Source organism: Psychrobacter sp. NZS113, assembly GCF_015864825.1.
In the GTDB taxonomy this organism is placed as follows: domain Bacteria; phylum Pseudomonadota; class Gammaproteobacteria; order Pseudomonadales; family Moraxellaceae; genus Psychrobacter.
This window is the reverse complement of sequence record NZ_JADYWL010000006.1, coordinates 230,686-285,764: the sequence shown is the minus strand read 5'-3', so window position 1 is coordinate 285,764 and position 55,079 is coordinate 230,686. Positions and strand designations below refer to the sequence as shown.

The window sequence follows — 55,079 nt, the reverse complement described above, 5'->3', positions numbered from 1 at the left end:
CACATCTATCCGTCGCATTCTGCATTCGGTGGTTATAAGCAGTCTGGTATCGGCCGTGAGAACCATTTGATGATGCTGGATCATTATCAACAAACTAAAAACATGCTGGTCTCCTACGATCCTAAAAAAATGGGGTTCTTTTAAGCCAAAGTTCGAAGCACGTTGCAATCGAGGTTGCAACGTGTGTTAGGTATATTCACAGATTATTTTTATACAGAAAATCTAACAAGGAAGAACTATATGAGCAATAAGATGAAAGCCGCCGTATTACATGAGTTTAATCAACCATTACAGATCGAAGAAGTTGATATTCCAACGCCAGGCGCGGGTGAAATCGTTGTCAAAATGCAAGCATCCGGTGTCTGTCATACCGACCTACATGCTATCGAAGGCGATTGGCCAGTCAAACCAAGTCCGCCATTTATCCCTGGACATGAAGGCGTTGGCCTGATTACTGCGGTTGGCGCAGGTGTGACCCATGTGAAGGAAGGTGACCGCGTTGGTGTGCCTTGGCTCTACTCTGCTTGTGGTCACTGTACCCATTGTTTAGGTGGCTGGGAAACCTTATGCGAGCGTCAACAAAACGCAGGCTATTCAGTTAATGGCAGCTTTTCAGAATACGTACTGGCCAATGCCAACTACGTCGGTATCATCCCTGAAAGTGTTGACTCGATAGAAATTGCACCCGTTTTATGTGCAGGCGTCACCGTGTACAAAGGCCTAAAAATGACCGACACCAAGCCTGGTGATTGGGTCGTTATTTCTGGTATCGGTGGTCTTGGTCATATGGCAGTACAGTACGCCATTGCCATGGGACTCAACGTTGCGGCAGTCGATATCGATGACGAAAAGCTCGCATTTGCCAAAAAACTGGGCGCGACCATTACCGTTAATGCAAAAAACACCGATCCTGGTGAGTATCTGAAAGAAGAAATTGGCGGTGCCCATGGTGTGCTAGTAACAGCCGTATCTGCTATCGCGTTCGATCAAGCGTTAAGCATGGTTCGACGTGGTGGCACGGTGGTCTTTAACGGCTTACCAACCGGTGATTTCCCTGTCTCTATTTTTGATACGGTGCTCAACGGTATTACCATTCGTGGCTCCATCGTTGGTACGCGTCTCGACTTACAAGAGTCGTTGGACATGGCAGCAGCAGGCAAGGTAAAAGCCACCGTTACCGCGGAGCCGTTAGAGAACATCAACGATATCTTTGAGCGTATGCGTAACGGCAAAATCGAAGGTCGCATTGTGATTGACTATAGTATGTAGTTATAGTTGATTCAGTTTAAAAGAGAGTCAAGGCAACCGAGCGCAGATGTATATGTGATACCTCAAGTGAGGTTAACGCTGTAACTCTTTTATAGAGGATTGACTATATTGCTTGTGAGATTTTGATATTGTCTTAATGCGTCACACATTTAATCACAAACCATCAGTCGTATCGTCTTCATTCACATGCTATAAATGATGTGAGTGAAAACGATACGGCTTTTTATATTCTCGCCCAATATGGGTATGAGGTTTATGCTTAATAAGACTCCTATACTTAATAAGACACTCGTACTTAATGAGACGTCTTCTACAATCATATTTTAATGATAAGGAAATCATTATGAACGTTACAGCGACAGAATCCTGCGTAGAATTGATTGAGCTACTTAAATCCAAGCACGGTGAACTGATGTTTCATCAGTCTGGTGGCTGCTGCGATGGTAGCTCGCCTATGTGTTACCCGCTAGGTGAATTTAAAGTGGGCGGCCAAGATGTATTGGTCGGTGAGATTGATGGTTGTCCATTTTATATGGGCAAAGCGCAGCACAAATTATGGCAAAATACGGATTTGACCATTGACGTGGTGGACGGGCGCGGCGCCAGTTTTTCGTTAGAAATACCAGAAGGTAAGCGCTTTATCGTACGTTCAAAAGTTTGCTCAATATAAATGTGCTAATTGATAACACGCTCTAGATATCATCAGAGAACTTATCAACAGGCTCCTAGTGATAGTTGATTTTCTCTATCTACACGCTCTAGTCATTTTTATTTTATTATTCTGGCAAAATAGTAGATATTGTAAAGAGTAGCTTACTTTGAAAAGCTCGTTTTGATTAGCATGGATGCTATAAGGAAGATAAAATGGAACTTGATAAAACGTTTGACTACGTCATCGTGGGCGGTGGCTCTGCAGGCTGTGTACTTGCCAGCCGTCTCACCGAAAATCCAGAAATCAGTGTCTGCTTATTAGAGTTTGGCGGCGAAGGCAAAGACCTTGCCATTCGTGTGCCTGCTGGATTGATTCTGATGGTGCCAGGTAAGCCATTAAAGTTAAATAACTGGTGCTTTCACACTACGCCTCAAACTCATCTCAATAATCGACGCGGCTTCCAACCACGTGGGCAATGCTTAGGTGGCTCATCCGCTATCAATGCCATGATTTATACCCGCGGCAGTGCGCTAGATTATGAGCGCTGGGTGGAGCAAGGCTGTGAGGGTTGGGGGTTCGATGATGTCCTACCTTACTTTATCAAAGCAGAAAACAACGTCCACGGTAGCGATGCACTACATGGTGATAGCGGACCGCTGCACGTTAGCGATTTGCTCAGCCCACGCGATATATCAAAAGCCTTTGTAGAAGCCGCGATTGCCAACGGTCTCGACCATAACACAGACTTTAATGGCGAAAAGCAAGACGGTACAGGGTTGTATCAAGTCACCCATTTTCATGGAGAAAAGCAAGGTCAACGTTGCTCTGCTGCTGCAGCCTATCTACATCCTGTCCAAAGCCGCTCAAATCTGACCGTTATTACCCATGCACAAGCCAATCGCGTCATCATTGAAGACAAACAAGCGACTGGTGTGGTTTATGAAAAGGATGGTGTTAAACATACTGTCATGGCACATCGTGAAGTCATCCTATCAGGTGGCGCTTTCGGCTCGCCTAAAGTGTTGATGTTATCAGGTATTGGCCCAGCCGAGCATTTGCAATCACACGGTATCGAGGTTGTGGTAGACGCACCCGACGTGGGTGGTAACCTACAAGATCACCTAGACGTGGTCTTTGATTATGAAGTTAATACCACGGATGTCATCGGTATCGGTATGGCAACGATTTCTAGCCTAACCAAAAGTATTCGGCAATGGAGAAAGGACGGTACAGGATTACTGTCTACCAACTATGCCGAAGCAGGTGCGTTCTTCAGTGTCGGTGATGCCCCAAAAGAGTGGCCAAACACGCAATTGCATTTTGTGATATCTCGCGTAATTGAACACGGTCGCGATCTCAGACGTGGCTTTGCCATCTCTTGCCACAGTTGCTACCTGCGTCCTGAGAGTCGCGGCACGGTCAGGCTTGATTCTGCTAACCCCTCTGATGCAGTTCTGATTGATCCAAACTACCTATCTCATCCGAAAGATGTAGAGTGCATGGTGGCTGGTGCTGAGCGTACCAGAGCCATCATGCAAGAATCAGCACTCGCTAAATACATTACCGAAGACTACCCTGCCCCTTATCTAGAAAAAGACGGCATGCTCGGCTATATTCGCAACAAATCAGATACCATTTATCATCCGGTAGGCACTTGCCGTATGGGCTCAGACGAACGCTCAGTCGTCGATTTAGAATTAAAGGTGCGCGGCGTAAGCGGACTGCGAGTCATTGACGCATCAATCATGCCAACGTTGATTAGCGCCAATACCAATGCACCGACGATTATGATTGCTGAAAAACTGGCAGATCTGATTAAGACAACGCATAACCATGCTGAAAGCACGGTCACGTAAAGCACGGTCACGTAAAACATTGTGCTATAAAAAATCTTTATATGCACAACCATCCTAAGAACAGTTGATAACTGGTTACGTCAAATAAACGTAACCATATTATTTCTTTTCGTCTGTATTTAGTCATAGAACCATACTTGAGTGATTTTATACCACTTAATATCTCACCTTAAATGTATAGACAAAAAATAATAAAATTTCGCATATTCCACTAAATTCGTGCTGTAAGCAGCATATTTGTCTATTTTTTATCAAAATCAGTTTATTTATCGCTTGCGTTACTGCAGATTAAAAGAGTATATTCGAACGACTTACTTATATTTTTAGTTTCTAATGATATAAATTAAAGTTATAACAACCCATAATATGTTTCTTTTTGTATATATGGAAATCATATAAATAGACGTTTTTAAGGTTATTAAATGCTTGCTCATTATATTCATGATCGAGTACGAACATGTAGATATACGAGTAGCTACCTATCACTACATAGGATGTAATAATGCAAAAATCCCTCTTTAAACTTACCATGTTGACGACACTTATTTTAGGCATTAGTGCCTGTGGCGGCGACAATAAAACCACCGACGATTCTGCTGCCAGCTCAGACGCTAAAGCAGCTAAGACCTTGCTTTATTGTTCAGAAGGCAGTCCTGCTGGTTTTGATCCAGCACAGTATACGTCGGGCACTGATTTCGATGCGAGTGCATTTCCTATTTACAATGGCTTGGTAGAGTTTAAAAGAGCGGAGACTGAAATTCAGCCTGGATTAGCTGAGAGCTGGGATGTCAGTGAAGATGGCAAAACCTATACTTTCAATCTACGCAAAGGGGTCAAATTTGGTACAACTGACTACTTTACCCCGACTCGTGATTTTAATGCAGACGACATTGTCTTTACACTAGAGCGTATTACCAACCCAGAGTTTGAATTTAATAAAGCCTACCCTGCTGAATTCCCGTATTCGGTTGGTATGGGATTACCAGATATCATCTCGAATATCGAAAAGGTTGATGACTATACGGTAAAAGTCACACTAAGCGAAACCAACGCGCCGTTTTTACAGAACCTAGCGATGCCTTTTGCTTATATCAACTCTGCTGAATACGCCAACAAACTAATGACTGATGGCAATGCAGCTGATATCAATACCAAGCCAGTAGGTACCGGACCTTTCGTCTTTACCTCCTATCAAAAAGATGCGCAAATTCGTTATACCAAAAATCCAGACTATTGGAACAAAGACGATATCTATATCGACAACCTCGTCTTTGTCATCACAAAAGATTCCGCCGTTCGTGCCCAAAAGGTTCAAGCAGGTGAGTGTCATGTCTCTGCCTATCCAAAACCTGCTGAGATTGAAGCGGTTAAAAACTCTGGTAAGGCCACGGTGCTTGACCAACCTGGCTTTAACGTCGGTTATGTCGGCTATAACGTCGAAAAACCTCAATTGAGTGACCTGAGAGTTCGTCAAGCATTAGACATGGCCATCAATAAAGACGCCATCATCAATGCGGTCTATCAAAGCGAAGGCTTAAAAGCCACCAATCCAATGCCGCCAACGCAGTGGGGTTATGACGAGTCTCTCAAAGACGCGCCTTATGACGTTGAGAAAGCAAAAGCCCTTATTAAAGAAGCGGGGGCAGACAACCTTTCTATCGACTTATGGTATATGCCCGTTCAACGCCCGTATAACCCTAACGCCAAACTGATGGCTGAAATGCTACAAGCAGATTGGGCCAAGATTGGCATTAATACCAAGCTTGTGACTTATGAATGGGGTGAGTACCTAAAACGCGCGGCGAAAGGTGAGCCTGATGTCATTCTAGCGGGTTGGACAGGTGATAATGGTGATCCGGACAACTGGCTTGGCTCATTATTGTCTTGTGACGCTGTCGGCGGTAATAACTACTCGCGCTGGTGTAACAAAGACTTTGATAATTTAGTCACCAATGCCCGTCAGATCAATGATCAAGATGAGCGTGTGAATGAATATGTACAAGCGCAGCAGATATTCAAAGAGCAACTGCCTTGGACAACGATGGCGCATTCGGTGGTAACGGTATTCACCGCACCAAACGTGGTCGATTATAAAATCAGCCCACTTGGTTCAATACGTTTCGATGGTGTCAAGGTCGAATAACCCTGACTGATTACGTTCGATACGACATACATAATGGTTTAATTTATATTCGGCTGGATCAGGTTTCCTGCACCAGCCGTATTCATCTGCATTAAACGCGTTGTCGCGAACCCTCATACCATCGAAAGCCCTCTTATCATTGAATCACAACTATTGAGCAGCCCATGCTACTTTATATTCTGCGTCGAATCGCTATTCTCATTCCTGTCTATCTTGGCTTAACGCTATCGACCTTCACTCTGATTCGTCTCGTCCCTGGAGATGCGGTTGAGATTATGATGGGCGAACGTATGGTCGATCCAGAGCTACATGCTCGCGCCCTAGAGCGACTGGGATTAGACAAACCTCTTGTAGCCCAATATTGGGATTATCTGACTGGCATCTTGACGGGTGATTTTGGCGAGTCCTTTCGTACTCGTACTCCCGTATTACAAGATTTCTTTGCCCATTTCGTCCCAACCTTAGAGCTAGCTCTATGCGCCATTGTCATTGCTAGTGTCATTGGCGTGAGCTTGGGCATTTTCGCTGCCCTACGCCGTGGTACATGGATTGACTACACCCTCATGTCAGGTGCGTTGGCAGGATACTCTATGCCTATCTATTTATTGGGGCCTATCCTTACTGGGATATTTGCTCACTATTTAGGCCTTTTGCCTGTCGCTGGGGTGATCTCTGTCGCGCAGTTCTTAGATGTGCAGCCACTATATGGCTCATGGTTGCTTGGCTCTCTCACATCGGGAGAACCTGGCGCATTCTGGAACGTGGTCAAACACTTTATCTTACCCTCTATTGCCTTATCGACCATTCCACTTGCAATGATTGCACGGATGACGCGCTCGGCGATGCTAGAAGTACTGGATGAAGACTACGTACGTACGGCTAGAGCCAAAGGCTTATCACCAAGCCGTGTGATATTGGTACACGTGATGCGTAATGCCTTAATTACGGTAGTCACTGTCGTTGGTCTACAGATGGCGACATTACTCGCAGGTGCCATTATTACCGAGACCATCTTTAGTTGGCCAGGCGTTGGTAATTGGCTACTCGATGGATTTTTCACTCGTGATTATCCTATCGTACAGAATGGTATTTTACTGGTCGCCACTGCCTTGATTTTGGTTAGTTTATTTATTGATATTTTGTATGGTCTTATCAACCCACGTATTCGACATACTTCTTAATCTAACATTGATAAATACTCATATTATAAGTAGTGAAAAACAGCGATTGCATGGTTTTGAGTCGTTTTCAGCACATTTCTGAATGGTTGCTAGAAATGGAACTCTACATACTTGTAACGCGTTAGCCACTATAGGAAATGCTCATGAAGCCTTCTGCTGTTCCCTCTGATCTTAAGCTTGCGGCACTCACGCCGCCCTCGTCTTGGCAGCTATTTTTATCGACGTTTTGTCGCAATAAAGGCGCGGTACTTGGTTTTATTGTACTGGCTTTGATGGTGCTTATTGCCATACTCGCGCCTACCATTGCTCCCCATGACCCTTATGAATTATTCACCGGTCAAGAGCAATTGCCACCTGCCTTTCTGGATGGCGGCAATACGATGTTTTGGCTCGGCACTGATGATGCGGGTCGAGATACGCTATCTCGGGTGATGTATGGTGCGCGTTATTCACTGTTTATTGGTCTGAGCGCCACGACTCTTGCGATGTTGGTTGGTATTTCACTTGGGCTAAGTGCTGCGTTTTGGCCAAAGGTCTGGGGCAAGGCCGTCATGCTAGTCAATGACATTTTGATGTCTTACCCGAGCTTACTATTGGCCATCATCATTGCCGCTATCTTAGGGCCTTCTATGACCAATACGATTATTACGATCGCACTGGTCTGTACACCACCTTTTATTCGGCTGACTCGTGCCACTGCGATGGTAGAGCTACAACGTGAGTACTTTATTGCCTCACAAGTGATGGGTGCTGGCGTACTGCGCTTATTGTTTATTACCATTTTGCCCAACTGCATGGCACCGCTTATTGTACAGGCGACGATGATTTTCTCTTCTGCTATTTTAGAAGCAGGCGCGATTGGTTTCTTAGGCTTTGGTGTACAGCCACCAGATGCCGAATGGGGCGCCATGTTAGGTACGGCACGCCAATATATTCAGAGTAATGTTTGGCTCGCTATTTGGCCGGGTGTCGCTATTTTCTTGGCTGCCCTGTCGATTAACTTGACTGGTGATGGCTTACGCGATGCGCTAGATCCCAAATTAAAGCAGGTGACCTAACATGACTGATCCATTAATTAAAACGCCTATCAATCATACCTCTATGAATGGCGCATCAAAAAAAGAATCTCCATTGTTATTAGATATCGAAAATCTTTCAGTTACTTTCGGTCAAGGGATACGCGCCTTTCGTGCAGTCGATGATGTGTCGTTAAAGATTACACAAGGTGAGGTCATCGCCGTCGTCGGTGAATCTGGCTCCGGTAAATCCGTCACTATGATGGCGCTAATGGGACTGTTGCCACCCTCTGCAACCGTGCGCGCACAGCGAGTGGTGTTTGATAACAAAGATATGCTTAGCATGCCAGCCAAAGAAAAGCGCGGCATCATTGGTAAAGACATCTCTATGATTTTTCAAAATGCGATGTCTTGCCTAAATCCAAGTTTCACCGTTGAGATGCAACTGGGCGAAGTACTACGCAAGCACCTTGGTTTACGAGGCGCCGCAGTACAGACGCGCATCTTAGAGCTGCTAGAATTGGTTGAGATGCCCGATGCCAAAAACCGTCTCAAGGTATATCCGCATCAGCTATCAGGTGGTATGAGCCAACGGGTTATGATTGCGATGGCGATTGCTTGTGAGCCAAAACTACTGATAGCCGATGAACCGACTACGGCTCTGGATGTCACCGTCCAAGCGCAAATCATGGACTTGCTGAGCCGATTGCAACGCGAAAAGCAGATGGCGATGGTATTGATCACTCATGACTTGGGACTGGTCGCACAGAACTCACGTGATGTCGCGGTCATGTATGCCGGACAAGTGGTTGAAACCAGTACTGTGCCAGAGATTTTTCAACATCCTGCTCACCCTTATACTGAAGCATTACTGCAAGCCATCCCTGAGTTGGCTATCGGTCAAGACCGTCTAAACAGCTTGCCCGGTGTCGTACCCAGTCAATACGATCGCCCAAGTGGTTGCCTATTGTCTCCGCGTTGCCCGTATAAAGAATCCGCTTGTGAAGTACCACCGCCTATTTTAGATACACCAACTGGTAAGGTACGTTGTATTGATTCTAATATTACCTCTCGCCCCTCTCACGCTGCTACTTTGGAGTCCCAAGTATGAGTAACAAAGTGGTCTTAAAAGCAGACAACCTACACAAGCACTACCCAGTATCACAAGGTCTGGGCAAAGCAAAAGCATACGTAAAAGCCCTCAATGGTATCTCGTTCGAGCTTGAAGCTGGCAAGACATTGGCAGTCGTTGGTGAGTCAGGCTGCGGTAAATCCACCCTTGCCCGCCAGCTGACGCTGATCGAAGCGCCTACTCATGGTGAGCTATTTATCAACGATGAAGGCACCACTGGCTATAGTAGAAAGGCGCTCAAAGACTTACGTACCGAAATTCAAATGGTATTCCAAAACCCTTATGGCAGCTTGAACCCGCGCCATACTATCGGCTATCAGTTGACGGAACCATTGGATATCCATACGAAACTCTCTAAAGAAGAAAAGCGTGACAAAATCAACGAGATGATGAGAAATGTTGGTCTACGTCCCGAACATGCTGGCCGCTATCCACACATGTTTTCAGGGGGTCAGCGCCAACGGATTGCCCTCGCCCGTGCGATGATGCTCAATCCTAAAATCGTCGTCGCTGATGAGCCTACTTCTGCACTCGATGTATCAATTCAAGCCCAAGTCTTAAATCTATTTATGGATTTGCAGGATGAGTATCGTACCGCTTATGTCTTTATCTCGCATAACTTGTCAGTCGTACGTCATGTCGCTGATGATGTGATGGTGATGTATTTAGGTCAAGCGGTCGAACACGGTCCTAAAGAAGCGATTTATAATGCACCAAAGCATCCATATACCATCGCCCTATTGGCTGCTGCACCAACGGTAAATGGCCACAAGAACGATCTGACGCTGCAAGGTGAGCTACCAAGTCCGCTTAACCCACCAAGTGGCTGTGCACTGCATAAACGTTGTCCATATGCCAAGCAGCAATGCAGCGAGATAGAGCCACAACTGCGCGAATGGGATGGTCGATTGGTGGCTTGTTTACGCTTGGAAGAAATATATGGATAAGAGACATTTTGTGTCTAGCGGTACGTTAGCTTGTGCTGTGCTGATAACGATGACGGCTGCCCAAGCAAATGACTCTACTGGCTATGTCGGTGCAGGCGGTGTTGAATACCTTAAAAATAAAAACATCAGCATGCATAGTGAGGATTTATACATCTCAAAAGATGAAATTCGCGTCAATTATGAGTTTAAAAATCTCAGTAATAAAGACATTACTGAGACGGTTCTTTTTCCTATGCCGGCTGTGCCTAGCTCTATAGACTCAGATTACGCTGATATAAGTGCCACTTATGATAACTTTAAAGTTTGGGCCAGTGGTAAGCCTATCATTCCTAATCAGCATGTTCGTACTTTTATGCATCCGATTGTCACCAAAGATGGTAATAGACACTATGGGAAAACACCTATTGATACCACCAACATTTTTAAGGCGTGCGGTATTAGTGATGCTGAAATGATGTCACCTTGGACCTATAAATTTGATACCGATGACATCAATCAACGTCTTGTAGATTGTAATAATAAGGCACTAAATAAATTTATCTATGATGAAGGGTACTTTTATATGCCTTGGGATTCACAAATTATTTATAGTTGGGAGCAAACCTTTAAAGCCAATACTATCACCAAGGTCAAACACACGTATAAACCGTTAGTGGGTGGCTCGGTGCATCTAGGTGAGGAAGAGTTTCCAAATTTTTGCGTAGATGCTTCAACTCAGAAAGGGTTTAACAAGAATGGTGGTCGTCCCTATCATGCCTTAAGTTATATCCTGACTACGGGAGCAAATTGGGCCAAACCTATCACCAACTTTAAGCTGACTGTAAAACGCGACCCTAACGAGCTGGTCTCGTTCTGCTGGAAAGGTAAGGGTAAAGTCAAAAAGATTGGACCAACGACGTTTGAGATTAAAGAAAGTAACTTTGTGCCAACTCATGATTTTGACGTCGCTTTTATCATGAAGTAGCCGTTAGTTTTTAGGATGCGTCTAGCGCACCGATAAAACTTGATTCGACAGCAGTCGTGACAATAAATTCAAGCGTTCTGAGTAATAGTGTTCTGAGTAATAGCGTTCTGATGAATTATGAGTCTAGCAGTCTTTTAGTCAGTTTTTGCACCGGATTGGCTATCATCATGACACAAACAAAGGCGACAGGTGCAGCCAGCATCCAAGCCTTAAACCAGTAATAAATAAATCTATCCACCATACCAAGGTTGATAAAGGTAATATAAATGGTCATCATCCCTGATAATGAGACGGCCATGATTGCAGTATTAACAATACGAAACTTATAACTTTTTCGCTTCATGTGCTTCATCTGTTCCATAAATACCTCAAGCAGTTTCAACCTTTCATTTACCTTCTATCTTGAGATTTGCATAGCCGCTTCTAAAGCCGCCGTGTCCTCGTGCATGCGGTACAGACAAATCTCGCCAGCATCATTAAAACGGACAATCATTGACCAAAGGCTATTAAATACTTTCCCCGTGTGTTTGACTGTGTGAGCAAGCTTGCCAAATCTAATCACATAATTATCAGCGACGATTGACTCCTTCATTACAAACTCGCCAAACTCAAACATTTTTGCAAGATTTTTAAAAAACTCAATACCTGCATTTTTACCACTGTGAGTGCCATAAATAGGCACCTGACTGTCTGGATTCTCTCGAAACACCACGAATTTAACGTTTTCGTCACATTGCTGCATGGCTTGCTCATATTCGCCCACAAATATATGAGTGACGAATTGATCGAGTGTCTGGGCATTTGATGGTGATGGCATTAGTATCTCAATATTTTTAAAGTAGATAATAATTCTAATTTAGTGCAACACAGATAAACAGAGGATAGATCAGCAATCACTGTGCAAAAATGCACGGTGAAATTTGCTAAACTGATTATTTATACTAAAACTAGCGCTCATATTGAAAGGTGATGGTGACATGCAGTGGGATGATTTGGCTTACTTTGTCTGCTTGGTAGAAAAACAGACGCTGACTGCCTGTGCTGAAGAGATGGGTGTACAACACAGTACGGTTGCGAGGCGCATTGATCATCTTGAGCAAACATTAGCGGTAAATCTGTTTGATCGATTGGGCAAACGCTATGCACTGACGCCAGAAGGCTCGATGCTCTACAGCCAAGCCATTGAGGTAAAAAAAGAGATAGCTGTATTTGAGAGAATGGCGATTGATCAGAACGCGATGCAGGGCAAAGTTGTTATATCAGCACCACCTGTCTGGGCAAATGAAGTACTGATACCGGCTCTGACTGAGCTTCGCCAGCAGTTCCCAGACATATTAGTCGCGTTGAGCGGTGAAGTTGGCCTGAGCAATTTACATGACAGAGAAGCAGACATCGCCATAAGAACACGTTGTCCCACACAGGAAGATCTGGTTGCTCGTATTATTGGGTCCACAAGATACGGTTTCTTTGCTAGTGAAGAATACCTCAAAACCACCCATTCTGAACAATGGCAACTAATAGAGTTTCAAGCCAATACTCGAGTACTGGCTTGGTCACAGGCATTGATGAAACAGCATGCCTATACGATTGCATTTAACACTAATGATTTATATATGGCCTGTCATGCTGCTCGTAAAAAAATAGGCATTGCGTTGCTGCCAGAGTTTTTGGCTCACCAATACCCAGAGCTAACGGCAGTTGATCCAATTAATCGAGTAGCGCTGACCGCTCGAACACCACAAATATTAGAGAACCTTCATTCTCCAATATTTACATCAGACAATCAGAATTTAATCTTAGATACCAATATTCCACTCACTCAAGAATACCCTCTCTATCTTGTGATGCATCCAGATGTCAGACGCTCTGCACGAGTGAGAGCGGTTGCCGATTGGTTAATTGCCAGTTGTGCTTAACTAAAGTAGCTGCATAAAGTCTTATATAGAATACCGCTAATCAATATTCACTACGCCCCAACATTTAGGAAATTGACTACAACCAAAAAAATCTTTCCCTTGGTGTTGGCCTTTTTTGGCAACACGTTTGATCATTGCTCCCTGACATCTTGGACAGGCAGGTATTTGCTCTGCCACAGCAGTATGACTGGTTTGCTCAACAGCTTTAAGACTGCTGCTGTTAGACGTGATAATCTCACATTCAGGCGTTTTAAAATCGTTGCCCGATAACTCAGAATCTATAACTTCAAACGGTGTAAGAAACACTTTATTAGCCATATCATATGGTGTACTTGTCTGCTGCGTATTCAGACTATCAGTTGATAAGTCACTAGAATCAATCTCAGTCTGACCAGACCATCGCAGCACTTCTCTACTTTTCAGCGTGGCTCGTTTAGCGGTTTCTTTTGCTATCGGCTCTGGTATAGGCTTACTGGCAGTTTTAGCAATTGGTTTATCAGTAGCATTACTGCTAGGCTGTTTATTTGAGAGGCTATGCTTGTCTTTTAAATAAGCTTTATGCTCTCGATTGGTACGCCAAGACTTACTAAATCTGTTGCTATTAATCTGCTCAACGATGGACTCAACCTCGTCTTCAGTCAGTATCTTATCTTGCTTCTTCTTCACATAAGATACCATACCACCTGTCAATACGTGCTCGGGCAACTCATCGCGGGTTTTTAGTTCGCACTCACCGATGAAAGCAATCATCGAATGAAAGTAGCTCAGCTCCAAGCCTAATAAATCTGCAAGCGTCTTGATGTGCAGATAATTTTGGCGCAATGGGTTTTGGAATTTGAATTTACTGCCATTCGGGAATGCTTGTGTCCACTGTCTTTGCTTTTCGCTACCGTATATCCAGCCTTTGTAGTTTTTGGTTTCGATGACAAAGATGCCGTATACAGAGACGATGATATGATCGATTTGGGTACTACCACCGTTGGCTCTTGGCAAGGTAATACCGTTCAATCGGTGATAGACGTTTTTTTCTAGTTTTAACCACATGGCGACATTGATAACGGTCTCGCCTAGGAAACCTTTGAAGCTGGATTTTAGGGACATAATAGCGATCTTTAGAATGGTTATAGAATGTGCTAGGCGTACTAACGAAACTCTTTAAATTTAATTAATTAGCACTCTCTTATGACGCTTTAAAGACTTAGCATAATGAGAAGAGCATGATCTGATATGTTTATAAAAACTCTTATAAACCCGATCATACTCTTCATCAAACTGTTTAAGTACATCTAAAGTACTATCGCTAGGATTAGTTTCATATTCCTGCTGTGCATTTATCAGGTTTCCACCTGCATTTAAAAACAACTCAAATTTTTTCTCAAGCTCTGGAAAGTATAAAGCTATCAATATTTCTATCTTGCCACCTTCTCTGTAAAATTCATCAACATCTAAAGCTTCATCGTCATTGCTTGAAAAACTTTTAGATTGAATTTCCTGAATAATGGCTGCAAAATCAACCAGTCTAAAAGCCACTTCCTCAAACTTGATTCTCAAAAAGGCTTCATACTCCTTTTTGCGTTTATATTTCTGAGTAATGAGAATACCACATAGTCCAAATATTCCGATTATGCAGGCTGCTATCAAGCCTTCACTTAGTGCAATCTGTTTTAGCCATGTAATAACATTTGCCAGTTTGATACTATCCATCTAGTTTTTCCAATTCTGTAGTCATATAATTTATTTTTATATGAGAGCTGCATAAGACGTAAAATGTAACTTTGTGAGCAATCAATCTATTCTAATTTACCACTAAATCATTATATTGAGGCACAGAATTTAGTACTGATTGCAGCAGTTATTTTACCGATAACCATGTTGATGAAAGCAGACCAAAAGAAAAGCCAAAGATTAAGCCATAAAAAGAGCCACCAGATTTCTCCGGCAGCTCTTTTTCTAGATACTAACTAAGTTAGATTTATTACACCAAACTATTTACCGCTTCAACCACAGCATCAGTCGTAATACCAAACTCTTTGTATAACTGATCTGCAGGAGCAGATTCGCCATAAGTGGTCATACCGATGACTTTGCCATCTAGACCAACGAACTTATACCAGTAATCTACATGTGCCGCTTCGACTGCTACGCGGGCACGGATATTGGCAGGCAATACGGCTTCGCGATAGCTAGCATCTTGCTCAACGAAAATCTCAGCACATGGCATAGAGACCACACGGACGCCAACACCATTTGCGCTCAACGTTTCGTAAGCTTCCATCGCAAGGCCAACTTCTGAACCAGTAGCGATGACGATGGCTTGTAGCTCGCCCTGCTCTTTCGCAAGTACATAACCACCTTTGGTGATGTTCGCTACTTGCTCACTATTACGTGCTTGATGTGGCAAGCTTTGACGGCTAAAGATCAATGCTGATGGGTTGTTTTCTGACTTGATTGCTTCTACCCAAGCGCTAGCAGATTCAGTCGCATCACACGGACGCCATGTACGCAGATTTGGCGTGGTACGTAGGCTCGTCAATTGCTCAACTGGCTGATGCGTTGGGCCATCTTCACCCAGACCGATAGAGTCATGCGTATAGACATGGATGACGCGCTGCTTCATCAATGCGCCCATGCGTACGGCGTTACGTGCATATTCCATAAACATCAGGAAGGTCGCTACGTAAGGGATAAAGCCGCCATGGAGTGCGATACCATTAGCAATCGCGGTCATGCCGAACTCACGTACGCCATAATAGATATAGTTGCCGTCAGCGTCTTTTTCGATGCCTTTAGCGCCTTTGAATAGCGTGAGGTTTGAACCAGCTAAATCCGCTGAACCGCCTAGCAATTCTGGCAATAGTGGCTGTAAAGCATTAATCGCATTTTGACTGGCTTTACGACTGGCAACATCGCCACCCGCTTCTTGAGTTTGCTGAATATAGGCTTGTGCTTGATTATCAAAGTCAGCAGGCAAATCACCATTTAAACGGCGTAATAACTCAGATGCCAGTTCAGGATAGGCTTTCTTATAAGCGTCAAAGTCCGCATCCCAGTTCTTTTGCTGTACGTCACCTTTAGCTTTGGCATCCCATGCTTCATAGATTTCATCATCTAATTCAAATGGGGCATGCTTCCAAGACAATGCATCACGAGTCAAGGCGATTTCGTCATCACCAAGTGGTGCACCATGACTGGCTGCTAAGCCTTGTTTGTTCGGGCTACCCGCGCCGATCGTGGTTTTGCAAATCAGAAGACTTGGTTTGGTAGTCTCTTTTAGCGCTTGCTCAGTTGCTTGCGTGATTGCATCAGCATCATGACCATCGACTTTGATAACTTGCCAACCATAAGACTCAAAACGCGCTTGCGTATCATCAGTGAACCAGCCTTCGACATTACCATCGATTGAGATACCATTGTCATCATAGAAGAAGACTAACTTACCAAGACCTAACGTGCCAGCCAATGAGCAAACTTCATGACTGATACCTTCCATCAGACAACCATCGCCTAAGAACGCATAGGTGTTATGGTCTACGACGTTATGGCCGTCACGATTGAACTGTGCCGCTAAAGTTTTCTCTGCAATTGCAAAACCAACTGCGTTAGCAATACCTTGACCTAGTGGACCAGTAGTTGTCTCAACACCTGGTGTGTAGCCAAGCTCAGGATGACCTGGCGTTTTTGAATGTAACTGACGAAAACCTTTCAGGTCATCAACGCTGACATCATAACCAGATAAATGTAGCAATGAGTAAATAAGCATTGAGCCATGACCGTTCGATAAGACAAAGCGGTCACGGTTGTGCCACTGTGGATCGGTTGGGTTGTGCTTCAAAAACTTGCGCCACAGAACTTCAGCAATATCAGCCATGCCCATCGGAGCACCTGGATGACCAGAGTTGGCTTTTTGTACCGCGTCAAACGACAGTACACGAATGGCATTGGCTAATTTACGTTCGCTAATTGGAGCTGGCATAGAGTGTCCTAATATTCAAATGAGGGGTATGGCTGATAAGAGGAGAGTTTACTCAAAGGGTAATAAAATAAGGACGCAAAATGCGCCCTTACCGTGTTGGCTATAAAATCAAAGTGCAATATTAACATATTTGACGCAAGTCACGCCAAAAAATGGCATGGCTTAGCAGTGAGTATTTCACAGTAATTTATATCAATTTTATCAAAATACCCATAGTAATACGTTGTAAATCATTACAGCAAAATAACCATTTAAGCTAAGATGGTTTCAGCACCGCCCATAAACGGACGCAATACTTCTGGAATGGTGATACTGCCATCTGCGTTTTGATGGTTTTCCATGACTGCCAATAACGTACGACCAACGGCCAAGCCTGAACCGTTCAAAGTATGAGCCAAACTGGTTTGCTTGCCGTCTTTGACACGCGTACCCATGCGGCGCGCTTGGAAATCACCGCAGTTAGAGCAGCTAGAGATTTCGCGATAGGTATCTTGGCTCGGTAACCATACTTCGATGTCATAAGTCTTTTGTGCGGCAAAACCCATATCACTCGTACATAACTGAACGGTGCGGTATGGCAGATTAAGCTGCTGCAAGATATATTCGGCCTGTCCTGTCATTGCCTCTAGCAATTCGTCAGACTGCTCAGCCGTGGCAATATTGACCATTTCAACCTTTTCAAACTGATGCTGACGGATCAGGCCACGAGTATCACGGCCATGTGAACCTGCCTCACTACGGAAACAAGGCGTATGCGCGGTAAACTTAAGTGGCAGCTCGCTAATGTCCAAACGCTCGCCACGTACCAAGTTGGTCATTGGTACTTCGGCAGTAGGAATGAGATAGAAGTCCATGTCCTCATTGTTTGTGTGATTTTTCAGCTTAAATAAATCATCTTCAAACTTTGGCAATTGCCCCGTACCTTTGAGGCTGTCTGAATTCACGATATAAGGCACATAGGTCTCAAGATAGCCGTACTTCATGGTATGGGTATTGAGCATAAATTGAATCAGTGCGCGATGCATCTGCGCCAATTGTCCTTTTAGCACATTAAAGCGACTGCCAGTCAGCTTGGTCGCCGCTTCAAAATCAAGCATACCAAGTGTCTCACCAATATAAGTGTGATCTTGAATCTCAAAATCAAACGTACGCGGCGTGCCCCACTTGCGCACTTCTACATTGTCATCTTCTGACGCACCCACTGGCACATCAGCTGCTGGAATATTAGGGATTTGCATGCCAGCTTTGGTGATGCGTTCTTGCAAAGTGCGCAGTTCATCTTCAGCCGCTTTAATCTCACCGCTGACACTTTGCATCTCAGCCAATAGCTCACTGGCGTCTTCGCCTGATTTTTTTAGCGCGCCTACTTGCTTAGCACCCGCATTACGGCGCGACTGCAACTCTTCGGTCTTGATCTGCAAAGATTTACGTTCTGACTCAACCGTTTGCCAAAAATCCATGTCAAGTGCGTAACCACGAGTGGCCAACTGCTGTTGTAAGTCGATTAAATCGCCGCGTAAGAGTTTTGGATCAATCATAATGGTTGCCTGTAACGCTAAAAGTGAGTGAGAAGTTTAAAAGTATTATTTTTAAAGGTGCTATTTTTAAAGATATTGTCTTTAAAGGTACTGTTTTTAAAGGTGCTGGTTTTATCAAAATAAGTGGTAGCCGCTATAATACCAAGACGCATCTCATTTGACCATGTTTTGGCGATACTTTCATCCATCGCCTTGATGATTAATGGCATGCAGTTTTTAGCTTAACAACCCGCTCTGAAAATCGGCAGACCCTCATAATAAGGCTTAATGGCAATAATATGACAACTATCAACATTCATAGCTGCTTATATGTTTCATTTGAGAGCGCTTTTCGGTAAGATAAGTCCATACCTTTTTTCCACTTTCAGCCAAGTGCCGTATAGCTACTTCACTTTGGCGATTTTAACCCAACACTTTTAACACAAGTATTTGAGAAACCTTTATGGCCTTGTACCCCTATACGCTACAACCTGTTGCCTTAAACCTTACTGAGGCAGAATTTCATCAAGCACAATACGAGCTATTTTCTAGTGCCAGTCCTTCTTTTGGTCTAAAAAGCATCAAAACGAAAGAGTGGATCATTATGGCAGTAGTCGTGGTATTAGCGATTGCAGGGTTGGTCTTTGTCACAGGCTACTCAACCATTATTTTTTGGTTGATGTTGGTTTCAGTGGTGGTTTACTTACTGGTTCGTACCCTTGGTTTTAAATGGTATGTCAAAAGAGAATTCGAAAAGCAAGTGGCCGATCAAGAAATGCCAGATGAGATGCGCCAGATGAAACTGGGTGTACAAAAACATGGCCTCGTGATGGCAATGCCCGTCAATCAACCTGATTTGATGAAAAACTCGCAAATGCGTGGTATGCAAATGCGCGCGAGTAACACTCAACAAGCAGTTATCCCATGGACTGCAGTTAAAAGCTGGGATGAAACTGACGACTATATATTTATGATGTTTGAGATGAAAGGTCAACAAGGTAGCCAAATCATACCTAAACGCCTGCAAACACAGAAATTTCCGGTTGATACGGTTCGCCAACATTTGCAAGAGGTCGTTGCTGTTAAAGGTTTGAACCCTGAAAACTTACAGCCACCAGCATAAAATATAGAACAGCCCTTTATCGGTCGTCCAACTAACGATGAAGGGTTTGGCTCTTTTGGTAAACCAATCGCATTATTGTATTTATTAAACTTAACTTGTCGATAATGCTTTGTTATTATAATAGGCATCAGAAGAAAAGTTGTAGAAGCGCTAGGATATATAAATAAGCCGAATTTATGACTTTCTTCATTTAATTTTTACATCAACACTCACACTATAAGGATAATATCATGAGTAATAATGAGACTAACCAAATCGGTCTAGAAAGAGCAGACATGAGCGAAGTAATTGCTAAGTTAAACGGCCTATTATCAAGCTACCATATGTTTTACATTAACGTACGTGGCTATCATTGGAACGTTAAAGGTGAGCATTTCTTCACCTTACATCCACAATTTGAAGAGCTATACACGTCACTACAAATTCAAATTGATGAAATCGCTGAACGTATTCTAACGCTAGGTGGTACACCACTCCATGCTTATAGCGACTTTGCTCAGCATACAAGCATTAGTGAAGACAAGAACGTTAAAGACGGCACGACTTGCGTTAAAGGCGTAGTAAAAGGCTTACAAGAGCTTATCGAAGAACAGCGTCAAGTATCTACTCTAGCAGCAGATAGCGAAGACCAAGGGTCAGCTGATCTTGTCGACGCCTATGTACAAGAGCAAGAGAAGTTAGTATGGATGTACAATGCATTTTTAGGCTAATAATAGCCAGACTAAAATGAGCTAATGTACAGACAATAAAAAAGCACCTAATTAGGTGCTTTTTTATTGCTAGGTATCTATAAAACAGGGGCTTTATTTCTGTATCCACTGGCTCATTTTTTCACGCTCAGCAGGCGTTGCTTGTAACCAAATCTGCATAAACTGATCTAAATTACTGTTAGATGAATTAACGCTTGTCGTTTGCTGTACAGTATTTTGATTTGCAACAGCTGGCTTGTCTAATGATGCAATAACACGTTGGTTTTGCATCTCAGCATCACCCGAGCCACCAAACACACCGCCTATTACGTTACCCAAACCTGAAAACAGTCCGCCTTGGTTATTGGCCATACTTTGCTGGCTAGCGATCACAGTATTGTTCTGCTGTACGGCAAGCGTTGGCTGCTTAGCATATTCTTTAGCCGCTTTATACTCTTCTGGTTGACTTGGCATAGTCAAACGATAGGTTTGATTATCGGCTAACTGTGCTGTCACACTGACGTTACCCGAACGTAGATAGTCATGTTCATCACTATTCAGTCTATATAAGCGGTCATATTTAGCAGTAATAGCATGTTGTCCAGGTTCAAGCGTGAGCTTTTTCACGAGAGGTTGAAAAGCACTCTGCTGAAGTTCTTGCCCATTAATCGCAGTGACCTTGATATGGTCATCAACTAGCAGAGTTACTTCTGCTTGCGACAGCATAGAGACAGAGCTTGCACCAATAAGTAACGTACCGATAGTCAGTTTTTTTAGCAAAGAAGCATTGGGTTTCATAAGTGATTCCATTAATAGTAAAAACGTCTTGGATAAAATATTTCGCATTCTTAAGACTAAAAGTCGAATGGCATAGTATGTTGGTCTTGATCTGCAGCGTTATGATCTACTTGCGTCTCTTGCGCAATATCAGCAAGCTCTGCGGCTAGTGTCTGCTCATCAATAGTACGTAACGCATCACTTATGACTGCCTTGGATATGTTATTTCGGCCAAGGTTAGAAAACATCGGTTGAATATAGTTGAGCACTTCCATCATCGCCCCGATACGGTGCGGTCCTTCCGTAAGTAAATGATCAATAATTCGATCATCAAACTGCCAGCCTCGTCGACGCAAGATAGACTGCAATAATGCCTGACGATCTGCTAAATCATGACCATTCGGTACTTTGAACGTAGGTGCTTGCGCCAAACGGGTCAATAAATCTCTCAGCTGAAAGGGTAAGTCATCAGCAGGTTTGTTGGCTGCAAATAATAACTGACGCTGACCTTCACGACTCCGATTGATCAAATGAAATAAGGCTTCTTGCCACTGACTGCTTTGCTCAAGGACTTCCAAATCGTCGATTGCAATCAGATCAAAGTTCTCTAAAGATGAAAGTACGTGAACATCCGCATGAATCAACTCGTTGAGTGACAAACAAATCGCGGACTTATCCATCTCAATAAACGACTCACAAATAGCCGATAGCAAATGAGACTTACCCGTAGCAGGACTGCCAAATAGATACAGCTGCCCTATCAGGCCGACATGTAATTGCCGCACTGCATCAATAATCGACATCCAACCGGGACCGGCGAAGTCGCTTAGACTTGCATCATGCTTTATGTCCAGATTGAGACTTAGCTGTGCTTCTGCCATGAATCATCAACTCGTTTTGCGTAATACAATGGAAGATAGGAGGAATAACTATCGTAAAACTGGCTTTACTATGTTCAATGCTATTTGGTATAAGCTTGCGGCATCGGACTGCCATATTCTTGGCTATAGATATATTGTATGATTACCATTATCAAAATGGCTCTTGCCAACGAATAAGCACTGATACCATCAACACTGCGCCTATATATAACATATTTGCAAAATGACTGACAAGTCTTTTACCTATTAAGCCTTATCAATCGTCCTTTATTAACGTCTCCACTCTACTACCAATTTATGATAATTAGATTACTCTGAGGACAAATAACTTACTTTTTCTCAAATAGCTCAAGCTGCTTTCGGCCTCTATAGAAATCAGTGGTGAGGTAGTAAGCATACCAATGACGGAACAATACATTAAGCACTGCTGATACTGGTAGCGCGATTAGCATACCCACGAAGCCTAATAAGCTCGCGCCTGCCAACACAGAAAAAATGACCAGCAAAGGTGACAAGCCAATCTTATCGCCTAGTAGCAAAGGTTGTAGTATGTATCCTTCTGCCGCTTGTCCTACCAAAAATGCACCGACAACTAAAGACAAATGAAACCAATCTAAGCCAAACTGAAAAAACACAGCGATAACAGCAGCAATAAACCCTATACCAAATCCCAAATAAGGTACAAAACTAGCAATACCTGCTACCATGCCAATAATCAAACCCAGCTCTAAGCCAATAAGTTGTAACTGTACGGCATAAATCACACCCAGCAGTATCATGACCAATAACTGACCTTTTACAAAAGCCATTAGCGCCCGATCACAATCTCGCGCAATCTCAACCACTTTATGATAATACGTGGTTGGAATGGCACTTTTCCAGCCATTTAGGCGCTCGTCCCAGTTGAACAAAAAATAAAACATCAGTATAGGTACTAATACAATTAATCCTGCGCTATTGATAAAGCTCATACTAGAAACAAAAAGCTGACCCATTAAGGTGCTGGCATCTTCAAACTTATAGTTCGTTTGCATGTACTCAACCAAGGTTTCTGAAAAACCTTTGACTTCAAGCTCTGGCAATCGAATACGGCTATTTTCTAATACCCAATCTCTACCGATCTGATTGTACCAATTAATGATTTTGGGTAAATATTCCCAAGCAGCTTGCAACTGATGCCATAAAGTAGGAATCAACCACCACAATAGTACAACCATACCGAAGGTAATGGTGGAGTACACAACAAGAATGGCAATCCAACGTTTAACATACTTTGACAAAAACTTGACTAGCGGATTGAACAAATAAGCCAATACGAAAGCAAATACAAAAGGCAAAATAACCGGCATTATGAGGTATAACAATAAGAGTACTACTATGATGGACGCGACAATAAAAAAGCGCCTAAAAAAAGGATCTATCGATTGATTGATCATTACTAGTGACCCTACAAATAAACTGATATATGAATAAGAAAATTTTTTGTTGCTAGATAATAACCCGTACGTTATGGCTATACCCGCAAATTATCAATGCTTTATTATCGCAGAGTGACATAAAAAATCAGTCATTTTTTGTTTCCGAGCCACTTATTTGCCGCTTAAAACAAGTCTTCACTAAATATCAGTCAAATATCGGCAAGTTGCTTTGCGAGTGTGGGTCGTTTTTGGGTATAATGCGCCCACTATATTCAGAATTAACACGACCAACTCGCTTTTCTACCGATAGACCTTCATTCCCTATAAAATTTGTGAGATGACCATGAGTAACAAGCCTTCTTTAAGCTACAAAGATGCCGGCGTTGATATTGATGCAGGCGATGCGTTGGTTCAACGTATTAAATCAGTGGCAAAAGCCACCTCTCGTCCTGAGGTTGTGGGCGGACTTGGCGGTTTTGGCGCGCTTTGTCGTATTCCGACCGGTTACACCTCACCTTTATTGGTTTCAGGTACTGACGGCGTCGGTACCAAGCTTAAACTGGCCTTACAATTGAATCGTCATGACACTATCGGTATTGATTTGGTCGCTATGTGCGTCAATGACTTATTGGTTTGCGGTGCTGAGCCATTATTCTTCTTAGATTACTATGCAACGGGCAAGCTTGATGTTGACGTAGCGGCGACTGTTGTCACTGGTATTGGCGAAGGTTGTAAATTATCAAACTGTGCGCTAATCGGTGGCGAAACAGCTGAAATGCCAGGCATGTATCAAGATGACGACTACGACCTAGCTGGATTCTGTGTAGGTGTGGTTGAAGAAGCAGAAGTGATCACTGGTGAAAATGTCGCAGAAGGTGATGTATTGATCGCCCTGGCCTCAAGTGGCGCGCACTCAAACGGTTATTCATTGGTTCGTAAAGTCATCGAAGTGAGTGGCGTTGATGTTACCACTAGTGATGCACAATTAGATGGTCAGCCTATCCAAGATGCGCTAATGGCCCCTACCCGTATCTATGTTAAAGCCATCAAAGCATTGCAAGACACTCTTGGTAGTTCAGCCCTTCATGCGATGTCACATATCACAGGTGGTGGCTTAACAGATAACTTACCGCGTGTATTGCCTGAAACACTAGCCGCTAGCATCGATACCAATAGCTGGCAGTTCTCAGAGCTATTCACTTGGTTACAGACCCAAGGCAATATCGAGCAGAGTGAGATGTACCGTACTTTTAACTGCGGTGTAGGCTTTGTGATTGTCGTGCCTAAAGACAAAGCTGAAGCGGCTATCAATATATTGAATGACGCTGGCGAAAAAGCATGGCAGTTAGGCGAAATGGTCAGTCGTGAAGTGGATGCAGTGGTGTACCGTTAATGCTAGCCAATAATACCAGTCACGCCAACAAGCCATTACGTATTGCCGTTCTGGTATCAGGTAGTGGTAGCAATTTGCAAGTGTTGATCGATGCCATGCAAGCTGGCGCACTACCGATTGAAATAGTAGGTGTCATTAGCAATCGTGATGACGCTTATGCCATCACTCGTGCCAATGATGCTGCTATTCCAGTCGCAGTACTATCACACGTTGCTAACGGCAAACGTATGGGTATCAAAACTTTTGAAACTCATGCCAGCGAGCAACTAACAGCTTGGCAACCCGATCTGATTGCGTTGGCCGGTTTTATGCGCGTGTTAAGCGGATCATTTATCGATAATGCGCCAGCGCCCATGATCAATTTGCACCCTTCTCTATTGCCTGTTTACAAGGGACTTGATACCCATCAGCGAGCGATACAAGCAGGTGAGCGTCACCACGGCTGTAGTATTCATGTCGTCACTGCTGAGCTCGATGCGGGTGCTGTTTTGACTCAAGCGCTGTTAGAGATCAATCAAACAGAGACGGCTGATAGCCTACAAGCACGTGTACAAAAACTTGAGCATAAATTGCTACCTTGGACAATTTTGCTATTAGCGAATAAAGTATTGTCACTTGATACTAGTAATGAAACTAAAGCAAGTTACTTGCCAGCCTTGCCATTACAGCTTTTTATGAACATGTAAAAATTTCAGCTTATTAAGTTGCATGTTTTACCGTTCTATTTGATGCAATAAAAAGCCCAATCACTCGTTATGAGCGACTGGGCTTTTTTTATTCAATGGTCATCTAATGACGACCATATCCATATCTAGTAGTAATATTAACCGCCATTAAAAGACATGCACGGCCTTGATGTTTACAAACTCTTTGATACCAAAGCCGCCATGCTCACGGCCATAACCTGAGTTTTTAACGCCACCAAATGGCAATGCAGGATTGGCTAGACCGTAACCATTGATATAGACCATACCAGTATCAAACTCTTCACGTGCTAGACGTACCGCTTTGTCTGTATCTTTTGAGAAGATTGCACCGCCTAAACCATAGCGACTGTCGTTAGCGATACGTAAGGCATCGTCTTGGTCTTTTGCGCGAATGAGCGAAGCCACAGGGCCAAACAATTCGTCATCGTAGGCTGGCTGACCTTTCTCAACGTTTTCTAAAATAGTGGCTGGATAAAAGCTGCCTTTGCTATCAGGAACTTTACCACCAACAGCAATCGTTGCACCTTTAGCCACGCTTTGCTCTACTTGCTCATGTAACTGCTCTTGTAGATCTTTACGAGCCAATGGTCCGATGTCTGAGCTATCATCCATAGGGTCGCCATATTTCGCACCTTCAAACTTCTCAACAATACGCTTGCGGAATTCGTCGTATACACTATCCACTACAATGAAGCGTTTTGCGGCAACACAAGTTTCACCGTTATTAATCAGGCGTGCTTGTGTACAAGTTTCTACTGCTATGTCTACATCAGCATCCTCTAACACGATAAAAGCATCGTTTGAGCCAAGCTCTAATACCGCTTTTTTGATAGCTTTTGCTGCTTGTTGACCGACGATGACACCTGCTTTATCGCTACCTGTGAGCGTCACACCGCGTACTTTGTCGTTGTTGATTAATTCTTCTGACTGATTGTGACCGATGATAATGGTACGGAAAAGATCATTTGGCAATTCAGACTCATGCAATATTTTTTCGATTAATAGACCAGAGCCTGTTACGTTAGAAGCATGTTTTAACAGGATACTATTACCTGCCATCAAGTTGGCAATGGTATAACGGAATACCTGATACGCTGGGAAGTTCCAAGGCTGCATACCATAGATAATACCGATAGGCTGATAGCTGACCAATCCTTTTCTCATGCCTTCGATATCACGTACATCGTCAGCCAGTGCTTCGATACCATTTTCAGCAGTATAGTCACAGATTGCTTTGCACAAATCAATCTCTTGCAAGCTCTGGCTATATAGCTTACCACGCTCTTCAGTCATCAGCTTAGCCAACTCTTCTTTATGCTCGATTAGCTTATCACCAATAGATTTAATCGTTCGACCACGCTCTTCGTGGCTCACAGTGCGCCATGCTAAAAATGCTTCATGTGAGGCATCAACGATCTTATTAACTTCGTCCACGCTCATGTAATCGTAATTTTTAATCTCTTCACCCGTGGTTGGGTTGATAGTAGTAATATCTGACATGTTATTGTCCTTATTTATTGGAATATTTTATTGGTTGAAAGTTATATGACTAAAACTTATAAGATAAAAAACATCGGTATTTGTGTAAATATCAGATGTTGACATCATTATTTATATTGCGGTTTAACTTAACAATAGCATTTGTACTTATCTTTTTTCTTAATGTTTAATTATCATAACAAAGTGCTCGACCAGTAGTTTTACAAGTTATGAAGAAATGTGCATAAGATGTTAAAAATGTGGCTGTCTTATTAATTGCACTCAAGTTATAGGTGGTTTGAGTTATGGAGGGAGTGTTTGAGTAAAATGAGACCCATAAAAAAACCAGCCCTATGGCTGGTTTAATAAAAAACTTATCTGTCTTAAAAAAATCAATTTAAAATAGATGGTTCATCACAGGTATCTCCTGCGGTGGGTTTTCTTCTTCATCAACGATTTGACGCGCCACATGCATGATAAGTTGGCGTAACCAGCGATGGGCTGGATGGTGTTGCAATAGTGGTGACCATGCCATGGTTAGCTCAAACTCAGGAATGAAGAATGGCGGCTCTTCCATTTTAATACTGTCGTTATTGGCCTGCATTTTTGCCACACGCGTGGGTAATGTTGCAATCAAATCTTTGTTTGCTGCAAGCATAGCTGGCATTTGATAATGGCGCGTAAAGACACTGATTTGGCGCTTTTGTCCCAAACGTTGTAGTGCTTGATCGATAGAACCTAAGCCGCCAGACTTCTCTGGATTGACCCCAAAGCCTACGCCCATACCAGTTTTTGACACCCAAACATGTTGAGCTTTTAGGTAGTTCTTTAAGTTAAAACGATTGGCATAAGGACTGTCAGAAGACAACAAACAACTAAAGGTATCACGCCACACCAACACTTGGTGGAAGCTCTGTGGTATCTCGTTAAAGCGATTAATTGCCAGATCAACGCGTCCCTGCTCCATATCACGATAAGAGACGTCCGATGGTGTCAAAAAGTCCAAAATAACATTGGGTGCTTCTGAGCGCAGTGCTTTGACCAGTTTTGGCACCAAAGTCGCTTCTGCATAATCCGACGTCATAATACGAAAGACGCGAGAGGTACTATAAGGACGGAATTCAGTACGTGGCTCTAATACTTGCGTCAAATCTGCCAGTATCTCACGAATACGAGGTTGCAACTCTAAAGCCCGCTCCGTTGGCGTCATACCCTCAGAAGAACGTACCAGTAACGGGTCGTTAAACAACTTGCGCAGACGGCGCAAAATGTTACTCATCGCAGGTTGGGTAATGCCAAGCTGCTCAGCTGCACGAGTGACATTTTTCTCTCGTAACAACACATCTAGATGTACCAATAAGTTTAAATCTACCCGCTGCAAATTCATATATATTTCTCTTGGCCTTTGGATAAGTGCCGTTATAAGCTTGGCATTTTTGGTGCTGTTCTAATAATTTATGGTCTATAGCAGTGTAATTCTGCTACTTTTTATCTGATTTCATGCGATATCTGCTAAGTATAACCCAAACCGCCTAACGTAAGGTACTGTTATATATGAATTATAACTTAAGAAAATACCCAAGATAATAATCATAAATTAGATAAATCTTGGTAAGGCAGTTATAGTAAGTCTCATAGGATGACTTGTAACGCAAACGATACAGCTTAGTTTTATAGACTGGCTACATTCATTTGACCGACACAATTATATAGTATATTGATGGTCCATATTGGTAGCATCATATGATGAATTGACTACTTAAAAGACCGTTATAGTCATTAGAAAATGACTAAATCTATCGCACAAACTGTTTATTATTGTAACACCTCTTATCGCCGATAATGACATTGCCATTCAATAAAGAACGCAAGTGCCTTAGAAATATATGAACAAGCTCAGCAACCTTTTATACATTACCTATTATTTTTCCACTACCAAGTTCTAGTAATTCTCTTGTATTAGTGATTAAGTTTGTTTAGGGTAAATAAGGCTTTAACTGATGGCTTGTAATTCTGTCTGACCTTATGAGATGTCAATAGCACTAATATAAAGTCTGAATGTATACCTTTTCAGTCATACACAATCGTCATTATTTTAGCACTTAACTTATTTGTTTTTACACCCCACCAAGGAGACATAGATGTCAACTGCATATAAATCAGCGATCGACCTAGTACGTGAATTGAAGCAAAAGCACGGTAACTGGCAGAATATCAGCGAAACCGATGCGGCACGTATGATGTCACAAAACCGTTTTAAAACGGGCTTGGATATCGCAAAATATACTGCAAAAATCATGCGTCAAGATATGGAAGACTATGACAATGATACGTCTCAGTACACACAGTCTCTAGGTGCATGGCATGGTTTTGTTGCACAACAAACTATGTACGCTAAAAAGAAATATTTTGGCACTACTTCTAAAACTTACATCTACTTATCAGGTTGGATGGTTGCAGCTCTACGCTCTGAGTTCGGTCCACTACCTGACCAATCTATGCACGAAAAAACGTCAGTGCCTAAGCTAATCGAAGAAATCTATACTTTCCTACGTCAAGCCGATGCTAAAGTATTGAACGATTACTTCCGTGAGCTAAACGCTGCTGAAGAAGCTGGTCAAGATACTTCAGCTATCGTAGAAAAAATCGAAAACTTTGATTCGCATGTTGTGCCAATCATCGCTGATATCGATGCAGGTTTCGGTAACGAAGAAGCCACTTACCTATTGACTAAGCAAATGATCGAAGCAGGTGCTTGTGCCATTCAGGTTGAAAACCAAGTATCTGATGCTAAGCAATGTGGTCACCAGGCTGGTAAAGTAACTGTACCGCATGAAGACTTCATCTCTAAGCTAAACGCTATCCGTTATGCATTCCTAGAGCTTGGTGTTGAAGACGGTGTTATCGTTGCTCGTACTGACTCTGAAGGCGCATCACTCACACAAAAAATTCCAGTATCAAATGAGCCAGGCGATCTTGCTTCTAAATACATCGACTTCATCGAAATGGAAGAAGTTACTTTAGAAAATGCTCAAGAAAATGACAGCCTACTTAAGCACAATGGCAAACTAGTACGTCCAGTTCGTCTGCAAAATGGTCTATATCAGTTCCGCGAAGACACAAACATCGACCGCGTTGTACTTGACTGTGTGACCGCTCTAGAAAACGGTGCCGATCTACTATGGATTGAAACACCAACGCCAGACGTAGAACACATCAAAATGATGGTTGACCGTATTAAAGAGCAACAGCCTAAAGCGAAGCTTGTATACAACAACAGCCCATCATTCAACTGGACGCTTAACTTCCGTAAGCAAGTTATTGCACAGTGGGAAGAAGAAGGCAAAGACATCTCTAGCTACAATAAAGATGACTTAATGAGTGCTGATTACGACGGTACTGAGCTTGATCAAGCTGCTGACGTTGCTGCTAAGAACTTCCAACGTGATGCATCACGTGAAGCTGGTGTATTCCATCACTTAATCACGCTACCGACTTACCACACGACTGCTCTTAGCGTTCATGAACTTGCTAAAGGTTACTTCGGTGAAGAAGGCATGCTTGCTTATGCAGCTGGCGTACAACGTAAAGAAATCCGTGAAGGCATCGCTTGTGTTAAGCACCAAGCAATGGCTGGTTCTGACCTAGGCGATGATCACAAAGAAATCTTCTCTGGTGACAACGCACTTAAAGCTGGCGGCGGCAAGAACACAATGAACCAGTTCTAATTACCGACCCTCTATAAGTCATTGCTAAAAAAGCCGCCCTACATAATGTAGGGCGGCTTCTTTATGTCTGTTTATTGATACTCTGTTATTGTGAGCTTTTTAATGTTCCACTCTAGGGCGTGTCCTCATTTTAAAGATGATGATAAAAATGAGATAAATTGCCGTCAAACGAGGAAAATAGCGCAGATAATATCAGGATATTAACCAGCTATTTGACGATGTTTGGCAAAATTTAGCTATTTTTAGCTCATTTAGAGGACACTCGTTTGAATTGAGAACACGCCCTAGTGCTTAGCATCCTTGCTATCAGTCTCTGTCATATTGTCCGTATTATCATCTAGTTTACTGCGCTTTATACCCTCTGAATTCTTGACTTCTTGATTTTCACCCATCAGATTACGTCGTAGGTTTTCCACACGAGGATTGTGTTTGAAAAACTTACGATAGATCGCTTTTATCATTCTATAAATGAGATAAAACACACCACCTAGTACAAGCAACCACCATAACTGTATAAGACCCAGTGCCAACGATCTGAGTATATTCCAACCATCTTTGAATGACTGGCTAACTTGGGTACTAAAACTTGGCCGTTCAGCATCTATCAGAACGTCTAGATTTTGCGTGGTTTCTTTATAACTGACATCTGGCTGCATAAAGCTCAGATTGATGGTGCTGTATTTGACTTTATCGGCGATATCCATTTGCTCAAGCTTCGCCAATTCTTTTTGGCGACGTGCTGCATAGGTAGCGGTGATAGCATCGACATTACTACTCTGATCTTTATCATTTTTGCTATCGAGACGCTCTTGACTGAGCTCATCCGCCATATCACTGTTTAGCTGACTTGCTAGCTGCTCACGATAAATATCTAAAGTAACGTCTTGTGCAGTGAACTCCTGACCATTCAAAAAAGCCACTTGCTGCTGCATTTGCTCCAAGAACTTATTGACGTTGACACGAGGAACCCGGACCGTCATTTCAGCTTGGCGATTATAGGTTGTGATTGTAATATTTTTATCACCTTGGACAAAGGTTCTATCACTACGTGGGTAATTGCTAATATTACTGAGCGCCACATAACCACCCTGCTGCCGTGTCAATGTCTCAATAGCAGCACTACTCTTGACCACGTCTTTGACAGTAAAGTTTGCACTGGCATTGATCAGCAGCTCTTTACCTTGTATTTGGATATTAGCGGCCTGACTGGCGAGTGTCTGCTCACTACTCTCTGATAAACTCTCAACCGTAAGCTCATTGGCTTGATTGTCAGCCTCTGATTCTAGCTCTGCAACAGCTGATTGCTCAGACATCATGGTATTTATATCAGCGTCAACGGCTTGTTCATTCGCATAATCGCTTGGCTCCTCTGAGGCGCTTTCTGCATATTCCTCAGACTGACTACATCCACTCATTAGTAATACAGACCCGAGCATTGCCGCTGCTATAGCTAATGACAAACGATTGGGTGGTAATGATGTTTTAAGCTTACTCATCATAGAAACGTCTTGCCTATCAAAACCAACCTGTCTTTTCGAAAGGCAGCTTTCAGATACCATAAGGATGTCTCTCATATTAAATATACTTTTGTTCAATATTTTCTTAATTATAGCGACAATAAAACAAAAGTGTATTCTTTATAGAGAAATATATAAACAGTTCTATAAAATATTACTTGTTATTAAATGATAGCTTTCATACGATATAGATAATTTAATCGAAAAGAGTACCAAGTAGCCGAGTGCAGATGTATATCTAATACTTCAAGCGAGGTGAACACTGTCATGCTTTTATAGTAGATTGACTAAAGTACTCACTTAACGTTTATTAAAATAATTGGGAGCCACCATGCAAGAGATAGAGTTGAAGTTTTTGGTGCCAGAACCACGGCTAAAAGGCTTGATGCGTCAAGCTCAGGTCAAATCCTCACAGCTGACACAACTGGCTGCCCATTATTACGATACGCCCGATCAACAGTTGGCACAGGCAGGTATTGGCTTGCGTATTCGTAAAGAAGGCGATTCGTGGGTACAGACCATCAAAGCTGGCGGCGATGGTATTGCAGCGCGCTTAGAGCACAATGCGGTGTTAGATAACGAACAAGTACAAGCAATGCTCGATACCAATACCCTTATGCCTGATTTGACCATTTATAAAGACACACCAATCGCTCCTGCATTGTCTGACTTTAAGCTCAAAAAACTGGCAAAAAAGCTGACGCGATTGTATGTCACTGATGTACAGCGTACTACTCGATTGCTAGTAGAAGACAGTAGCGATCAAACGGAAAACAGTATTGAGATTGCCTACGATCATGGAGAGATTATTCATGGTAACGATGATGCCCAGCGAGAAGTCATTCAAGAGATAGAGTTCGAGCTGATATCAGGAGATTTAGATTTTCTGTTTATGACAGCCAAAACTTGGTGTCAGCGCTATAAGCTATGCTTATCTACTGTGACCAAGGCTGAACGTGGTGGATTGCTCATCAACGGACAAAATCATAGCCCAGCCGTTAGCGCTGATCTTAGCCAGCTAAACATTAATAAAAAAGTTAGCATACCTGCTTTCATAAGGGCTGCCGTACATAACTGTCTACTGCAAATACTACCGAACAGCAGTGCTATTGTAGCTGGTAGCACTGACAGTAGCCACATCTTGCAGTTACAGATAGGTATTCGCCGCTTATGTGCTGCCCTAAATGCATTTGCTAGCTTCTCTGATGAAATCAACCCTGATTGGCAGCCCATACTAAATCAAACGGCCATCTTACTTGGTGATTATCAGGAACTGGATTACCTAGCAAATTATATCGAACCTAAGCTGCAAGAATATGGCGCACCTAAGACTAACTGGACGACGGATATTGATGCTCTCAAAATCAAGCCTATCGATGCCATCAGCGTCCCTGATTTTCAGCTGACCTTATTAGAACTCATTGCTTTTACCATGAGTAATCCAAGCCTTGAGCCTCAAAACAACAAGCCTGCTATCGATAAAATCGTAAAAATCTTATCCAAGCAATATGAAAATCTGCTTCAAACCCATGAAGTATTTGGTGAGGAAGACAATGTTGAAAGCGATAGTATGGATTTAGAAGACGTTGATTTAGAAAGTACGTACTCAAACCTTGATACTGATGACCAAGCAGACTTTGAATTGCATCATCTAACAGATTTGCGCTATATCACTGAGTTTTGTGCGCCTCTGTTAAGTAAGAAAGGGTCTAAAAAACGCACCGAACGCCAGCTAAAATATTTGATCAAAGCGCAAAAATCATTAGATAAACATCATAGCTATGCACAATATCAACAGCGTTATCAGATAAAATCAGCTGTAGATAATAATGCATTATATGGTGCAGGTTGGTTTGCAGCCCTACTCAAAAAAGACACGAAACGCAGCGATAAATGCTTGGCCAAAGTTAGAGATCGTTCGATATTTTGGTAAAATATTCATCGTAAAATAGCAAAAACGTAGAATAAAAAAGACAGCCTTCATAGAGTGAGCTGTCTTTTTTATAACTTTTAACTCAAGCAAATTACTATAGATTATGGTATCAATATGTTTGTACTGTCATTCTATTTCATTCATCTATACCACAGTCGGTTCAATATAATTTGGAGACAAGGAAGTCGAGTGAAAGTACTACAAACAGTAGACTAAGCGAGATTGACACCGTATCCAATCTATAGAGGATTGACTATACTATTCAGCAGCAATAGTCACAAACGTACCCTCGCTGACTTGCTCAAATAACTGAATAATATCTGTGTTACGCATACGTATACAGCCATGCGAAAATGGTGCGCCCATTGGCTCAGTATCTGGTGTGCCGTGTATATAGATATAGCGCTCATAAGTATCGCAGCCACCTTGGCTGTTACGATCTTTATTCACTCCTTCCTCGAGACCACTTAACCAAAGGATACGGCTCAATATCCAATCGCGTTCAGGATGAGACTTACCGAGTTCCGCATCATATATCTCACCTGTGGGCACACGGCCTACAAACACAGCGTTGCTAGGGACACTACCCCCTATTTTTTCGGCAATGACATGTTTGCCAAGCGGTGTACAGCCACTATCTTGCTGACTGCCGATGCCGTTTTTAGCAGTCGATATCGAGTATCGTGCTATTTCTTTATTCTGTTGGTGTACCGTTAGATGTTGATGAGCGATGTTAATAACTATCTGTATATCAAGAGTATTGCTGTTTGTCATAAATGCTTCCAACTATCAGTTATTTGTAAAAATACTGTTAGGGTAATTAGGACATATTGAACTTTCAACTAGGGCACTCACAGTGACTATATTAAGATTATTCAACACGTCCACGTAAAATGATTGAAAATTTCTATTATCAAGGGATTGTATCAAGGCATTGGGCACCGTAATATAGGGGCACACTTTTTGATGCTAGCAGATTATGACGACTATTTCACCGACACGTGTGTCGATGTATGATTTTCTATATCAAGATACCATACCAATGGTGTCTTTATTGGCAGATGCCGCAAAGCTTTCATTACCACAAGCCCGCTTAGCAATGGATGCCAGTTTGCAGGCAATTATTAGTGCCCTTCTCGCTTATCAGCAACGTTATGATGGTCAAGCCGTGAGTAAGAAGCTATTTGGGCGTGGTGCTGTCAAAGAGCTACGACAGTATAACTCTATGAATTTTGCGACCATCAGTGCGACTTTATATCACCGTCACGATGCGGCAGATGCCATATTCTCTGATAACGCTCGCGTCATAAAAGCAAGCGATCATATTGCCAGTCAAATTGACGCAACGACACAACAAGTCCAAATTTTACTGACCTCTTTATGCGTGGTTGTACTCCGTGAGCTGGCTATATTGGCAGAATACAGTCAACTCGATAATAACGAGATTAATAAATGGTTTGCTCTACAACCACAGTTTTTGTCATTAGCACGTTTCGCAGCCAATGAACCAGAAACGCTATCAGCTGAACCGGCTAATAAAAACAACGAAGCGCCCGTGATAGCAGTCGAAAATACAGTAGACACGGGAACAGAAAGCCCATCAGAGGCTGGCTTATTAAGTACGGAGCAGCTCTCAAGCATCCCACCGCCTTTCGATCCTTACTGGTACGAACTGACGGCATTCAAACCTGAAAGCTATGAGCCTGTTCAAGACATGCAACTGGCTACAGGTAACTATTTAAAAGCCATTGGCCGCTCACCTGATAACTTGCAACAAGGACGCCATAACGACATGCTGGTGTTTGCTGAAATGCATGATATTGCATTACCACATCAACGTTGGTTACTACAACTCGCAAAAATATCAGACATCTATCTCAGTCGCAATCGACTGCGCGTAAATTCTGAACCTGCTACCCCGCCCAAGCCACCTTTAGTTAGCTTAGGTCTAATCAGTGGAAATAGCGACAACACGCCAGCAACGATCAGTGAAAAACCGATTGAATACGAGGCTGCCACACCACTTTGGAAAAACCCCGTTATTATCATTATCATTCTGGTCATTAGTATACTGGGTGGATTGGCAACCCTCAAATATCAAATGCAAAAGTCTGACGGTGCTATGTTGGCAACAGAAGAGGTATTACTGGAACAAAAGACTCTTGAAGAACGCCAGCAGCAAGATGTCGCAATCGTGATGGTAGATGATGAAGATGTTGTAGAAACAGCTGAAGCTGAGTAGAAAAGATCAATGATTTAAACGTAGCTGTTATCATAAGTATTTAATCATAGACTATCAGCAATAAAAAAGAGGCCCTGTATAGAGCCTCTTTTTTTACGATTTAATTTTCTAATTGATTACGAGTAATCTAACAATCTTACTTCGATAAATCGCGACCACGGCTGGCTTCAATAGCTAGACGTAAACCATTAAGACGGATAAAACCTTCTGCATCTTTTTGATCATAAGCGCCTGCATCATCTTCGAAAGTTGCGATCTTTTCGTCAAATAACGAATCATCAGACTTACGTCCAACCACACTTACCGCACCTTTATATAACTTCACGCGAACCGTACCATTGACGTATTCTTGTGATTTGTCAATCAACGCTTGCAACATCATACGCTCAGGACTGAACCAGTAGCCGTTGTAGATAGTTTTAGCATAGCGTGGCATTAGCTCATCTTTTAGATGCGCGGCTTCACGGTCTAAGGTCAATGACTCAATACCGCGATGCGCTTTTAGCATAATCGTACCCGCTGGCGTCTCGTAGCAACCACGTGACTTCATGCCAACATAACGGTTTTCTACGATATCTAAACGTCCGATACCATGCTTACCGCCAATCTCATTGAGCTTGATCATAATTTCGAAAGGCTTGAGTGTTTCGCCATCGATAGCAACGATGTCGCCTTTTTGATACTCTAGCTCTAGATATTGTGCTTCGTCAGGTGCTTCTTCTGGGCTGACTGACCAGCGCCACATATCGTCTTCTGCTTCAGCATATGGATCTTCTAGGATTCCGCCTTCATAAGAGATATGTAGCAGGTTCGCATCCATTGAGTATGGAGATTTTTTCTTATTACCCGCATAGTCAATCGCAATGTTGTGCTCTTTCGCATATTCCATCAAGCTTTCACGGCTAGACAAGTCCCACTCGCGCCAAGGGGCAATGGTCACTACATCTGGCGATAAGGCAACAGCACCTAGCTCAAAACGTACTTGGTCATTACCTTTACCAGTAGCACCATGGCTAATGGCATCAGCATTATGCTCTTTAGCAATCTCAACCAAACGCTTGGCGATTAGCGGGCGGGCGATAGAAGTACCGAGCAAATACTCGCCTTCATAGATAGCATTAGCACGGAACATTGGGAATACGTAGTCACGGGCAAACTCTTCGCGTAAGTCTTCGATATGGATATGTTTGATACCCATGGCTTCTGCTTTAGCGCGTGCTGGCTCAACTTCTTCGCCTTGACCGATATCTGCGGTAAAGGTAATAACCTCTGCATCATAAGTCTCTTGCAGCCATTTAGCGATGATTGAGGTATCAAGACCACCTGAATATGCCAATACGATTTTATTAATATTTTTCGGATCAAGTTGAGCCATGAATAACTCCTATTATGAGAATTTAATTGTGGTAAAAGCACTAAGATTTAATCGAAAGGTAAACTACTTACTCAGTGTACATCATATTTACTATAGGCAAAAGTGCCACGGCCATAAGGAGTGAGCTTGTAATTGAATGATGAGGCAATGGATATAAGCTATCTCTATGAGATTGTTATCTAATCATGATAAACCAAACCATTTTATACATTTAAAAATCATTATTCTTCATAGAATACTAGCAGAATACGCAAAACCTTTTACAGTCTACAGTGCGACCAATGAATTATGTACAGAGAGTGAGTCGCATATTTAGTCAAGTGGGCAAATCTGTTATGATAGCCACATAACACCACTCCGTTTTATTCCCATATATGACGACACAGAGCGCTACGACATTATGACTGATTCGATTAGAGAATTGACCATCCTTCAACCAGACGACTGGCATATCCACTTGCGTGATAGCACAGCATTGAGTACGACAGTACCGCATGCGGCAAATAGCTTTAATCGTGTGATTTGCATGCCAAACCTAGTACCGCCCGTCAAGAATGTCGACGATGCACGTGCTTACCGCGCGCGCATAATGTCACATCTGGAAGCTAGTAGCTTGAGCACAGAGCGCAAAACAGCGTTCGACCCCCGTATGACCTTATATCTGACTGATAAAACGACTGCACAAGACATCGAGATGGCAGCAAAATCAGGTATCGTACAGGCCGTTAAGCTATATCCTGCTGGGGCCACCACCAACTCTGCTGACGGCGTCACCAATATCAATGCTTGTGTCGATGTCTTTGAAGCACTAGAAAAATACGACTTGCCACTATTGATACATGGTGAAGTCACTCAAGACCATATTGATATTTTCGATCGTGAAAAGCGCTTTTTAGATGAAGTATTGGCACAGATTATCGTAAAGTTCCCTAGCTTAAAAATCGTAGTCGAACATATCACTACTAGTGATGCAGCAGACTTTGTATTGGCGCAAGGCAATCATGTTGCCGCCACTATCACCCCGCAGCATTTGATGTTTAACCGTAATCATTTATTGGTCGGTGGTATCAAACCGCATTTTTATTGCTTACCTATCCTGAAGCGTGAAAGCCATCAAAAAGTATTATTAGACGTAGCGACCAGCGGCAATCCAAAGTTCTTCTTAGGTACTGACTCTGCTCCGCATGCGACAGATAAAAAAGAAGCTGCTTGTGGCTGTGCCGGTTGTTATAGCGCTGCTACTGCCTTGCCATTGTATGCCACTGCCTTTGATAGCGTTGGTAAAATAGACAAGCTAGAAGGTTTTGCCAGTCGTTTTGGTGCCCAGTTCTACGGCATGCCATTAAATGAGAGTACGATTACGCTTGTCAATACGCCTATGCAAGTGCCTATCGCTTATCCTTACTTCGATGGTAGCTCTCTCACCCCGCTTATGGCAGGTGAAACCCTACCATGGTCTCTTAGAGACTAGAGCACGCTAAGGTATGTCATCATTTAAATTGTAAAACTTAAGAGTGCTAAGTGAAACAATTGATGACATGCCTGATATAAAGACCTCTATATTTTATTCTATAATATCTGTTATACCCCTATCTTAGGCGGTGTGACTGATATCATCACATACTTATTTTTAATTCAATATAACACTACGACTGATAAAAGCGATTTTACCTGATATGACCACTCAAAACGATGCCACCTTGCCTGACAATACCGTGACAGATGAACAAGCACCAATACGCTTAAAAGATCGCTTTCGTAAGTTTTTACCTGTGGTCGTCGATGTTGAGACAGCTGGTTTTAATGCACAAACTGATGCTTTATTAGAAATTGCCTGTATTCCCGTACTACTCAATGAACAAGGTGTGTTTTATCCAGGGGAAGCTTTCAATGCTCATATCGAACCTTTTGAAGGGGCAAATCTAGAGCCAAGTGCCCTCGCCTTTACAGGGATTGATCCTAAAAACCCACTGCGTAAAGCCATTGCTGAAGACGAAAAAACTGCATTACGCCGGATTTTTAAGGGTTTAAAAGAAGTACGTCGTGAGGAAGACTGCCGTCAATGTGTATTAATCGGACACAATGCCCATTTTGACTTGGCGTTTTTGAATGCCGCTGTGCTACGTACCAATAACAAGAGCCACAATCCGTTCCATAACTTTTCAGTCTTTGATACCGTGACGCTATCAGCACTCGCATTTGGTCAGACGGTACTAGCACGCGCCTGTAAGGCAGCAGGGCTAGATTTCGATGGTAAAGACGCTCACTCAGCGCTATATGATACGCAAAAGACTGCCGAGCTGTTTTGTCATATTCTTAACCATTACCCTATGCTAGCTAATGCAATGCACAATGAAGCAAATACAGATGAGTTGCCTGATAGCGATAATAAATAAGCCACATATCCTACATTGCCCACTTGTCCTAATAGTGCTACTTTTAATACTTGATGACTTTGGCATCTTGATTTCACAATCAATAGGGATATGATTGATATCATGATAGACAAGCCACTCGTTTCACTATTGATTATGTTATGGTAATCATTCAAAAGTAACAAACGAGTCGACGACCTGCGATTATGCATTTTAAAATGGTGTTGTCGTATCCTATAGATGGTTTAAGTTGCCCAAACTGCCTGATAGCGTGACATTGCTCATACTATCAGGCTTGATAGGAGGGACTTTATCATGGATCCACAACTCAAATTATGGGGAACAATCATAGGCTATATGCTGCTAGCTTTAACGATTAGCGCCTGTACTTCTTTATGGATTCGCTATCATTTAAAGCGTAAAGACTTACATCCTCGCCGTGCAATCAAAAAAAGATATTTAATTTTAAAAAGACGAAGAAAAAGGCTTGACAGAAGGCGCAGACACTATTAGAATACGCACCACTTCAGCATAAATGGTGAAAGCAGCTGAGGTGTTGTGTTACTAGTCCCCATCGTCTAGAGGCCTAGGACACCGCCCTTTCACGGCGGTAACGGGGGTTCGAATCCCCCTGGGGACGCCACTATTTGGCGTCACTCGTTAGCAAGTTTGCTGCAAAGCATCTATTAAGACTAGCAAGCGTACCATCTAAAAGCCCAATCACATTGTGATTGGGCTTTTTTTATGCCTGCCTTTTGACTATCTTAAAAATATAATACTTAAGACCTGTGAATATCTATCACCATGAATTAAATGCAGATCATAATGTGTACTATAAATACGTAACTTGATTTACTGCTGTATCTATATCAAAATTTACTCACGAAAAAGCCAGCATTAAATGCTGGCTTTTTAGATCAAATACGATTTTTTATAATAATCTACCAAATTTTATCTGATAACATCAACCATAACAATGTCATGACAACCATCACACCAAGTACGGTCTGAATCAAAAAGAACGCTTGGTGCTGACCGACTACCTTACTTAAGGTCACCCCTAATGTACTGTATTTAATAGGTGGCGTGTCCATATTGCCTGTTCTTGCCTGCTCTTCATAATACCCTTTTAGGATATCTAAAAACTTTGGCCATTCACTAGAATCCCAGTCGTAAGGCTTGAACGGCATAAACTTTTTCAGTTCAGGTTCTTTAGTCATCCAACGTTCAAGTGTGATAGAACGTAGAGACCAATTCGTAAAGCGGCGTTGGGTAATTTCTGAAAAATCTAAAATTTGTAGTTCTTTATGTCGATCATCTATTAGTAATCGATTCTTTAAATTAGTGAGAGCTTGTTCTGACCCTTCTACACACTGTAAAAAGTAACCATTGCCATAGCAAAGAATACCTGTGACGTTATCGGCTTGGTTCTGCTCAATCGAAGTCTCTGAAATATCGTTAAGCGTACTAGGGCCTGACAGACCAGTCGAAGTGATTTGACTGATATATACAAGCTGGCAGAGATCGGTTGTGACTGGATTTGTCGAATCATTAATTTTTGACAATTCGATTCTCCCTATTTTTAGATAAATGGAGCTAAAACAACCATACTAACTTTAGAAAAAACATAGAGACAAGACTTTTAGAAGCATCAAATTGGTCTGGTATATTATTGATTTTATAAATGTTTATATTAATTGTATTAAGTTGGTTACATCATAGGCTAGTTTGGTCATCAAAGCAATATATGTTTAATAATACTGTTTATTTTTCATAATAGAGAAAGACTTAAAATGAGTGAGGTAGCCTATGTTTTTATTTTTTAATAGAGGTTAGCTGAGATATGCGAGATATAAGCATACCTATCTCTCTACATCTCTATATTAATAGACGTATTCGATACGATACGAATAATCACAAATATAGAAGAAAGGACTATGGGAAATATTTTAGAATGATCATAATTGGGCAGTCAGAATCGCTGCAAGCAAGATGGCATCGTCGGGATAAGTGAGCTTTATGTTTTGGCGACTGCCAGTCACTAGACGAATGGGGAGATCCAAGTACTCAAACGCACTGGCTTCATCAGTAATAGAAAGGTTATGGGTAAGAACATAAGCCAATACCCTCTTCAATTCACCAAGTCGAAATACTTGTGGGGTTTGCGCTTGCCACATGTTACTGCGGTCGATAGTGCGTTTAGCATAAGAATGTGCGTGGTTATAGTTACTAATAATAGTCTCATTCGTAATCTCAGATTGAGCTGTAGAATAGACATTTGACTCTTTTAGCGTATCAGCCACAGGTGTTGCTAGGATAGCACCATAAGGTTCTGTCATCGCCGCTTCGATCACTTGATCGATATCATTACTGGGTACAGCAGGCCGCGCGGCATCATGAATCAACACTAAGTCTGAATCTTCAGCCCCTGAATGACTGATTGCCTCTACACCTGCCTGTACTGACTGCCAACGCTCAGCGCCGCCAATAGCATAATCTATAGAAAATGCAAAATCGAGTGTTTGAGCAGTGGTGTCATGTGCTGCAATGACCAACAAGCACTTATCAATATAATCACTACAAGCAAGCCTTGCCACGCTATGCTGTAGCAATGTATGTCCCTGCAACAGAGTGTATTGCTTGGCAACAGACGCACCAAAACGACTACCGCGACCAGCAGCGACGATCATGGCATGTATACGAGGTGTGGTATTCATAAGATAGTACTCATCAAACAGCTCTCATGGTTAAGATCCATGACAATATGGCTAAGGAAAAGTAAGTGCTAAGAGAGGTAAAGAGATTGAGGTGGACCGAATATCTATTCTAGATACTAATAGATAGTATTTTTTCGAAAATTAAGAATGATTACTGACTGCTGTGTGTAGTAGGTGCCGTAGATACTTGCACGAATGTCTCGTTTGGTTTAATCAGACCCAAATCTAAACGAGCATGCTCTTCTACTGCTTCAAGACCATTTTTTAAATCATATACGTCGGTACGTAATAAATTATTTGCTGCTACTTGGCTCTCATTCAAGCGCTGTTGCTCTTCTGTCTGAGTCATCAGTTCGTTGTGCTCGAAACGACCATTTTCGCCTAGCCAATACTGATATTGCAGCCCTAACAGGACAGCAACGGCTAACGCGAGTAACATAAATTGGCTAAAATATTTCATAAGGGGATAACGCCAAACGACATAAATATAGTAAGAATCAGCTAAAGCAACTAGGCAATATATAAACACAATAATGATTACATACTGCCCAACTTTAGCATTAAGTCCTGATTAACTTGGACTTATTAACCACGTAGACCAATAAACTCTTCACGGCCACGATAGCTTGCACGTACTTGCTGCTCGATACGAAGTAGTTGATTGTATTTTGCGACGCGATCTGAGCGGCATAGCGAGCCAGTTTTGATCTGACCAGCAGCAGTACCAACCGCTAAATCTGCAATAGTACTGTCTTCAGTTTCACCTGAACGATGCGAAATAATTGTCGCATAACCATTTTTCTTCGCCAGATAAATCGCATCTAACGTTTCTGATAGCGTACCAATCTGGTTAAACTTGATCAAAATCGCGTTGGCAATTTTCTTATCAATGCCTTCTTGCAAAATAGCAGGATTGGTTACGAATAAATCATCGCCGACCAATTGAACTTTATCACCAATTTGCTCAGTTAAGTACTTCCAACCATCCCAATCTGACTCATCAAGACCATCTTCGATAGAGATAATAGGATATTGACGTGCCAAACCAACTAGATAGTCTGAGAAACCTTGGCTATCAAAAGATTTGTTACCTTCGCCTGCCAAGATATACTGACCATTTTTATAGAACTCACTTGCCGCACAATCTAACGCAAGATGAATGTCTTCACCGGCTTTATAGCCAACTTGCTCAATCGCTTGCATAATCACAGTGATGGCTTCTTCGTTGCTACGCAGGTTTGGTGCAAAACCACCTTCGTCGCCGACCGCTGTATTCAAGCCTTGTGATTTTAGGACAGATTTTAAGCTGTGGAAAATCTCCGTACCAGCACGCAATGCTTCTGAGAAGCTTGTAAACCCAACTGGCTCAATCATGAACTCTTGGATATCTACAGTGTTATCTGCATGCTCACCACCGTTTAAGATATTCATCATTGGCACAGGCATCGTAAGCGACGTCTGGTTGCGCAAGTTGGCAATATATTGGTGTAATGGCAAATTCTTTGATTTGGCAGCCGCTTTAGCCGTGGCAAGTGACACCGCTAGCATGGCGTTGGCACCAAGGCTGTCTTTGTTTTCTGTACCGTCTAGCGCAATCATTGCATCATCAATGCCTTGCTGCTCTGTAACGTCTTTATCCATCAAAGCGCTACGGATTTGGCTATTCACATTGGCAACGGCTTTTTTCACGCCTTTACCCATGTAGCGATCTTTGTCGCCATCGCGCAACTCAAGCGCTTCACGTGAGCCAGTTGACGCGCCACTTGGTGCAGCAGCACGGCCAATCGTACCATCAGCCAAGATAACATCGGCTTCAATCGTTGGGTTACCGCGTGAGTCTAAAATCTCACGAGCGCGAATGTCTTTAATTGCGGTGACGTTGTTGGTTTCTTCAGCGTACATAATGTCTGTTAATTCCTTTGGTCATGCCAAGTTTATGGGGTAAATAACGGCAACTAGAATACAAAAAATATAAAGCAAATTATCGTACAGCCTGTGCGCCTAAAACAGCCTTGCTTATTTGTAAAATCGGCCCATTCTAAGTACGATTAAAGGTTTATTTGGCGTATCGACAGCGGGCTATAGTGCTTGGCATCATAGCATAAATTTTGCCAAACTTCCCTTATCTTACACCAACTTGCGCCCATAAAATAAAATATGAGCAGCAATGTCAGCCGTTATCGAATCGTTTTATTCATGATGATGTAAAAAGCGAATGGATATCTATACGTTAGACAAACGCTCTGTGTCAATATTAGTGTCAGAGACTGTATTATCTAGCTCGACCTCTGTCTTAAATCGTGTTAATCGCAGTGCATTCATTAATACTGAGATAGAACTAAGCGCCATAGCTGCCGCTGCAATCATAGGATTTAAAAACCCAAAAGCAGCGAGTGGAATGCCAATGCAATTATAAATGAAGGCAAAAAATAGATTTTGCTTAATATTACGCAGTGTTGCTTGGGCGATTTTTTGTGCCGCATCGATATGCATTAATGACTCACCCATCAATCGCGCAGCAGCACTGTGCTGGGCAACATCTGTCCCCTCAAACATGGCAAAACTGGCATCGGCCGTTGCCATCGCTGGTGCATCATTGACACCATCACCTGCCATGGCAACTTTATGACCCACCGTTTGCAATTTAGCAATTTGGCTCGCCTTATCTCTCGGGCTCATCTTGCCATAAGCAGCCTTGATACCCAGCTTACCTGCGACATAATCGACTACAGACTGCTTGTCACCACTCATCAAAATCACGTTAATGCCCGCAGCCTGTAGTGCAGTGATAGCTTGTGGCGTGTCCGCTTTTAGGTCATCCGCTAAGGCAAAAGCGCCTAGAGGTTCATCGTTAATACTAACTGCAACCGTACTGGCCACTTGCCATGCTTTTGGCATAAACTTTGGCAGCGTCAAGTTAGCAAACTCTGCCGTACCAACCTTAATAAGCCCAAGGCCGTCAATGTTTGCTTGTATACCTGCGCCTTTTATCACGCTGATATCGGTCACATTAAATAAAGGCAGTTGACGGTCTTTGGCCGTGTTGATCAACGCTGTGGCAAGCGGATGGCTAGCATGTGCCTCAACGCTTGCGGCAATCTGCAAAACATCATCGACCGCCAGTGATTTATCAACCATGACATGGTCAACGATAGTGGGTTTGCCAATAGTCAATGTACCCGTCTTGTCCAAAACAACGGTATCGATGTCGCCTGCTGCTTCAAGGCTTTGTGCATCCTTGAACCAAACGCCATGACGAGCAGCAACGCCCATACCTGCCATAATCGCAGCGGGTGTGGCCAAGCCAAGCGCGCAAGGGCAGGCAATAACCAATACCGATACGGCGTGCATTAAGGCAGTATCCACCATACCTGTTAGCCACCACGTGACCCCAAAGGTAACCAATGCAATCGTAACCACAATGGGAACAAAAATAGCTGTCACTCTATCAGCCAGACGCGCTAAATTGGCTTTTGAGCCTTGCGCATCGCTGAGTGCTTGCACCATATCACCTAGCTTGGTATCGCTACCTTTAGCACTGACACGGTAGAGCAAACTGCCATTTTCGACTAGGGCACCTGCCAATAGACCATCGCCCTCTTCTTTTTTGAGCGGTACTGACTCGCCAGTTAAATGACTCTCAATACACCAGCCACTACCACTTATAACCATGCCATCGGTGGCTACTCTGCTACCTTGCTTAGCGCGCAAAATATCACCAACCTGCACGTCTTGGAGTGCAACATTATGAAAATCACCATTTGACTGCTGCTGCTCAACTTGATCAGGTGTCAGTGATAATAATAAATCAATACTATTTAAGCTGTGCTTTTTGGTACGCTCTTCTAAATACTTACCCGTACGAACAAAAGCAATAACCATCACTCCTGCTTCAAAATACACGGCTGGGCTATTACCTGCACCATAACCACCCATGTGGGCATCTTGCAGCAAGCTATTTAGAGTGCCATCGCCATGTGTCAGCCAAAGATAAGTTGAATATGCCCAAATGGTGACCGTACCGATAACGACCAATACGTCCATATTGGCAAGACCACCTCTAATCGATGCCCACGCACTCTTATAAAATGGCAGTGCTAGTCCAAATTGCACAATCGTCGCTATGAGGAACTGTATCCAAACCGGTGGCATCCACGCCATACCAAAACCCGTCAGCATGCCTGCCATACCGACTAAAAATGGGATTAAGCAAACCCATAGCCCAATCAAGCGCCAAGGATATTCAGTTGCTGTATCCTTGTCCGTTTTTTCAAATAAGCTCTCACCTACTTGTAGATTAGCCACAAAACCTGTCTTGTTCACCCATTCTGTGACCTGCTCAGGTGTGGTCTGAGTCGGATCATAATCGACATTGGCAGTCTCACCTGCAAAATTCACACTCACATCGTATACCGATGGCTTTTTGTTAAGTACCTTTTCGATTCGTGAGGCACAAGCCTGACACGTCATACCATTAATCGCCAGTTGTAGATGCGCACGCTGCGGCGTAAGTGATGTATTTGATTGAATATCAGTTTCAACATCGTAGGATTTGTCATTAGTGGTGCGGGTAATATCATTCATAAAGAAAACTCGGTATGGCATTTATTCGTTATAGCGTTTGTAAAATTGGATGAGCCATAAAAATATCAGTGGATGGATGAGTCTAAATTAAAAAACACTCAGGATTACTATCTATTCAAATCAATTCATTTATAGTCATCTAGAAAGCGACTTAATATCACTACTCTTCAACCATTAAAAAACCAGCCATAATAGCTGGTTTTTTCAAATGAAAGACGGTACTTATGAGTTAGCGACAGTCGCATCAAAGCCAGCATCATCAATCGCTGAAACAATGGCTTCTATATTTGTTTTACTATCGTCAAAAGTAACGGTTGCTTGATTGTCTATCAGCTCGATACTGATATCATCTAGGCCATCGATATCAGCGGTTGCGTTATATATACTGGCTACGCAGCCACCGCAAGTCATGCCGTCGATTTTGATAACACGAGTTTGGTCTGTCATATGAGACTCCTTATTTTTATTTATTAATATAATACTATTTTAAATAAATGATACGCAGATACTATCTGAGGATCATTCGAGCTGAGGATCATTCGAGGAATAACACCTGCTATCAAAGACTAATCATCATGATGTGGGTTTTGTGGTGCATCGATAGGAAACGGCTGAGTAACATAATCCACCATACTGATTGCCGCCGTCAGAGCATGGATACTCGTATCGGTATCTTCATAACGCACGGTGGCAACGTGGCGAGTAGTATCTAAATCGATAGCTGTTACGCCCGTGATGTTCTTCAATGCCGTCATCACGCTATTCAGTCCTGCCGCGTCATCGATATTTTCGATACTTACTTGAGCGGTTTGAATCGCCATTACATTACCCTCCTATCTTCGACCTATTAGCTAGTACTACTAATGAGTGTCTAACGTTTCGAAACCTTTAACCAAATCATCAATCTGCTTAAGCTGACGTAAAAACGGCTCTAACTGATTCATACGTAGTGCACAAGGACCATCACATTTGGCTGTTTCTGGGCTTGGGTGTGCTTCTAGAAACAACCCTGCCAACCCTGCTGCCATACCTGAACGTGCAAGTGTCGTGATTTGCTCGCGACGACCGCCTGCACTATCACTACGCCCACCCGGCTGTTGCAAACTATGTGTCACATCAAAAAATACAGGAATATCCATCTGCTTCATGGTATCAAAACCAAGCATATCGACGACCAAATTGTTATAACCAAAAGCACTGCCACGCTCACACAATATCAGTTTGTCATTGCCACCTTCTAGGCATTTATTAACGATATGACGCATCTCATGAGGTGCTAAAAACTGAGCTTTTTTAATATTAATAATGGCATCTGTCTTCGCCATCGCATGGACCAAATCCGTCTGACGAGACAAAAATGCAGGCAACTGGATGATATCAGCCACTTCAGCAACAGGTGCTGCTTGATGAGGCTCATGAACGTCAGTAATGATTGGAACTTGGAACTTCTCTTTGATTTGACCAAGCCAGTCAATGCCTTTCGCCAAACCCGGGCCACGATAAGAGTGCAGGCTTGAACGGTTGGCCTTGTCAAAGCTGGCCTTAAAGACATAGTCGATGCCCAAACGTTGGCATATCTCAATATACTGTTCAACAATCTCAAACGCTAACTCTTTAGATTCCAAGACATTCATACCGCCGAACAATACAAACGGCTGATCGTTACCAATATTAATAGTGTTATTGTTAGGCGTATTAAGCTGAATATGTGATTGTGCTTTTAATAAATTATCCATTAAACAACTATCCTCTTTATTGTTATCCATAGTTCTATCGCATATTGTAACCGATAGCCCAATTAATGAAAGTATCCAAGCGTAATCATACCATTCCTAAAAATCAGAATAGTGAGGGAAATGAGCGTAACTACCACATTTGTTAGACTAAGCACATTTAACGTGATTAATTATATTTGTTGAATTTGATGTTATCCATAATTAATCGTCATATTAGCCAGAGCCATACTCTCTAATCCTAATCCTAATCCTAATCCTAAAATATAGGCTCAAAAAAAGACCGATTCGAAAATCAGTCTTTTTTATATATGTAAACATTCAATACGTTGATAACTACTTTATTTGAATTATCTGGCTTCGTTATGGTTTTTCGCCGCTTTTACAAAGCTGTTAAACAGTGGATGACCACCGCGTGGTGAGCTAGTAAATTCAGGATGGAACTGTACAGCAACGAACCATGGATGCTCAGAAATCTCAACTGACTCAACCAAATGCTGCTTGGCAGAATAACCAGAGATGGTCATACCTGCTTGCTCTAACGGCTCGATATAACGGTTATTCATCTCATAACGATGGCGATGACGTTCCGTGATATTACTGGCGCCATAGATTTGGCTTAACTTGCTACCAGCAACTAGTTCAGCTTGCTGTGCGCCTAGACGCATAGTGCCACCAAGATCTGAGTCATCACTGCGAATCTGTAGCTCACCGCGCTCATCTAACCACTCTGTGATAAGACCGATGATAGGCTCAGCAGTCTTGCGATCAAACTCAGAAGAGTTGGCATCAATATTAAGCACATTGCGAGCATACTCAATCACTGCCAACTGCATACCAAGGCAAATACCTAGATAAGGTACGTTGTTTTCACGTGCATAAGTAATGGCTTTCATTTTGCCATTAGTACCACGCTCTCCAAAACCACCTGGTACTAAGATAGCGTCAGCGTTATTTAGCTGTGCGAATAAACTATCATCACTTTCCAAACGTTCGGCATCGATATAATCAATTTTCACATCTGCTTTATGTGTGATACCAGCATGGAGCAATGCTTCGTTAATAGACTTATAAGCATCAGGCAGTTCGACATACTTGCCAACCATCGCTACGGTAACAGTCGTCTCAGGATTAAGCTGAGCTTCAACGACTTTATCCCAATCGCTTAAATCTGCTTCAGGTACATCAAGACCAAAACGCTCACAAATCAAGTCATCAAGATCTTGTTCATACAACGTACGTGGTATTTGATAGATACTTTGAGCATCTTCACACATAATGACCGCACGCTCTTCCACGTTAGTGAATAGCGCAATCTTACGGCGGTTGTCTTGTGAGATATGATGTTCAGAACGACAAATCAATATATCAGGCTGCAAACCAATAGAACGTAGCTCTTTTACAGAATGTTGGGTAGGCTTGGTTTTGGTCTCACCAGCACTAGCAATGTAAGGTACTAGCGTTAAATGCATCAGCATGGCTCTATTACGGCCAAGCTCTACTTGCATTTGACGTACCGCTTCCATGAAAGGCAGTGACTCAATGTCACCGACTGTACCACCAATCTCGATGATAGCGATGTCATAACCCTCACCACTGGCCAAGATTTTACTCTTGATTTCATCAGTGATGTGCGGGATAACCTGCACTGTACCGCCGAGATACTCACCGCGACGCTCTTTGTTTAAGACGTTTTGGTAAATACGACCACTGGTAAAGTTATTGCTTTTACTCATCTTTGAATGGCGTAAAAAGCGCTCGTAGTAGCCCAAATCTAAATCTGTCTCTGCGCCATCTTCAGTAACGAAAACTTCGCCATGTTGGAATGGGCTCATCGTACCTGGATCAACGTTGATATACGGATCCATCTTAGTCATCGTGACTGTCACGCCACGTGCTTCTAAGATAGCGGCAAGAGAGGCTGCGGTGATACCTTTTCCTAGTGAGGACACTACCCCACCGGTCACAAATATAAACTTGGTCATAGTACTCTTTCGGTAATTGGTAAAGAAGGATTTTACTAAAAATACGCCACAAAATATAGGGCAAAAGTGCAAACTGTCAGAAACTCTTCTATTTTTGTATGGGTAATCAACATTTTTCTATCATTTAATTACAACACAATAAAAAACCCACCCCGAAGGATGAGTTTTTTTAAGTCAAATGCTAGTTCATTCTAGAATAAGTATTCTAGACCAGTACCAACTACAACTACACGTGCATCGCCACTTACAGTGTAGTCTAAAGAACTATCTGTATATGAGTAAGACACGTTGTCCGCATTGTTTACGCCAGCATAGGCATGAGCAATAATGTTATCTTTAAAGAAGTATTTACCACCAACAACGATTTGGTCTGAATCAGCGTTGTTATAACCATTTAAGTTGTCAGTTTTGTTGTACTGTGCATATACAGCTGCTGGACGAGCAAAGTTATTTAGACCCATCTGAGCGCTAATAACTAGACCTTTTTCATCTTTCTCACCACCATCATAGTCGCCTACTTGGTATAGCGCACCTAGAGTGACTGGAGCTGCCATGTACTTACCTAGGTCAACAGTAGCGGTACCACGGATGATTTCACCATCAATGTTTTGGTCTTTATCATAAGCAATACCAGCAGTGAAGCCAGTACCTTGATCAAACAACATTGCTACACCGAAGCCTGCATCGTCATTACCATTTTGGTCATCAGAGCTATACATTGCAGAAAGCTCTAAAGGTAGGTTGTTGTATTTCGGTGCAGTCCAAATTACTGAACTATTGATACGGTTACTATCCGCCATGTTTAGAGCACTAACAACTTCACTTTCATTTTCAGTTTGGCCTAAGTTATCCCAATAACCTTGGTTAACTACAACGTTGTCAATACGAGCTAAGCTTGATTGGTTTTTACCAACACGGAATTCACCAAACTGCTTGTTTACTAGACCAAGATATGTATCACGGTTAGTGAAGGTAGCGTTATCCCCATCAAGACTAGTGCCATACTCTAAACGATAGATAACATCAGTATTAGCAGTCATCGCCTCAGAACCTTTAAGGCCGATACGTGAAGAATGAGAGTTAATCTGCACTGTATCTTCATCATACATGTTGTTACCAGCGGCATCAAATTCAGCGTTCTCATAGTCAGCGGCTAGGAATGCTTTACCATAAACGGTAGGAGCGGCATTGGCTGCAGATACAGATAGGGCAGCAACTGCTGTAGCTAAAAGTAGTTTTTTCATGGGGTATCTCCACTTTACAATTTTAGTAATAAGCTAGCTATTATTAGCTGGTGCTCATAATGGTATCGTCACAAATCCTCAAAGATATAATGTGTAACTGGCTACCGAGATTAGTCAGAAACAAGTGTGGCGAAGTTCTATTACAGTAAGATGAAAAAAACAATGAATTACATGGTTGGGATTAACAAGTAACTAACATGTAAACTTTAGTCTTTATCGCTCTGTTGCGTAACATCCGTTACCAAACTCATACTTCGAGTACAAGCATATCAACTTTGACATAATTTGCAACACATTTTTTTATTTCTAGAACAAAGAGGTTAGCCAAAACCATATCTGTAGCTAGCATATAGCTATTCATAATAAAAACCCTACCTGTTCAAACAGATAGAGTTTTTATTTATTAAAATAATTACTAAGAACATGAATTTATTATAATGAATATATGACCATCACTAGAAACCAAGTAGTATTTGTTCATTAGTAATTAGCATTTTTGGACAAACTTTGGTGCTAATTTATCGATTTTATTTATAAAGCCCAGTTACAAAGCTGATATTAAAAACTTGATTGCAAAGCTCGACTACTGAATCAAATTTTAAAATTAATTCAGTAGTCGAACGCTCTGCACGATATTTAGTGTGTTACTTTAAGAGTTTGCTTTTAGGTCAAGACGTGCCTGATGCAGCAATGGTTCAGTGTAGCCGCTGGGTTGTTCACGACCTTTAAACACTAAATCACAGGCTGCCTTGAACGCATAAGAGTTCTCAAAATCGCTAGCCATTGGCTGATAATCACTGTCATCAGCATTTTGCTCATCAACGACTTTTGCCATACGCTTCATAGTCTCTAGTACTTGCTCCTCACTGATCACATTATGATGCAGCCAGTTAGCGATATGCTGGCTTGAAATACGCAGCGTTGCACGATCTTCCATGAGACCGACATCATCGATGTCAGGTACTTTAGAGCAACCAACGCCTTGGTTTACCCAGCGTACGACGTAACCTAAGATACCCTGTGCATTATTTTCTAATTCTTGCTGCTTTTCTTCTTTAGACCAGTTGGTGTCTTTCGCTAATGGAATGGTCAAGATATCATCCAAGCTTGCACGCTCACGCGATTTCAAGCTGTCTTGTACATCTGTCACATTCACTTGATGATAGTGCATGCTGTGCAAGGTTGCACCTGTTGGCGACGGTACCCATGCTGTACTGGCGCCTGACTTAGGATGCGCCGCCTTGGTGTCCATCATCTCTTTCATCTCATCAGGCTTTGCCCACATGCCTTTACCAATCTGAGCAACACCCTGTAGACCTGTCTCAAGGCCGACATCTACATTCCACTGCTCATAGGCTGGCTGCCACGCTTGTGATTTCATCTCGCCTTTTGGTACAAACGGGCCTGCATTCATACTGGTATGCATCTCATCACCTGTACGGTCGAGGAAACCAGTATTGATAAAGATCACACGCTCTTTGGCTTGGCGAATGGCTTCTTTTAAGTTGACCGTCATGCGACGTTCTTCATCCATAATGCCGATTTTAAGGCTGTTGCGCTCAAGTCCTAGCAAGTCTTCTGAAGCATTAAACAAATCATTGGCCATTTTGACTTCTTCAGGACCATGCATTTTTGGCTTAACGATATACATTGAGCCTTTACGTGAGTTCGATAGCGCGTTTTTACCTTTTAAGTCATTTAAAGACAATAGCGGCGTAATCAAGCCATCCATCAATCCCTCGAAGATTTGTTCTTGACCATTACCCAAATCCACTAAAATTGCTGGGTTCTGCATCAAGTGGCCGACGTTACGAATGAGTAGTAACGAACGTCCTGGTAGGATAAGCTTGCCACCATCTGGCGTGGTGTATTCGCGGTCTGGGTTTTGTTTACGAGTGCGTGTCTTGCCGCCTTTTTCAAAGGTTTCTTGTAAGTCAGCATTCATCAAACCAAGCCAGTTGCGATAGACTTCAACTTTTTCTTCCGCATCAACCGCAGCGACTGAATCTTCACAATCTTGAATGGCTGTGATTGCTGACTCAAGTAAGACATCCTTAATATTTGCAGGATCACCTTTACCGACTGGATGACTAGCATCGATTTGGATTTCGGCATGCAGATTGTTGTTTTTTAATAAAATACCTGTTGGTGCCTCTGCATCACCCACAAAGCCGACAAATTTTTCAGTGTCTTTTAGCGAAGTGCTGCTATCACCTTGAACAACTTCAAGTGCGCCATCAACCACTGCAAAGCCTGTCGCATCATTGTATGAGCCTGATACTAGCGCAAAATGTTCATCTAAGAATGCTTTTGCATAAGCGACGACAGCAGCACCGCGAGTTGGGTTATAGCCACCTGTTGCTTCTTGACCATTGTCATCACTGATGACATCGGTACCATATAAGGCATCGTACAAACTACCCCAACGTGCATTGGTTGCGTTCAGTGCATAGCGAGCATTGCGCACGGGTACAACCAGCTGTGGCCCTGCGATATGAGCAATCTCATCATCAACGTTTTGCGTGCTAACTTTAAAGTCATCGCCTTCTGGTAATAGATACCCAATTTCTTGTAAAAATGCCTTATACGTAGGGTAATCGATTTCGCCGTCTC

Annotated in this window: 47 protein-coding genes and 1 tRNA gene (1 of these 48 running past the window's edge); 22 read left to right on the top strand and 26 right to left on the bottom strand. The window is 42.6% G+C overall.

Features of this window, described 5'->3' with window-relative positions; all coding sequences use genetic code 11:
- The 10 genes from I6E61_RS11055 to I6E61_RS11010 all read left to right on the top strand — a co-directional run.
- On the top strand, positions 1–144 hold a 144-nt coding region (locus tag I6E61_RS11055), incomplete at its 5' end, for an aldehyde dehydrogenase family protein (protein ID WP_197132098.1).
- Between the two features lie 96 nt (positions 145–240).
- Positions 241–1,269 (top strand): alcohol dehydrogenase AdhP, encoded by a 1,029-nt coding sequence (adhP, locus tag I6E61_RS11050; protein ID WP_025650611.1) that lies wholly within the window; start codon positions 241–243, stop codon positions 1,267–1,269.
- Positions 1,270–1,612: 343 nt separating this feature from the next.
- Positions 1,613–1,939, top strand: coding sequence for a DUF779 domain-containing protein (locus tag I6E61_RS11045; protein ID WP_197134664.1), 327 nt, complete (start codon positions 1,613–1,615; stop codon positions 1,937–1,939).
- A 194-nt stretch (positions 1,940–2,133) separates the two neighbouring features.
- Entirely contained in the window at positions 2,134–3,777 is a 1,644-nt protein-coding gene (locus I6E61_RS11040) for a GMC family oxidoreductase (RefSeq protein ID WP_197134661.1), read from the top strand.
- 502 nt (positions 3,778–4,279) lie between these two features.
- On the top strand, positions 4,280–5,920 hold the full coding sequence (locus tag I6E61_RS11035) for an ABC transporter substrate-binding protein (protein ID WP_197134658.1): 1,641 nt from the start codon (positions 4,280–4,282) through the stop codon (positions 5,918–5,920).
- A gap of 164 nt (positions 5,921–6,084) precedes the next feature.
- Positions 6,085–7,101: an ABC transporter permease gene (locus tag I6E61_RS11030; RefSeq protein WP_197134655.1), complete on the top strand. Its 1,017-nt coding sequence runs from the start codon at positions 6,085–6,087 to the stop codon at positions 7,099–7,101.
- Positions 7,102–7,244: 143 nt separating this feature from the next.
- Positions 7,245–8,159, top strand: a complete 915-nt coding sequence (locus tag I6E61_RS11025; RefSeq protein WP_194197835.1) for an ABC transporter permease — start codon at positions 7,245–7,247, stop codon at positions 8,157–8,159.
- Position 8,160: 1 nt separating this feature from the next.
- On the top strand, positions 8,161–9,228 hold the full coding sequence (locus tag I6E61_RS11020; protein ID WP_197134652.1) for an ABC transporter ATP-binding protein: 1,068 nt from the start codon (positions 8,161–8,163) through the stop codon (positions 9,226–9,228).
- Positions 9,225–10,196: a peptide ABC transporter ATP-binding protein gene (locus I6E61_RS11015; protein WP_194197834.1), complete on the top strand. Its 972-nt coding sequence runs from the start codon at positions 9,225–9,227 to the stop codon at positions 10,194–10,196. Before I6E61_RS11020 ends, I6E61_RS11015 begins: the two co-directional genes overlap by 4 nt.
- On the top strand, positions 10,189–11,160 hold the full coding sequence (locus I6E61_RS11010; RefSeq protein WP_197134649.1) for a DUF4424 family protein: 972 nt from the start codon (positions 10,189–10,191) through the stop codon (positions 11,158–11,160). The genes I6E61_RS11015 and I6E61_RS11010 overlap by 8 nt, the downstream gene beginning before the upstream one ends.
- 115 nt (positions 11,161–11,275) lie before the next feature.
- Here I6E61_RS11010 and I6E61_RS11005 read toward each other — a convergent pair whose 3' ends face one another.
- The gene (locus I6E61_RS11005; protein ID WP_197134646.1) at positions 11,276–11,503 is read right to left on the bottom strand and encodes a DUF2798 domain-containing protein; all 228 of its coding nucleotides are present in this window, start codon (positions 11,501–11,503) and stop codon (positions 11,276–11,278) included.
- A gap of 54 nt (positions 11,504–11,557) precedes the next feature.
- Positions 11,558–11,977 (bottom strand): nuclear transport factor 2 family protein, encoded by a 420-nt coding sequence (locus I6E61_RS11000; RefSeq protein WP_197134643.1) that lies wholly within the window; start codon positions 11,975–11,977, stop codon positions 11,558–11,560.
- 160 nt (positions 11,978–12,137) lie between these two features.
- Here I6E61_RS11000 and I6E61_RS10995 point away from each other — a divergent pair, with 160 nt between their 5' ends.
- The gene (locus I6E61_RS10995; protein WP_197134640.1) at positions 12,138–13,076 is read left to right on the top strand and encodes a LysR family transcriptional regulator; all 939 of its coding nucleotides are present in this window, start codon (positions 12,138–12,140) and stop codon (positions 13,074–13,076) included.
- Between the two features lie 36 nt (positions 13,077–13,112).
- On the opposite strand, the gene I6E61_RS10990 is transcribed toward I6E61_RS10995, so the two are convergent.
- The 5 genes from I6E61_RS10990 to I6E61_RS10970 form a co-directional block, all read right to left on the bottom strand.
- Entirely contained in the window at positions 13,113–14,177 is a 1,065-nt protein-coding gene (locus I6E61_RS10990; RefSeq protein WP_197134637.1) for a nuclease-related domain-containing protein, read from the bottom strand.
- Positions 14,178–14,237: 60 nt separating this feature from the next.
- Positions 14,238–14,780: a hypothetical protein gene (locus I6E61_RS10985; RefSeq protein ID WP_197134634.1), complete on the bottom strand. Its 543-nt coding sequence runs from the start codon at positions 14,778–14,780 to the stop codon at positions 14,238–14,240.
- Positions 14,781–15,051: 271 nt separating this feature from the next.
- Positions 15,052–17,049 (bottom strand): transketolase, encoded by a 1,998-nt coding sequence (gene tkt / locus I6E61_RS10980; RefSeq protein WP_197134631.1) that lies wholly within the window; start codon positions 17,047–17,049, stop codon positions 15,052–15,054.
- A 251-nt stretch (positions 17,050–17,300) separates the two neighbouring features.
- Positions 17,301–18,587 (bottom strand): serine--tRNA ligase, encoded by a 1,287-nt coding sequence (gene serS / locus I6E61_RS10975; RefSeq protein ID WP_197134629.1) that lies wholly within the window; start codon positions 18,585–18,587, stop codon positions 17,301–17,303.
- Between the two features lie 17 nt (positions 18,588–18,604).
- Positions 18,605–18,796: a hypothetical protein gene (locus I6E61_RS10970; RefSeq protein WP_197134627.1), complete on the bottom strand. Its 192-nt coding sequence runs from the start codon at positions 18,794–18,796 to the stop codon at positions 18,605–18,607.
- A gap of 233 nt (positions 18,797–19,029) precedes the next feature.
- Here I6E61_RS10970 and I6E61_RS10965 point away from each other — a divergent pair, with 233 nt between their 5' ends.
- Positions 19,030–19,689 carry a YcxB family protein gene (locus I6E61_RS10965; RefSeq protein WP_197134625.1) on the top strand — a complete coding sequence of 220 codons (660 nt, stop codon included), beginning with the start codon at positions 19,030–19,032 and terminating at the stop codon, positions 19,687–19,689.
- A gap of 230 nt (positions 19,690–19,919) precedes the next feature.
- Positions 19,920–20,399 carry a Dps family protein gene (locus I6E61_RS10960; protein ID WP_194197823.1) on the top strand — a complete coding sequence of 160 codons (480 nt, stop codon included), beginning with the start codon at positions 19,920–19,922 and terminating at the stop codon, positions 20,397–20,399.
- Between the two features lie 93 nt (positions 20,400–20,492).
- On the opposite strand, the gene I6E61_RS10955 is transcribed toward I6E61_RS10960, so the two are convergent.
- The 3 genes from I6E61_RS10955 to I6E61_RS10945 form a co-directional block, all read right to left on the bottom strand.
- Positions 20,493–21,176, bottom strand: a complete 684-nt coding sequence (locus tag I6E61_RS10955; protein ID WP_197134623.1) for a DUF2057 family protein — start codon at positions 21,174–21,176, stop codon at positions 20,493–20,495.
- A 56-nt stretch (positions 21,177–21,232) separates the two neighbouring features.
- Positions 21,233–22,036, bottom strand: coding sequence for a DnaA regulatory inactivator Hda (gene hda / locus I6E61_RS10950; RefSeq protein WP_197134621.1), 804 nt, complete (start codon positions 22,034–22,036; stop codon positions 21,233–21,235).
- A 329-nt stretch (positions 22,037–22,365) separates the two neighbouring features.
- Positions 22,366–23,472 carry an AI-2E family transporter gene (locus I6E61_RS10945; RefSeq protein WP_197134619.1) on the bottom strand — a complete coding sequence of 369 codons (1,107 nt, stop codon included), beginning with the start codon at positions 23,470–23,472 and terminating at the stop codon, positions 22,366–22,368.
- A 325-nt stretch (positions 23,473–23,797) separates the two neighbouring features.
- On the opposite strand from I6E61_RS10945, the gene purM reads away from it, so the two are divergent.
- On the top strand, positions 23,798–24,847 hold the full coding sequence (gene purM / locus I6E61_RS10940; protein ID WP_110923128.1) for a phosphoribosylformylglycinamidine cyclo-ligase: 1,050 nt from the start codon (positions 23,798–23,800) through the stop codon (positions 24,845–24,847).
- Positions 24,847–25,533: a phosphoribosylglycinamide formyltransferase gene (purN, locus tag I6E61_RS10935; RefSeq protein WP_197134617.1), complete on the top strand. Its 687-nt coding sequence runs from the start codon at positions 24,847–24,849 to the stop codon at positions 25,531–25,533. The genes purM and purN overlap by 1 nt, the downstream gene beginning before the upstream one ends.
- Before the next feature lie 147 nt (positions 25,534–25,680).
- Here purN and I6E61_RS10930 read toward each other — a convergent pair whose 3' ends face one another.
- Both I6E61_RS10930 and I6E61_RS10925 read right to left on the bottom strand, forming a co-directional pair.
- On the bottom strand, positions 25,681–27,054 hold the full coding sequence (locus I6E61_RS10930) for an NAD-dependent succinate-semialdehyde dehydrogenase (protein WP_197134615.1): 1,374 nt from the start codon (positions 27,052–27,054) through the stop codon (positions 25,681–25,683).
- A gap of 376 nt (positions 27,055–27,430) precedes the next feature.
- Positions 27,431–28,420 (bottom strand): LysR family transcriptional regulator, encoded by a 990-nt coding sequence (locus I6E61_RS10925; protein ID WP_197134612.1) that lies wholly within the window; start codon positions 28,418–28,420, stop codon positions 27,431–27,433.
- Positions 28,421–29,174: 754 nt separating this feature from the next.
- On the opposite strand from I6E61_RS10925, the gene I6E61_RS10920 reads away from it, so the two are divergent.
- Entirely contained in the window at positions 29,175–30,761 is a 1,587-nt protein-coding gene (locus I6E61_RS10920; RefSeq protein ID WP_197134609.1) for an isocitrate lyase, read from the top strand.
- A gap of 284 nt (positions 30,762–31,045) precedes the next feature.
- Here I6E61_RS10920 and I6E61_RS10915 read toward each other — a convergent pair whose 3' ends face one another.
- Positions 31,046–32,260 carry a DUF4349 domain-containing protein gene (locus I6E61_RS10915; protein ID WP_197134606.1) on the bottom strand — a complete coding sequence of 405 codons (1,215 nt, stop codon included), beginning with the start codon at positions 32,258–32,260 and terminating at the stop codon, positions 31,046–31,048.
- A gap of 349 nt (positions 32,261–32,609) precedes the next feature.
- Between I6E61_RS10915 and I6E61_RS10910 the strand changes: the two genes are divergently transcribed.
- The gene (locus tag I6E61_RS10910; protein ID WP_197134603.1) at positions 32,610–34,211 is read left to right on the top strand and encodes a CYTH and CHAD domain-containing protein; all 1,602 of its coding nucleotides are present in this window, start codon (positions 32,610–32,612) and stop codon (positions 34,209–34,211) included.
- A 258-nt stretch (positions 34,212–34,469) separates the two neighbouring features.
- Here I6E61_RS10910 and I6E61_RS10905 read toward each other — a convergent pair whose 3' ends face one another.
- Positions 34,470–34,985 carry a L,D-transpeptidase gene (locus tag I6E61_RS10905; RefSeq protein WP_197134600.1) on the bottom strand — a complete coding sequence of 172 codons (516 nt, stop codon included), beginning with the start codon at positions 34,983–34,985 and terminating at the stop codon, positions 34,470–34,472.
- A 205-nt stretch (positions 34,986–35,190) separates the two neighbouring features.
- Between I6E61_RS10905 and I6E61_RS10900 the strand changes: the two genes are divergently transcribed.
- Positions 35,191–36,453, top strand: a complete 1,263-nt coding sequence (locus tag I6E61_RS10900; protein WP_197134596.1) for a hypothetical protein — start codon at positions 35,191–35,193, stop codon at positions 36,451–36,453.
- Positions 36,454–36,589: 136 nt separating this feature from the next.
- Here I6E61_RS10900 and I6E61_RS10895 read toward each other — a convergent pair whose 3' ends face one another.
- The gene (locus I6E61_RS10895) at positions 36,590–37,828 is read right to left on the bottom strand and encodes an argininosuccinate synthase (protein WP_197134593.1); all 1,239 of its coding nucleotides are present in this window, start codon (positions 37,826–37,828) and stop codon (positions 36,590–36,592) included.
- Between the two features lie 400 nt (positions 37,829–38,228).
- On the opposite strand from I6E61_RS10895, the gene pyrC reads away from it, so the two are divergent.
- From pyrC to I6E61_RS10875, 4 genes are all read left to right on the top strand, one after another.
- Positions 38,229–39,299, top strand: a complete 1,071-nt coding sequence (gene pyrC, locus I6E61_RS10890) for a dihydroorotase (RefSeq protein WP_197134590.1) — start codon at positions 38,229–38,231, stop codon at positions 39,297–39,299.
- Positions 39,300–39,504: 205 nt separating this feature from the next.
- Complete coding sequence (gene rnt, locus I6E61_RS10885) at positions 39,505–40,224, top strand: ribonuclease T (protein ID WP_110923139.1); 720 nt, start codon at positions 39,505–39,507, stop codon at positions 40,222–40,224.
- A gap of 294 nt (positions 40,225–40,518) precedes the next feature.
- Positions 40,519–40,716 (top strand): hypothetical protein, encoded by a 198-nt coding sequence (locus I6E61_RS10880; RefSeq protein ID WP_194197811.1) that lies wholly within the window; start codon positions 40,519–40,521, stop codon positions 40,714–40,716.
- A gap of 54 nt (positions 40,717–40,770) precedes the next feature.
- Positions 40,771–40,846, top strand: a tRNA-Glu gene (locus I6E61_RS10875).
- A 298-nt stretch (positions 40,847–41,144) separates the two neighbouring features.
- Here the strand turns inward: I6E61_RS10875 and I6E61_RS10870 are convergent.
- The 11 genes from I6E61_RS10870 to I6E61_RS10820 form a co-directional block, all read right to left on the bottom strand.
- Entirely contained in the window at positions 41,145–41,768 is a 624-nt protein-coding gene (locus tag I6E61_RS10870) for a BLUF domain-containing protein (RefSeq protein WP_197134587.1), read from the bottom strand.
- 393 nt (positions 41,769–42,161) lie between these two features.
- Positions 42,162–42,920, bottom strand: a complete 759-nt coding sequence (gene ispD, locus I6E61_RS10865; RefSeq protein ID WP_197134584.1) for a 2-C-methyl-D-erythritol 4-phosphate cytidylyltransferase — start codon at positions 42,918–42,920, stop codon at positions 42,162–42,164.
- A 151-nt stretch (positions 42,921–43,071) separates the two neighbouring features.
- The gene (locus tag I6E61_RS10860; protein WP_110923142.1) at positions 43,072–43,380 is read right to left on the bottom strand and encodes a septum formation initiator family protein; all 309 of its coding nucleotides are present in this window, start codon (positions 43,378–43,380) and stop codon (positions 43,072–43,074) included.
- A 125-nt stretch (positions 43,381–43,505) separates the two neighbouring features.
- A complete protein-coding gene (gene eno, locus I6E61_RS10855; protein ID WP_194197807.1) occupies positions 43,506–44,822 on the bottom strand; it encodes a phosphopyruvate hydratase in 1,317 nt (438 codons plus the stop codon).
- A 321-nt stretch (positions 44,823–45,143) separates the two neighbouring features.
- Positions 45,144–47,504, bottom strand: coding sequence for a cation-translocating P-type ATPase (locus I6E61_RS10850; RefSeq protein ID WP_197134581.1), 2,361 nt, complete (start codon positions 47,502–47,504; stop codon positions 45,144–45,146).
- A gap of 222 nt (positions 47,505–47,726) precedes the next feature.
- A complete protein-coding gene (locus I6E61_RS10845) occupies positions 47,727–47,951 on the bottom strand; it encodes a heavy-metal-associated domain-containing protein (protein WP_197134577.1) in 225 nt (74 codons plus the stop codon).
- A 119-nt stretch (positions 47,952–48,070) separates the two neighbouring features.
- Complete coding sequence (locus tag I6E61_RS10840) at positions 48,071–48,325, bottom strand: heavy-metal-associated domain-containing protein (RefSeq protein WP_197134574.1); 255 nt, start codon at positions 48,323–48,325, stop codon at positions 48,071–48,073.
- 39 nt (positions 48,326–48,364) lie between these two features.
- Positions 48,365–49,240 (bottom strand): 3-deoxy-8-phosphooctulonate synthase, encoded by an 876-nt coding sequence (kdsA, locus tag I6E61_RS10835; protein ID WP_197134570.1) that lies wholly within the window; start codon positions 49,238–49,240, stop codon positions 48,365–48,367.
- Positions 49,241–49,587: 347 nt separating this feature from the next.
- Positions 49,588–51,222, bottom strand: coding sequence for a CTP synthase (locus tag I6E61_RS10830; RefSeq protein ID WP_197134566.1), 1,635 nt, complete (start codon positions 51,220–51,222; stop codon positions 49,588–49,590).
- A 191-nt stretch (positions 51,223–51,413) separates the two neighbouring features.
- A complete protein-coding gene (locus I6E61_RS10825; RefSeq protein WP_197134563.1) occupies positions 51,414–52,466 on the bottom strand; it encodes a porin in 1,053 nt (350 codons plus the stop codon).
- Positions 52,467–53,115: 649 nt separating this feature from the next.
- On the bottom strand, positions 53,116–55,079 hold the 3' portion of the coding sequence (locus I6E61_RS10820) for a malate synthase G (RefSeq protein WP_197134560.1). It continues 235 nt past the right edge of the window; the window shows 1,964 of its 2,199 coding nt (coding positions 236–2,199); its start codon lies off the right edge, out of view — the gene reads right to left on this strand; its stop codon occupies positions 53,116–53,118.

Excerpts from the sequence above, each read along its gene's own strand:
- adhP (WP_025650611.1), top strand. The coding sequence starts at position 241 with ATGAGCAATAAGATGAAAGCCGCCGTATTACATGAGTTTAATCAACCA.
- I6E61_RS11045 (WP_197134664.1), top strand. The coding sequence starts at position 1,613 with ATGAACGTTACAGCGACAGAATCCTGCGTAGAATTGATTGAGCTACTT.
- I6E61_RS11040 (WP_197134661.1), top strand. The coding sequence starts at position 2,134 with ATGGAACTTGATAAAACGTTTGACTACGTCATCGTGGGCGGTGGCTCT.
- I6E61_RS11035 (WP_197134658.1), top strand. The coding sequence starts at position 4,280 with ATGCAAAAATCCCTCTTTAAACTTACCATGTTGACGACACTTATTTTA.
- I6E61_RS11030 (WP_197134655.1), top strand. The coding sequence starts at position 6,085 with ATGCTACTTTATATTCTGCGTCGAATCGCTATTCTCATTCCTGTCTAT.
- I6E61_RS11025 (WP_194197835.1), top strand. The coding sequence starts at position 7,245 with ATGAAGCCTTCTGCTGTTCCCTCTGATCTTAAGCTTGCGGCACTCACG.
- I6E61_RS11020 (WP_197134652.1), top strand. The coding sequence starts at position 8,161 with ATGACTGATCCATTAATTAAAACGCCTATCAATCATACCTCTATGAAT.
- I6E61_RS11015 (WP_194197834.1), top strand. The coding sequence starts at position 9,225 with ATGAGTAACAAAGTGGTCTTAAAAGCAGACAACCTACACAAGCACTAC.
- I6E61_RS11010 (WP_197134649.1), top strand. The coding sequence starts at position 10,189 with ATGGATAAGAGACATTTTGTGTCTAGCGGTACGTTAGCTTGTGCTGTG.
- I6E61_RS11005 (WP_197134646.1), bottom strand. The coding sequence starts at position 11,503 with ATGAAGCGAAAAAGTTATAAGTTTCGTATTGTTAATACTGCAATCATG.
- I6E61_RS11000 (WP_197134643.1), bottom strand. The coding sequence starts at position 11,977 with ATGCCATCACCATCAAATGCCCAGACACTCGATCAATTCGTCACTCAT.
- I6E61_RS10995 (WP_197134640.1), top strand. The coding sequence starts at position 12,138 with ATGCAGTGGGATGATTTGGCTTACTTTGTCTGCTTGGTAGAAAAACAG.
- I6E61_RS10990 (WP_197134637.1), bottom strand. The coding sequence starts at position 14,177 with ATGTCCCTAAAATCCAGCTTCAAAGGTTTCCTAGGCGAGACCGTTATC.
- I6E61_RS10985 (WP_197134634.1), bottom strand. The coding sequence starts at position 14,780 with ATGGATAGTATCAAACTGGCAAATGTTATTACATGGCTAAAACAGATT.
- tkt (WP_197134631.1), bottom strand. The coding sequence starts at position 17,049 with ATGCCAGCTCCAATTAGCGAACGTAAATTAGCCAATGCCATTCGTGTA.
- serS (WP_197134629.1), bottom strand. The coding sequence starts at position 18,587 with ATGATTGATCCAAAACTCTTACGCGGCGATTTAATCGACTTACAACAG.
- I6E61_RS10970 (WP_197134627.1), bottom strand. The coding sequence starts at position 18,796 with ATGCCATTAATCATCAAGGCGATGGATGAAAGTATCGCCAAAACATGG.
- I6E61_RS10965 (WP_197134625.1), top strand. The coding sequence starts at position 19,030 with ATGGCCTTGTACCCCTATACGCTACAACCTGTTGCCTTAAACCTTACT.
- I6E61_RS10960 (WP_194197823.1), top strand. The coding sequence starts at position 19,920 with ATGAGTAATAATGAGACTAACCAAATCGGTCTAGAAAGAGCAGACATG.
- I6E61_RS10955 (WP_197134623.1), bottom strand. The coding sequence starts at position 21,176 with ATGAAACCCAATGCTTCTTTGCTAAAAAAACTGACTATCGGTACGTTA.
- hda (WP_197134621.1), bottom strand. The coding sequence starts at position 22,036 with ATGGCAGAAGCACAGCTAAGTCTCAATCTGGACATAAAGCATGATGCA.
- I6E61_RS10945 (WP_197134619.1), bottom strand. The coding sequence starts at position 23,472 with ATGATCAATCAATCGATAGATCCTTTTTTTAGGCGCTTTTTTATTGTC.
- purM (WP_110923128.1), top strand. The coding sequence starts at position 23,798 with ATGAGTAACAAGCCTTCTTTAAGCTACAAAGATGCCGGCGTTGATATT.
- purN (WP_197134617.1), top strand. The coding sequence starts at position 24,847 with ATGCTAGCCAATAATACCAGTCACGCCAACAAGCCATTACGTATTGCC.
- I6E61_RS10930 (WP_197134615.1), bottom strand. The coding sequence starts at position 27,054 with ATGTCAGATATTACTACTATCAACCCAACCACGGGTGAAGAGATTAAA.
- I6E61_RS10925 (WP_197134612.1), bottom strand. The coding sequence starts at position 28,420 with ATGAATTTGCAGCGGGTAGATTTAAACTTATTGGTACATCTAGATGTG.
- I6E61_RS10920 (WP_197134609.1), top strand. The coding sequence starts at position 29,175 with ATGTCAACTGCATATAAATCAGCGATCGACCTAGTACGTGAATTGAAG.
- I6E61_RS10915 (WP_197134606.1), bottom strand. The coding sequence starts at position 32,260 with ATGATGAGTAAGCTTAAAACATCATTACCACCCAATCGTTTGTCATTA.
- I6E61_RS10910 (WP_197134603.1), top strand. The coding sequence starts at position 32,610 with ATGCAAGAGATAGAGTTGAAGTTTTTGGTGCCAGAACCACGGCTAAAA.
- I6E61_RS10905 (WP_197134600.1), bottom strand. The coding sequence starts at position 34,985 with ATGACAAACAGCAATACTCTTGATATACAGATAGTTATTAACATCGCT.
- I6E61_RS10900 (WP_197134596.1), top strand. The coding sequence starts at position 35,191 with ATGACGACTATTTCACCGACACGTGTGTCGATGTATGATTTTCTATAT.
- I6E61_RS10895 (WP_197134593.1), bottom strand. The coding sequence starts at position 37,828 with ATGGCTCAACTTGATCCGAAAAATATTAATAAAATCGTATTGGCATAT.
- pyrC (WP_197134590.1), top strand. The coding sequence starts at position 38,229 with ATGACTGATTCGATTAGAGAATTGACCATCCTTCAACCAGACGACTGG.
- rnt (WP_110923139.1), top strand. The coding sequence starts at position 39,505 with ATGACCACTCAAAACGATGCCACCTTGCCTGACAATACCGTGACAGAT.
- I6E61_RS10880 (WP_194197811.1), top strand. The coding sequence starts at position 40,519 with ATGGATCCACAACTCAAATTATGGGGAACAATCATAGGCTATATGCTG.
- ispD (WP_197134584.1), bottom strand. The coding sequence starts at position 42,920 with ATGAATACCACACCTCGTATACATGCCATGATCGTCGCTGCTGGTCGC.
- I6E61_RS10860 (WP_110923142.1), bottom strand. The coding sequence starts at position 43,380 with ATGAAATATTTTAGCCAATTTATGTTACTCGCGTTAGCCGTTGCTGTC.
- eno (WP_194197807.1), bottom strand. The coding sequence starts at position 44,822 with ATGTACGCTGAAGAAACCAACAACGTCACCGCAATTAAAGACATTCGC.
- I6E61_RS10850 (WP_197134581.1), bottom strand. The coding sequence starts at position 47,504 with ATGAATGATATTACCCGCACCACTAATGACAAATCCTACGATGTTGAA.
- I6E61_RS10845 (WP_197134577.1), bottom strand. The coding sequence starts at position 47,951 with ATGACAGACCAAACTCGTGTTATCAAAATCGACGGCATGACTTGCGGT.
- I6E61_RS10840 (WP_197134574.1), bottom strand. The coding sequence starts at position 48,325 with ATGGCGATTCAAACCGCTCAAGTAAGTATCGAAAATATCGATGACGCG.
- kdsA (WP_197134570.1), bottom strand. The coding sequence starts at position 49,240 with ATGGATAATTTATTAAAAGCACAATCACATATTCAGCTTAATACGCCT.
- I6E61_RS10830 (WP_197134566.1), bottom strand. The coding sequence starts at position 51,222 with ATGACCAAGTTTATATTTGTGACCGGTGGGGTAGTGTCCTCACTAGGA.
- I6E61_RS10825 (WP_197134563.1), bottom strand. The coding sequence starts at position 52,466 with ATGAAAAAACTACTTTTAGCTACAGCAGTTGCTGCCCTATCTGTATCT.